Source organism: Actinomadura sp. 7K507, assembly GCF_004348425.1.
In the GTDB taxonomy this organism is placed as follows: domain Bacteria; phylum Actinomycetota; class Actinomycetes; order Streptosporangiales; family Streptosporangiaceae; genus Spirillospora.
The window spans coordinates 1-44,063 of sequence record NZ_SMKK01000053.1 but is presented as its reverse complement, the minus strand read 5'-3'; the positions used below and the strand labels follow the sequence as shown (position 1 = coordinate 44,063).

At 72.6% G+C, this 44,063-nt stretch carries 24 protein-coding genes and 1 pseudogene; 10 read left to right on the top strand and 15 right to left on the bottom strand.

The genetic code is table 11. The features are described from left to right. Positions 1-21: 21 nt before the first annotated feature. Complete coding sequence (locus tag E1285_RS14595; RefSeq protein ID WP_132152187.1) at positions 22-480, bottom strand: peroxiredoxin; 459 nt, start codon at positions 478-480, stop codon at positions 22-24. A 200-nt stretch (positions 481-680) separates the two neighbouring features. Between E1285_RS14595 and E1285_RS14590 the strand changes: the two genes are divergently transcribed. Then, the gene (locus tag E1285_RS14590; protein WP_132152184.1) at positions 681-1,949 is read left to right on the top strand and encodes a glycosyltransferase; all 1,269 of its coding nucleotides are present in this window, start codon (positions 681-683) and stop codon (positions 1,947-1,949) included. Positions 1,950-2,064: 115 nt separating this feature from the next. Continuing rightward, complete coding sequence (locus E1285_RS48170; RefSeq protein ID WP_132152182.1) at positions 2,065-5,004, top strand: helix-turn-helix transcriptional regulator; 2,940 nt, start codon at positions 2,065-2,067, stop codon at positions 5,002-5,004. Positions 5,005-5,063: 59 nt separating this feature from the next. Here E1285_RS48170 and E1285_RS14580 read toward each other — a convergent pair whose 3' ends face one another. From E1285_RS14580 to E1285_RS14565, 4 genes are all read right to left on the bottom strand, one after another. Then, entirely contained in the window at positions 5,064-6,128 is a 1,065-nt protein-coding gene (locus tag E1285_RS14580; protein WP_132152180.1) for a diacylglycerol kinase, read from the bottom strand. Then, positions 6,125-6,913, bottom strand: coding sequence for an SDR family oxidoreductase (locus E1285_RS14575; protein ID WP_132152178.1), 789 nt, complete (start codon positions 6,911-6,913; stop codon positions 6,125-6,127). Before E1285_RS14575 ends, E1285_RS14580 begins: the two co-directional genes overlap by 4 nt. 80 nt (positions 6,914-6,993) lie before the next feature. After that, positions 6,994-7,947 carry an ornithine cyclodeaminase family protein gene (locus E1285_RS14570; protein ID WP_132152176.1) on the bottom strand — a complete coding sequence of 318 codons (954 nt, stop codon included), beginning with the start codon at positions 7,945-7,947 and terminating at the stop codon, positions 6,994-6,996. Positions 7,948-8,024: 77 nt separating this feature from the next. Next, complete coding sequence (locus E1285_RS14565) at positions 8,025-9,014, bottom strand: ABC transporter ATP-binding protein (protein ID WP_132152174.1); 990 nt, start codon at positions 9,012-9,014, stop codon at positions 8,025-8,027. A 304-nt stretch (positions 9,015-9,318) separates the two neighbouring features. On the opposite strand from E1285_RS14565, the gene E1285_RS14560 reads away from it, so the two are divergent. Together E1285_RS14560 and E1285_RS14555 are read left to right on the top strand one after the other, a co-directional pair. Then, positions 9,319-10,410, top strand: coding sequence for a S1 family peptidase (locus E1285_RS14560; protein WP_243722786.1), 1,092 nt, complete (start codon positions 9,319-9,321; stop codon positions 10,408-10,410). A 280-nt stretch (positions 10,411-10,690) separates the two neighbouring features. Then, positions 10,691-11,749, top strand: a complete 1,059-nt coding sequence (locus tag E1285_RS14555) for a S1 family peptidase (protein WP_243722785.1) — start codon at positions 10,691-10,693, stop codon at positions 11,747-11,749. A gap of 88 nt (positions 11,750-11,837) precedes the next feature. On the opposite strand, the gene E1285_RS14550 is transcribed toward E1285_RS14555, so the two are convergent. The 7 genes from E1285_RS14550 to E1285_RS14520 all read right to left on the bottom strand — a co-directional run bounded on the left by E1285_RS14550 (position 11,838) and on the right by E1285_RS14520 (position 36,694). Next, positions 11,838-12,578 (bottom strand): alpha/beta fold hydrolase, encoded by a 741-nt coding sequence (locus E1285_RS14550; RefSeq protein WP_132152170.1) that lies wholly within the window; start codon positions 12,576-12,578, stop codon positions 11,838-11,840. Continuing rightward, a complete protein-coding gene (locus tag E1285_RS14545; RefSeq protein WP_243722784.1) occupies positions 12,575-13,234 on the bottom strand; it encodes a GNAT family N-acetyltransferase in 660 nt (219 codons plus the stop codon). Before E1285_RS14545 ends, E1285_RS14550 begins: the two co-directional genes overlap by 4 nt. Beyond that, on the bottom strand, positions 13,227-13,436 hold the full coding sequence (locus E1285_RS14540) for an MbtH family protein (RefSeq protein ID WP_132152168.1): 210 nt from the start codon (positions 13,434-13,436) through the stop codon (positions 13,227-13,229). The genes E1285_RS14545 and E1285_RS14540 overlap by 8 nt, the downstream gene beginning before the upstream one ends. A gap of 11 nt (positions 13,437-13,447) precedes the next feature. Then, positions 13,448-17,398, bottom strand: a complete 3,951-nt coding sequence (locus tag E1285_RS14535; RefSeq protein ID WP_243722783.1) for a non-ribosomal peptide synthetase — start codon at positions 17,396-17,398, stop codon at positions 13,448-13,450. After that, positions 17,395-25,170, bottom strand: a complete 7,776-nt coding sequence (locus E1285_RS14530) for a non-ribosomal peptide synthetase (protein ID WP_132152164.1) — start codon at positions 25,168-25,170, stop codon at positions 17,395-17,397. Before E1285_RS14530 ends, E1285_RS14535 begins: the two co-directional genes overlap by 4 nt. After that, positions 25,167-34,748, bottom strand: coding sequence for a non-ribosomal peptide synthetase (locus E1285_RS14525; RefSeq protein ID WP_132152162.1), 9,582 nt, complete (start codon positions 34,746-34,748; stop codon positions 25,167-25,169). Before E1285_RS14525 ends, E1285_RS14530 begins: the two co-directional genes overlap by 4 nt. A gap of 449 nt (positions 34,749-35,197) precedes the next feature. Next, positions 35,198-36,694, bottom strand: a complete 1,497-nt coding sequence (locus E1285_RS14520; RefSeq protein ID WP_132152160.1) for an amino acid adenylation domain-containing protein — start codon at positions 36,692-36,694, stop codon at positions 35,198-35,200. A 233-nt stretch (positions 36,695-36,927) separates the two neighbouring features. On the opposite strand from E1285_RS14520, the gene sbnA reads away from it, so the two are divergent. Next, the gene (sbnA, locus tag E1285_RS14515) at positions 36,928-37,896 is read left to right on the top strand and encodes a 2,3-diaminopropionate biosynthesis protein SbnA (RefSeq protein WP_132152158.1); all 969 of its coding nucleotides are present in this window, start codon (positions 36,928-36,930) and stop codon (positions 37,894-37,896) included. 42 nt (positions 37,897-37,938) lie between these two features. Next, entirely contained in the window at positions 37,939-38,964 is a 1,026-nt protein-coding gene (gene sbnB / locus E1285_RS14510) for a 2,3-diaminopropionate biosynthesis protein SbnB (protein ID WP_132152156.1), read from the top strand. A gap of 227 nt (positions 38,965-39,191) precedes the next feature. Here the strand turns inward: sbnB and E1285_RS14505 are convergent, their stop codons facing one another. The 3 genes and pseudogenes from E1285_RS14505 to E1285_RS14495 form a co-directional block, all read right to left on the bottom strand. After that, entirely contained in the window at positions 39,192-39,602 is a 411-nt protein-coding gene (locus E1285_RS14505) for a DUF4260 domain-containing protein (protein WP_132152154.1), read from the bottom strand. Between the two features lie 119 nt (positions 39,603-39,721). Further along, positions 39,722-39,844 (bottom strand): annotated as a pseudogene (locus E1285_RS14500) (alpha/beta hydrolase); the annotation flags it as partial. A 35-nt stretch (positions 39,845-39,879) separates the two neighbouring features. After that, on the bottom strand, positions 39,880-40,095 hold the full coding sequence (locus E1285_RS14495) for a hypothetical protein (protein WP_132152152.1): 216 nt from the start codon (positions 40,093-40,095) through the stop codon (positions 39,880-39,882). A gap of 392 nt (positions 40,096-40,487) precedes the next feature. Between E1285_RS14495 and E1285_RS14490 the strand changes: the two genes are divergently transcribed. The 4 genes from E1285_RS14490 (at position 40,488) to E1285_RS14475 (ending at position 43,716) form a co-directional block, all read left to right on the top strand. Next, positions 40,488-41,207, top strand: a complete 720-nt coding sequence (locus E1285_RS14490; RefSeq protein ID WP_243722782.1) for a helix-turn-helix transcriptional regulator — start codon at positions 40,488-40,490, stop codon at positions 41,205-41,207. Positions 41,208-41,419: 212 nt separating this feature from the next. Beyond that, the gene (locus tag E1285_RS14485; RefSeq protein ID WP_132152150.1) at positions 41,420-42,373 is read left to right on the top strand and encodes a DUF5996 family protein; all 954 of its coding nucleotides are present in this window, start codon (positions 41,420-41,422) and stop codon (positions 42,371-42,373) included. 69 nt (positions 42,374-42,442) lie between these two features. Beyond that, positions 42,443-42,919, top strand: coding sequence for a VOC family protein (locus tag E1285_RS14480; RefSeq protein ID WP_132152148.1), 477 nt, complete (start codon positions 42,443-42,445; stop codon positions 42,917-42,919). A 92-nt stretch (positions 42,920-43,011) separates the two neighbouring features. Further along, positions 43,012-43,716: an RraA family protein gene (locus E1285_RS14475; RefSeq protein WP_132152146.1), complete on the top strand. Its 705-nt coding sequence runs from the start codon at positions 43,012-43,014 to the stop codon at positions 43,714-43,716. Positions 43,717-44,063 lie beyond the last annotated feature (347 nt).

The following is a 44,063-nucleotide window of genomic DNA, read 5'->3' as shown; positions in this document are numbered from 1 at the left end:
CCCCCGCCCACCCCTCGACGATCAACCTCCCCGTCGTCCGCTGAGGGCTTCGAGGGCCTTGTCCGCGTGGGTGTTCATGCGGATCTCGCTCTTGATGACCGCCAGGACCCGGCGGTCGGTGTCGATGACGAAGGTCTGGCGCTTGGTGGGCATGAGGGCGATGCCGCGCTTGACGCCGAACAGCGCGCGGACGTCGCCGCCGGGGTCGGACAGGAGGGGGTAGCCGAGGGTGTGCTTGTCGGCGAACTCCTTCTGCTTGGCGACCTCGTCGGCGCTGACGCCGACGGGATGGGCGCCGGCCTCGGCGAGTTCGGCGACCAGGTCGCGGAAATGGCAGGCCTCCGCGGTGCAGCCGGGGGTCATGGCGGCCGGGTAGAAGAACAGGACCACCGGGCCCTTCTCCAGGAGTCCGGTCAGCGTGCGCGGCTCGCCCGTCTCGTCGGGCAGTTCGAAGTCGTCGACGACGTCACCGGCGTTCATGGTCCGAACCTAGCGGCCACGGCGGTGGACGGCCAGTGCGTCATTTTTCAACAGTGTCCACGCTGGTCAGCGGTGCGGCGGGACGGAGATCCGATTCGCGAGGTTTGGCGGGAGGTAGGGGCGGATATGAAACTGTCCGAGCAGGTGTCTACGACGCAGATACCTCCGTGCTTCCCCTGTGATGTACCGGAGGATCCGTCATGCACCGCCCGCTTAACATCGCTCTCGTGTCCGCCTCCGACCTCGACGGCGAACACCTGCAGTCAATCCATGTACGGGACCTCGCGCGTTCGCTCACCCGCCCGCTGACTTCCGACGGGGAGCCGAACCAGGTCACGGTCTACGCCCGGCGCCAGGAGAAGAGCGCCCGCAGCCGGGTCAAGCTGGCCCCCGGGGCCGCGCTCGTCCATCTCGACGCCGGGCCCGCCCGCCCGCTGTCCGACGAGCAGATGCTGAAGCACGTCCGGGACTTCGCCGATGAGCTGCGCCGCCGCTGGTCCGGCAGCGGACGCCCCGACATCGTGCACGCGCACGGCTGGATCGGCGGGCTCGCCGCCTGCGCCGTCGCCCGCGAGCTGGGCATCCCCTTCGCGCAGAGCTACCACGGCGTCGCCGCCGCCGAGCGCCGCGCCGGGCACCCGGTGCACCCCCACCGGGACCGGCTGGAGAAGGCCATCGGCCGGGACGCCGACGTGGTGCTGGCCGGGCACGCCGAGGAGGCGGGCGCGGTCGTGCGGATGGGCGTCCCCCGTCCGACCGTCGCCGTCGTCCCCTACGGCGTCGACGGCGAGCAGTTCGCGCAGGCCGGCCCCTCGATGCCGCGCGGCGACCGCCGCCGCCTGGTGATGATCTGCGACGACCTCGCCGCCGGGGACGTCGAGACCGCGCTGCACGCGCTGGTGCACGTCCCGCACGCCGAGCTGACCGTCGCGGGCGGCCCGGCGCGCGAGGAGCTGGACCAGGACCCCGCCGTCCACAAGCTGACGCTGCTGGCCAAGGAGCTGCACGTCGCCGACCGGGTGATCTTCCTGGGGCGGCTGCCCCGCAAGGCGCTGCCGAAGCTGCTGCGGACGGCGAGCCTCGCCCTGTGCCTGACCCCGCACCAGCCCTGCCCCTCGGTGCCGCTGGAGGCCATGGCCTGCGGCGTCCCGGTCGTGACGACCCCGGCGGGCGGCAACGCCGACGAGGTGCTCGACCGCATCACCGGCCTGCACGTCCCGGCGGGACGGCCGGTCGTGATCGGCCGCGCGATCCGGCACCTGCTGGCCGAGGAGACCACGCTGCACGGCTACTCGATCGCGGCCGCCGACCGCGCCCGCTCCCGCTACTCGCTGGAGCGGATCGCCGCCGAGACGCTCCGCGCCTACCAGAAGGTGCTGCCCGCACCCGAGCCCGAGCCCGAGCCCGAACCCGCCGCCGAGGACGCGGCGGTGCCTGAGACCGGCAGGACCCCCGCCCTGGTCGGCTGACGCGCACCGTCCGCGCGGGCCCCGGTTCCCTCTCCGGATCCGGGGCCCGTTCATGTCCGCCCCCTTGATGCCCGCCCGGTGGGATACTGGGTGGAATGACCGGAGGGGACGGCCGATGCTGATCGGCAGGGCCGCGGAGCTCGCGGAACTGACCGCCGCGCTGGAGCGGGCGGCGGGGGGCGGCGCCGGAGCGGTGCTCGTCAGCGGCGACGCGGGCGTCGGCAAGACGCATCTGGTGTCCGCGCTCACCCGCGCCGCCCGGGACAGGGGCTGCGCGGTCATGGTCGGGCAGTGCGCCGAGCTGGGCGAGAGCATGCCGTACCTGCCGCTCACGGACGCGCTGTGGGCGTCCGCGCAGGCCGGCGCCCCGGAGGCGGACGAGGTCCGCGCCGCGATCGGCTCCCGTCCCGTGCTGGGGCGGCTGCTGCCGGACGGCGACGGCGGTCCCGGCACGGCGTCCGAACTGAGCCAGCAGCAGCTCTTCGGGGCGGTCCTCGGGCTGCTCGGCGAGCTGGGGGCGGAGCGGCCCGTCCTGCTCGTCCTGGAAGACCTGCACTGGGCCGACCGCTCGACGCGGCATCTGCTGACCTTCCTCAGCCGCGTGCTCCAGCGCGAGCGGGTCTGCCTCGTCGGCACCTACCGGTCGGACGACCTGCACCGGCGGCATCCGCTGCGGCCGGTGGTGGCGGAGCTGCTGCGGCTGCCGAACGTGACCGGCGTCGAGGTCTCCCCGTTCGGGCCCGGTGAGACCGCCGAGTACCTCGCCGAGCTGTCCCGCGGGTCCGCGGCGGTCACGACGGAGGTCATCGAGCGGGTGCACCGGCGCTCGGAGGGGAACCCGTTCTACGCCGCCGAGCTGTACTCGGCCGGGCTCGACGCTCCCGGCGGCGAGCCCGCGGAGCTGCCGTCCGGGCTCGCGGACCTGCTGCTGTCGCGGATGGAGCGGCTGTCGGGCGCCGGGGAGCGGGTCGTGCGGGTCGCGGCGGTCGCCGGGCGCCGCATCGACGACGAGTTCGTCCGCCGCGTGTCGGGGCTGGACGAGGCGGAGGTCGGCGAGGCGCTGCGCGAGGTCGTGTCGCACCAGCTGCTCGTCCCGTCCGGAGCCGGGTACACGTTCCGGCACGCGCTGCTGCGCGAGGCCGTCTACGCCGACCTGCTGCCGGGCGAGCGGACCCGGCTGCACGCCGACTTCGCGCGGCTGCTCGCCGGTCTCCCGGACGGGACGCGCGGTTCGGCGGCCGAGCTGGCGCACCACAGCCTCGCCGCGCACGACCTGCCCGCCGCGTTCGCCGCGTCCGTCCGGGCGGGACGGGAGGCGGCGCGGCTCGGCGCGCCCGCGGAGGCGTTCGGGCACTACGAGCGGGCACTGGAGCTGTGGGACGCGGTCCCGGACCCGGAGCGGGCCGCGGGCGCCGACCGGATCCGGCTGTCGCTGACGGCCGCGAAGGAGTCGGCGCGGGCCGGGGAGCCGCGCCGCGCCGTGCACCGGCTCCGCCGCCTGGCGGGCATCGCCGGCCCCGCCGACCCGCGGCTCGGCGCCGAGATCCGCGAGCATCTGGCGACGTATCTGAACGACATCGACGAGCTGGAGGAGTCGCTGGCGGCCGCGCGGGAGGCGGTGGCGATGCTGGCGGGCGGCCCGGCGTCCGCCGAGCGCGCCTGGGCGCTGGCCACCTACGCCCGGTCGCTGCTCCACCGGGACCCGGACGGGGAGATGCCGGAGCTCGCCGAGAAGGGCGTCGCCGAGGCCCGCGCCGCCGGGGCCACCGGCGCCGAGGCGGCGCTGCTGGTCACGCTCGGGCTCCACCGGGAGTCGCGGGACGCCGACTCGGCGGTCGCGGAGGTCTTCGCGCGGGCGAGCGCCCTGGCCGACGCGGCCGGCGACAGCCCGGTGACGGTGGTACGCGCCAGGTACCACCACGCCCGGACGATGTTCGACCGCGGCGACCTCGCGGGCGCGGCGGACGCCGCCGCCGAGGGAGTGCGGTTCGCCCTGGACAAGGGCCTTCGATGGACCACGTACGGCATCATCATCCGGTCCCTGCAGTACCTGATCCACTACACGACCGGCGACTGGCCGGAGGCGAACCGGCTCGCCGGGGAGTTCGCCGTCCAGGTCGTGCGGCCGGCCGAGGCGCAGATCTCCGCGTACGCGCTGTTCGTCGAGGTGGCGCAGGGCGGCTCCAGCGTCGACGAGCGGCTGCGGTGGATCGAGCCGCTGCTGGGGCAGGACCACTTCCTGAACTACCTCGCCCGGGGCATGGCGGCCGAGCACGCCCTGTGGCGGGACGATCCGCACGCGGCGGTCGAGCACGTCGCGCACGTCCTCGCCGGCCCCTACAGCGATACGGACGGAATGATCCGCCTCGCGGCGACGGGCCTGTGGGCCCACGCCGAGATCGCGGCGCGCGCCCGCGCCGCCGGCGACGGCGGCGCGGTGCGGGCCGCCGCGGAGGCGGGCGACGAACTGCTGCGCGTCGCCAGGACGGTGTTCACGGTCACCCCCGCCGGGCATCCCCGCGCCTGGCTCGGACTGGAAGGGCACGCCTGGCTGGCGCGCGCCGAGGCCGAGCGGCGCCGGGTGGACGGCGTCCACGACGTGGAGCTGTGGCGCAGGGCCACCGACCTGTTCACCTACGGGGACCCGGACGGCGGTTTCGTCTACGAGGTGGCGCGGTCGCGGCGGCGGCTGGCCGAGGCCCTCGCCGAGAACGGCGACCGCGAAGGCGCGGCCCGCGAGTGGCGGTCCGCCGTCCGCACGGCCGAGCGGCTCGGCGCCGCGCCGCTGCTGGCCGCCCTGCGCGACCTCGGTGCCCGTGCCCGGCTCGGCGCCGCGCGTCCCGCGCCCGCCCCGGCCGGCCCGCTGGCCGCGCTCACCGGGCGGGAGCGGGAGGTGCTGAAGCTGGTCGCCGAGGGGCTGGGCAACCGGGAGATCGCGGCGGCGCTGTTCATCTCCCCGAAGACGGCGAGCGTCCACGTCTCCAACATCCTCGCCAAACTGGACGTCGCGAGCCGCACCCAGGCGGCGGCCGTCGCGCACCGCGAAGGCATCTGATCCCGTCCTCGGCGGCTTTGCCCGTGACGGCCCCGACGACCGGACGGGGTGATCGAGGTCTAGAGCAGGCCGCGTCCCGGGATGAGGGGCAGGTCGAGGGCGGTGAGCAGGCCGGGCGGCGCCTGGACGACGGCCGGCACGGCGTTGACCAGGCGCATCGCGGTCGCCTTCAGCCCGGCGGTGTTGTGGTCGCCGTCCGTTCCGAGGAGCCGGAGGTCAACGGTGTAGTTCGGTTCGCCGCGGACCTCCACGCGGTAGCAGCCGTCGCCGGCCGGCTGCGGCCAGTCGGGGGCGAGGTCGTCGCGGAGCCGGGTGACGTGCTCCAGGACGATCACGGCCTCGCCGCCGCGCATCCCCCGTACCTCGAACCGCAGGGCCGCCGTCGTCCCCTTCTCGATCGTTCCGGCGGATACGGCGAAGGTGTCGGGGGCGGGGAGCCGGGTGTGCCACTCGGCGACCTCGTCCAGTTCCACGCCGAGCCCCGCCGCGATCTGCCGGACGACGCTGCCCCACGCCATCGTGAGGACGCCGGGCTGCAGCAGCATGGGCGTCTCGTCCAGGGACCGCCCGAAGCCCATGATGTCGAACAGCACCGTCGCCTGGTCGTAGGTGGCGTAGTTGAGGATCTCCACGCAGCGGACCTGGTCGATGCGCTCGCTGATGCCGGTGACGGCGAGCGGGAGCACGTCGTTGGCGAAGCCGGGGTCGATGCCGTTGACGAAGATCGACGCCCCGCCCGCTGCGGCGGCCTCCCGGACCGGCTCGGACATCCCGGCCGGGACGACGCCGTCCGGGAACTGGAGGAACACCGGGCTGCTGGAGACGACGTTGACACCGGCGCGCAGGATGCGGCACAGGTCGTCGATCGCCTCCATCAGCCGCACGTCGGCCATCGAGGTGTAGACGACGCAGTCCGGCCGCAGCGCGAGCAGCGCGTCCGCGTCGCCGGTCGCGGTGACGCCGAGACCGCGCCCGAGACCCGCGAGTTCCCCGGCGTCCTTGCCGACCTTGCCGGGGTTGGAGACCCAGACACCGGCGAGTTCGAGGTCGGGGCGGGCATCGATGCCCGCGATGGCGTGCCGGCCCACGTTGCCGGTGCTCCACTGGACGACGCGGTAGGTCACAGATCCTCCAGGCCAAGATCGAGGTTGGGGTTCTCGATGCCGCCGTCCACGCGCATGAGGGCGCCGGTGACGTAGGCGGACGCGGGCGAGGCGAGGTAGAGGACGGCGGCTGCCACGTCCTCGGGGTCGCCGACGCGGCCCAGCGGCGTCTTGCGCTCCATCTCGGTGCGCAGCTCGTCGCTGGTCATGACGATGTCGAGCGCGGACGTCGCGACGGACCCGACGGCGATCGCGTTGATCCGGACGCGCGGCGCCAGGTCGAACGCGGCGAGCCGGGTGTAGTGGGCGAGCGCGGCCTTGGCGCTGCCGTAGGCGAGGTAACCGCGGCCGGCGATCCGCCCCATCACCGACGAGATGTTGACGACGCTGCCCGAGCCCGACTCCAGCAGGTGGGGGACGGCCGCGCGGGTCAGCGCGTGCGCCGTGCTCACGTTGAACTGGAACGCGTTCTCAAGATGGCGCGGCTTGGTGTCCATGAAGGGGGCCGGCATCGCGCCGCCCATGTTGTTGACCACGATGTCGAGGCGGCCGAGTTCGGCTGCGGCGCGGGCGGCCAGCCCGGCGGCGGCGTCCGGGTCGCTGAGGTCGGATGGGACGACCACCGCCCGCCGCCCGGCCGCCTCGACCTCGGAGGCGACCTTGAGGAGCTGTTCCTCGGTGCGGGAGGAGATCACCACATCCGCGCCGGCCTGCGCGAGCGCGACGGCGGCGGCCGCGCCGATGCCGCGGCCGGCGCCGGTCACCACCGCGGCCTTGCCCTCGATTCGGAATCGATCCAGGATCACCGACGTCACCTCCGGCCCGTGCGGCTCTGCCGGCCCAGCCTACGCAGGAGGTAGAACGTGTTTCAATATCTGCCGCCGAGTCAGGCGAGGAAGTCGAACTCGACCCCGGCGCCGGCGGCGCGGGCCGCCTCGTAGGCGCACCAGCTCACCGCGAGGTCCTGCCAGGGCAGCCCGACCGGCGCGTACACCGTGACCTCGCCGCCCTTCACCCGTCCCGGCACCTGGCCGCGCAGCAGGTCGCGGAGCGTCCCCGCGGCGTGCTTCACGTCCAGCCCGGCCCCGGCCAGCACGCCCATCTCGACGGCGAGGGGGACGTCGTCGACGACGACCCGGGCGCCTTCGAGCAGGTCGGTGCCGAGTTCGGCCTTGCCCGGCTCGTCCGCGCCGAGCGAGGTGAGGTGCGTTCCCCTCGTCACGTCGCCGGCGTGCAGGAGGGGACGGCGCGCCCAGGTCGCCATGACGACGATCCCGGCGTCCTGGACGGCGGCGCGCGGGTCCGCCGCGACCGAGGCGGACAGCCCGAGCCGCGCGCCGTGCCGTTCGGCGAAGTCGGCGGCGCGGCCGGCGTCGAGGTCGCAGACGGTGAGGTCGCGCACCTCCCGCAGCTCGGCCAGCCCCCGCATGACCAGCTCCGCCTGGGCTCCGGCGCCGATCACCGCGACCGCGCCGGCGTCCGGGCGGGCCAGGGCGTGCGTGCCGAGCGCGGCGGCCAGCCCGGTGCGCCACGCGGTCACGGTCGCCGAGTCCAGCTGCGCCAGCAGCTCGCCGGTGCCGAGGTCGTGCAGGCAGACGACACCGCGCAGCGCCGGGCGGCTGCCGGGGAACTTGGCGTTCACCTTCACCGTGTAGGCGGGGGTCTCCCCGACCAGGCCCGGCAGCAGCGCCGTCGCGGTGCCCTGGCCGGGCAGCCCGCCGATCACCCGGCGCGCGGCGACCTCGCCCTGCTCGGCCGTGAAGCCGCGGCGCAGCGCGTCGAGGCACTCCACCGGGTCGAGCAGCGACTCGAGGTCGGAACGGGTCAAAAGGAGCGTCACGGAAACTATCCTCCCGCCCGCACCGGCGCGGCGTCACTACCCGACGCCGACCTTCTGTCCCGCCGGTGCCGGAGCTCTCACGGGCGCCACTGGCGTTGTGCGGTCAGGGCGTCCCACTCGGTGAGCCAGTTGCGGCCCGCATCGTCGATGAACGAGCCCGGCGGCGGGGTCACCCGGTGCTCGGCCAGCCACATGCCCGGACGGCGCATCGAGGGACGCAGCGCGCCGCCGCTCGGCATCAGCTGCGGCGGGATCGGGGCGGGCATCGTCTGCGGCGCGGACTCGTCGGCGACCTCGGCGAGGTCCTTCTCCTCCGCCATCCCGATCGGCCCCTGCCTGCGCGCGTTGAAGAACTGGTTCACGGCGGGGTGCGTGCTGGACAGGACCATCTCCCGAGGCCCGAACATCACCAGGCCCCTGCGGAAGAGCAGGCCGAGGTTGTCCGGCAGGACGCGGGCGGTGCCGATGTCGTGCGTGACGATCAGGAACGTCGCGCCGAGCTGGGTGTTCAGGTCGACGAACAGCTGGTTGAGGTACGCGGTGCGGACGGGGTCGAGACCGGAGTCCGGCTCGTCCGCCAGGATGATCTCGGGGTCGAGGACGAGGGCGCGGGCGAGCCCGGCGCGCTTCTTCATGCCGCCGGAGATCTCGCCGGGCAGCTTGCCCTCGGAGCCGGACAGGCCGACCATCTCCATCTTCTCCAGCACGATGCGCCGGATCTCCGACTCGCCCTTCTTCGTGTGCTCGCGCAGCGGGAACGCGATGTTGTCGTAGATGTTCATGGAGCCGAACAGGGCCCCGTCCTGGAACAGCACGCCGAACTTGCGGCGCAGCGCGTACAGGTCGCTCTCGCGCAGCCGGGGCACGTCGCCGCCGCCCACGTACACGTGGCCCCGGTCGGGACGCAGCAGCCCGACGAGGTTCTTGAGGAACACCGACTTCCCGGTCCCGGACGGCCCGAGCAGGGCGGAGATCTCGCCCGCCGGAATGGTGAAAGAGACGTCCTCCCAGATGACCTGCCGTCCGAACGACTTCCTGAGCCCTTCCACCCGGATCTCGACACCCATGGGCACTCCCGTGCGGGGAACCGGGGACGGGGGGATCCGCATCTTATGTCCGGTCCCCCGTCGCCCCGACTGTACGTCGCGCCCGGCCCGGCGGGGAGGCCCAGTCGCCCCGCGTCCAGCACCGAATGGGTTAAACGGGACGTTTCCACCGGACGACGATCACAAATCCAGCACCCATTGTGACAATCCGTACCCTACTGATTAGTCACTTTGTTGCCTTACGCCGGCCTTCAGGTTTCTTCCAGCATGTGCGGTGACCTCCGGCGCACCAACCCGGGTGCGCCCAATCCCCCCTGGAGGCACAGTGAGATTCCGTCCCACTCGTATCGTCGGCGCCGCCGCCGTCACCATGGCCGCGTCCGGGATGGTGGCGACCGCGCTCGTCGCCGCTCCCGACAACGAAGCGTCCGTCGGCGCGGCCGCCGCCCCCGTCGCCGCGGCGTCCGACACGGGCACGTCCGACACGGGCACCCTGGCCACGAAGCTGGCCGGGCGGCTCGGCTCCCGCACGGCCGGCGCCTACCTCGACCAGACCACGCGCAAGCTCACGGTCACGGTCACCGACGACAAGGCGGCACAGGCGGTACGCGCCGCCGGCGCCGTCCCGAAGGCCGTCACGCGCAGCGGCACCGACCTGAAGCAGGTCATGACCGCGCTCAAGCGCGACGCCACCGTCCCGGGCACCGCCTGGGCCGTCGACCCGGCCGCCAACCAGGTGGTCCTGACCATGGACAGCACGGTCAAGGGCGCGGAGCTGAAGAAGGTGAGGACCGCCGCGGCCAAGCACGGCGCGGCGATCCGCACCGACCGCGTCGCCGGGCAGTTCCGCCCGTTCACCGCGGGCGGCGACCCCATCTTCACCGGCGGCTCCCGCTGCTCGCTGGGCTTCAACGTCACGGACGGAACCGACTCCTTCTTCCTGACGGCGGGGCACTGCACCGAGGGCGGCTCGACCTGGACCGACGAGTCCGGGGCGACGCTCGGCAGCAACACCGGCAGCAGCTTCCCCGGCGACGACTACGGCATCGTCCAGTACTCCTCCTCTCCGGAGGACACGGAAGGCGGCGTCACGGGCGCGAACGGCTTCCAGGACATCACCGGCGCCGCGGACGCGACGGTCGGGCAGAGCGTGACCCGCAGCGGCAGCACCACCGGCGTGCACACCGGCGAGGTCACCGCGCTCGACCAGACGGTGAACTACGCCGAGGGCACCGTCAGCGGCCTGATCCAGACGACGGTCTGCGCCGAGCCCGGCGACAGCGGCGGCCCGCTGTACGAGGGGTCCACCGCGCTCGGGCTGACGTCCGGTGGCAGCGGCAACTGCTCCGCCGGCGGCGTCACGTTCTTCCAGCCCGTGACCGAGGCGCTCTCGGCGTTCGGGGTGGAGGTGTACTGACCACGCGCTGACCACGGCGGCCCGCCGGAGCTCCCAGGCGGCGGGAAGCCCGCACCGGCCCCGGATCCGCACGGCGCGGAACCGGGGCCGGTTCGCGTTCGACTGATCCACAACATGAAGGCGTTTCACGGTCTGACCATGGGGACTGGCGTCAGGGTGACAAGCATTCCGTCCCGAATTGGTCAGCTTCTGCGTCTTACATCCACGTTGACGGTTATTCACTATGTCGGTGACCTCCGGTGCACCACTCGGGTGCACCCATCCCCCCGTGGAGGCACAAGTGAAGATCCGTCACAGGCGCGTCGGCGCCGTCGCCGTCACAACGGCGACGTCCGCAGTGGTGGCCGCCACCCTCGCCACCGCACCCGCCGCGTTCGCAAGCCCGGCGGCACCCGCCGCCCCGGCCGACCCCGGCGCCGTCGCGTCGTCGCTCGCGCAGCGGCTCGGCTCCCAGACCGCCGGCGCCTACCTCAAGGGCGGCAAGCTGGTCGTCACCGTGACCGACGCCGACGCCGCGCAGACCGTGCGGGCCGCCGGCGCCGTTCCGGAGACCGTCGCACGCAGCGGCGCCGACCTGAACCGGGTCATGGCCGCGCTCAAGCGCGACGCGACCGTCCCGGGCACCGCGTGGGCCGTCGACGCCGACTCCAACCAGGTCCTGCTCACGATGGACAGCACCGTCTCCGGCGCCGCGCTGGAGAAGGTGCGGGCCGCCGCCGCCGAGCACGGCGCGGCCGTCCGGACAGAGCGCGTCGCCGGGACGTTCGAGAAGTTCACCCTCGGCGGCCAGGCCATCCGCACCGGCGGCTCCCGCTGCTCGCTGGGCTTCAACGCCCGCAGCGGCAGCACGTACTACTTCGTGACCGCCGGGCACTGCACCAACATCGGCTCGACCTGGACCGACGGTTCGGGCCGGGTGCTCGGCACCAGGTACGCCAGCAGCTTCCCCGGCAACGACTACGGCGTGGTGCGGTACACCTCGACGCCCGCCGACACGCGCGGCGCCGTCAGCCTCTACGGCAGCGGCACCCGCGACATCACCAGCGCCGGCAACGCCACGGTCGGACAGACCGTGTACCGCAGCGGCAGCACCACCGGCTACCACAGCGGCCGGGTCACCGCGCTCAACCAGACGGTGAACTACGCCGAGGGAAGCGTCCACGGAATGATCCGCACCACGGTGTGCGCGGAGCCGGGCGACAGCGGCGGCTCCCTGTTCGCCGGGTCCACCGCGCTCGGCCTGACCTCCGGCGGCAGCGGCAACTGCAGCTGGGGCGGGACGACGTTCTTCCAGCCCGTCACCGAGGTGCTCAACCGCTACGGCCTGAGCGTCTACTGACACGCACCTGAGAAAGAGGCGGGCCGCCCCCGGCACAACGGACTCCCCCGGGGGCGGCCCGCCGCCGTCCGCCCAAGGGGCCGTCCGGTCAGGGGGCGGCGGGGACTTCCAGGGTGCGGAGGATCTCCGCGATGACGTCCGGCTGCTGCTCCGTCAGGTAGAAGTGGTCGCCCGGCAGGACCCTGAGGGCGAAGCGCCCGTCGGTGACGTCCGCCCACCCGGCGGCCCGCTCCGCGCTCACGTGCGGGTCGCCGTCCCCGACGATCGCGGTGATCGGGACGGTCAGCCGCGGGCCCGCCGGCCGGTGGGCGTAGTCCTCGATCAGCCTGAAGTCGTTGCGGACGTACGGCAGGACGAGTTCGCGCAGCTCGGGATCCTGCAGCGCCTCGGCGTCGCTGCCGCCGAGCTTCACCATCTCGGCGACGAGGCCGTCGTCGTCCTTCCCGGCGACGCGGTCGTCGCCGCGGTCGTGCGGCGGGCGGGCGCCGGAGGCGAACACGTGCACCGGTGCGCTGCCCCGCTCCTGCAGCAGCCGCGCCACCTCGTAGGCCAGGACGGCGCCCATGCTGTGCCCGAACAGGGCGGCGGGACGGTCCATCAGCGGCGCCATCGCGCCGGCGACGAGGCGGGCGAGCTGGTGGGCGTCGGTGACCATCGCGTCGGCCATCCGGTCGGCGCGGCCCGGATACTGGACGGCGTGGACCTCGACGGCCGGGCTGATCTCCTTGGCCCAGGGCCGGTAGAACACCGCCGACCCGCCCGCGTGCGGCAGGCAGAACAGCCGCATGGACGCCCAGGGCCGGTTCTCGGGGCAGCGGAACCAGGTCAAGTGATCAACTCCTCCTCCTCGTGGCGGCGGGAGGCCACGCGCGGGTCGTGCGGCAGCGGCCACGGGGCGGCGCGCGGGTCCGGGACGGGCTTGGGCGCGGTGGCCTCCGCGGCCACCTTAAAGCCCCGGCGCCGGTAGTTGGCGATCGCGTTCGGGTGGTCGAGCGTGCTGGTGCGCAGCCACACGCGGGTGGCGCGGCCGGTGCCGCAGGCCCACAGCTCGCCGCGCTGCCAGGCGCGCCGGGTGCACTGCTCGACGAGGTAGCCGCCGTAGCCGCGCCCGACGAAGGCGTGGGTGAGCCCGACGAGGTGGATCTCGGTGTTCCCGCCCGGCTGCGCCTCGATCTCGAAGTAGCCCGCGATGGTGCCCTCGGCCATCGCGATCCAGGTGGACAGCTCGGGGCGGTCCACCCACGCCCGCCAGTCGGCGTACGTCCACGGGAACCGGTCGGTCCAGCAGACGCGGGCGCCGACGGCCGCGTACAGGGCTCGGCTGACCTCGGGGGACGGGACCCCCGACAGGGTGAACGTCATCTCGACGCCGGGCAGCGGCGCGGGGTGCAGGTCCGCCGCGTCCAGCATCTCCATCGTCCACTCGGTGACCGCCGGGATCTCGATCTCGTCCCCGCGGAGGGCCGGCGGGCCGCCGTCAATCACCCATCGCCTCGATGAGGCTCTTCGGGCGCATGTCCGTCCAGTTCTCGTTGATGTAGTCGAGGCAGGCCTGCCGGGTGTCCTCGTCCTTGGCCACCGTCCACCCGGCGGGGACGTCGGCGAAGGACGGCCACAGCGAGTGCTGGCCCTCGTCGTTGACGAGGACGACGTACGTGCCGTCGGGGTCTTCGAAGGGGTTGGTCATATTCGTCCCTTTCAATCCGTGCTCTGAAGTTTGTCGAGTTTCGCCGCCAGCACGGCGCCCATCTCGGCGACCGGGCCCGGCTCCATGAGCAGGTGGTGGTCGACGTCGACGGGGTAGTCCTCGATCTCGCCCTCGACGAGGGGGCCCCAGTTCGAGCGTGCCGTGGGCGAGTCGCCGGTGCGGCCCTGGAGCGCGGTGAAGAACACGATGTCGCCGCGGAACCGTCCCGGCCGGTACTCCTCGGCCTGCCGGAGGCCGTTCTCGTAGTTGCGGTAGACGTTGACCAGGTCGTCCTCGCCGAGGGTCGCGAGGGCGTCGTCGCGTTCGGCGAGCACCGCCATGATCTGCTCCATGTCGGGGTTGCCGTCGGCGGCGATCATGCTCGCGTCGATGCCGATGCTCTCCAGGAGCTCGGGGAGGATCTCGCGCCGCTCCGATTCGAGGTCCTGGGTGTGGTAGGCGTCGATGAGGGTGAGCAGCCCGACCCGCTCGCCGGCGGCCTGGAGCCGCACGGCCATCTCGTAGGCGATGAGCCCGCCGAGCGACCAGCCCGCGATGTTGTAGGGGCCGGACGGCTGGACGGTGCGGACCTGCTCCAGGTAGTCCTCGGCCGACTGCTCGACGGAGCCGGGCAGCTCGGGCCGCGTGAACCCGGTGGCCTGGAGCCCGTAGATCGGCTGGTCGGGGGCGAGGTGCCGCTGGAACTGCAGGTAGCTCCATGACAGGCCGCCGGCCGGGTGGACGAAGAAGACCGGCGGGCGGGTCCCGGAAGTCCGGATGGGCAGCAGCACCTCGAACCCGAGCACGTCTTCGGGATCGCCGACCCGTGTGAGGGCCTCCACGGTCTGGTGGGTGAAGACGTCGCGGGGGGTCAGCTCGATGCCCGCCTGCCGGGCCCGGGTGGTGAGCTTCAGCGCGGCGATGCTGTCGCCGCCGAGGTCGAAGAAGCTGACGTCGGCGCCGACGCGGTCGAGGCCGAGGACGCCGGCGACGATCTCGCAGAGCCGTTCCTCCTCGGGTGTGGCGGGGTCGCGTCCGGCGGCGGCCTCGCCGTAGCCGGGGGCGGGCAGGGCGCGCCGGTCGAGCTTGCCGTTCGGCCCGACCGGGAAGGTGTCGAGGCGGACGAACGCGGCGGGCACCATGTACTGCGGCAGGCGCTCGGCGGCGAAGTCCCTGAGCCCGTCGGCCGACGGCGCGATGACGTAGGCGACGAGGGTCTTGACGCCGGGGGCGTCCTCGCGGGCGATGACGGCGACGTTCGCGACGTCCGGGTGGGCGGCGAGGGCGGCCTCGATCTCGCCCAGTTCGATCCGGAAGCCGCGGACCTTGACCTGGAAGTCGGCGCGGTCGACGTATTCGAGGGCGCCGTCCGCCCGCCACCGGACGAGGTCGCCGGTGCGGTACATGCGGTCGCCGGGCGCGCCGAACGGGTCGGCGACGTACCGTTCGCCCGTCAGGGAGGGCCGCCGCAGGTAGCCGCGCCCGAGGCCCGCGCCCGCGATGTAGGCCTCGCCGACCACGCCGGGCGGGACGGGCCGCAGCCCGTGGTCCAGCACGTACACGCGCATGTCGTCGAGGGGGCGGCCCAGTCCCGGGGTCGTCTCGGACGGGTCGGCGAGCGGGGCGCGCTGCGCGGCGTAGGTCGTGTAGGTGGTCGCCTCGGTGGGCCCGTACACGTGCCCGACCTCGGTGTCCGGGCAGGCGGCGAGGACCTTGCGCATCGCGGCCGGTGATCCGGCCTCCCCGCCGGTCAGCACCTCGCGGAGTCCCGCGAACGCGTGCGGGCGCTCGTCGGCGACCAGGTTGAACAGGGTCGTGGTGATGAAGAGGCCGGTGAGGTCCTCCTCGGCGATGACCTTTTCGAGGGCCTCGCCGTTCAGGTGTCCCGGGGGCGCGAACACGGCCGTGCCCCCGTGCAGCAGCGGCGTCCACAGTTCGTAGAGGGACGCGTCGAAGGCGTGCGGCGAGTGGACGAGCACCCGGTCGTGGGCCCCGTTCCGGAGCCGGCCGTCGGAGGCGAGGTCGACGGCGTCGCGGTGGCGGAGCATGACGCCCTTGGGCACGCCGGTCGATCCGGACGTGAACAGCACGCAGGCGAGCCGTTCGGGATGGGACGGCACGCCCGGGTCGGTGGCGGGCTGCGCGTCCGTTTCGGGGTCGTCGTCCACCACGAGGATCCGCGCCGAGGTGTCGAGATGGCTCACTTGGCCGCGCATGGCCGAGTCGGTGATCACGACGGGTGCGCCCACCTCGGTGACCGCCCACGCCATCCGCTCCGGCGGGTAGCCGTGGTGGACCGGCGCGTACGCACCGCCCGCCTTGAGGACCGCGAGCGACACCACGGCGACGTCGGCCGACCTTTCGAGCAGGACGGCGACCCGGGTCTCCGTCCCGACGCCGAGCCCGATGAGGCGGTGCGCGAGCCGGTTCGCCCGCGCGTCCAGATCGGCGTAGGTGACCGTCTCCCCGCCCGCGCGGACGGCCGGGGCGCCGGGCGTCCGCGCCAGCTGCTCCGCGAAGCGGCCCGTGACGGTGCCCGGAGCGCGGCCGGTCGCCCGTCCCTGCCAGGTCTCCAGGACGTTGCGGCGCTCGCCGTCGTCGACGACGTCGATGCGGCCCAGCGGCAGGTCGGGGCGGTAGGCGACGGCCTCCAGGACGCGGACGAAGCGGCGCATGAGGCGTTGCGCCTCGTCGCCGGTGAACAGGTCGGCGCGGTGGTCGATGCGCAGGGACAGGCCGCGGCCGGGGACGGCGGCGAAGGTCAGCGGGTAGTGCGAGGCGTCGTAGCCGTCCACGTCGTGGAGGGACAGGCCGCCGAGGTCGGCGCCCGCGGCGTCCGGGTCGAACGGGTAGTTCTCCAGCACGGTCATCGTGTCGAAGAGGGTGCCGGTCCCGGTGAGGCGCTGGATGTCGGCCAGGCCGAGGTGGTGGTGCGGCATCAGCGCGGCCTGCTCGTCCTGGAGCCGGACCAGCGCTTCGGCGACGGTGTCGGCGGGGCGGACGCGGACGCGGATCGGCAGCGTGTTGATGAACAGGCCGATCATCTGCTCGACGCCGGGGAGTTCCGGTGGGCGGCCGGACACGGCCGCGCCGAACACGACATCGGTCGAGCCGGTGAGGCGGCCCAGCAGCGTGCCCCAAGCCAGTTGCAGGACCGTGTTGAGGGTGACGCCCTGGGCGCGGGCGCGCGCGCTGAGGGCAGCGGTGAGGTCTTCGGTGAGACGGGTCCGGACCCGTCCGGGCGTGTCCGCGCCCGGCTCCGGTGCGCCGGGCGCCACGAAAGTGGGTTCGTGGACGCCGTCGAGGGAGCGGCGCCAGGCGTCCTCGGCGGCGGGACGGTCCTGGGCGGCGAGCCACGCCAGGTAGTTCTTGTACGGCGTGACGCGCGGCATTCCGGCGTCGTCGCCCTCGGCCAGGTAGAGCGCGAACAGTTCCGTTTGCAGGACCGGTGTGGACCAGCCGTCCAGCAGGATGTGGTGGTTGGTGAACACCATGCGGTGCAGGCCGTCCGCCAGCTTGATGAGCAGGAAGCGCAGCAGCGGCGGCTTCGTCATGTCGAACGGCCGGGCGCGCTCGGCGCCGGCCAGCTCCCGCGCCTTCGCCTCGCGTTCGGCCTCGGGCACGGCGGACAGGTCGGCGTCGTCCCAGGGGAGGCGCACCTCGCGGTGGACGACCTGGACCGGCGAGCCCTCCTTGCGCTGCCGGAACCCGGCCCGCAGGTTGGCGTGCCGCCGCAGGAGCGTCGCGGCGGCGGCGCGCAGGGCGTCCACGTCGAGGGGGCCGCGCAGGTCGAACACGATCTGCGCCGTGTAGACGTCCCTGCCGGCCGCGCTCGCTTGCTCACTCGTACCTCGCGCCGCCACTCGCCGCTCGGCGTTCCCCGAGTCGTACAGCGCGTGGAAGAAGAGCCCCTGCTGCAACGGGGACAGCGGGAGGATGTCCTCAAGCTGCGACTTGCTCAATCCAGCTCCCATTCGCCGTCGAGCTCGGCGGCGAGCTCGTCGATCTCGTCCTGGCTGACGTCCACCAGGGACAGGTCGGACGGGGTGAACCCGCCGACGGGGCCTTCGGAAGGGCCGTCCACGACGTGCGCGACCAGGCCGCGCAGCGCGGTGTACCAGCGCTCGGCGAGGTCCTCGATCGCGGCCTCGTCGAACAGGCCGCCCGCCCACGTCCACGTCGCGGACAGCTCGGGGCCGTCCGGCAGGTCGCGGGTGTGCGCGTTGACCTCGATGGCGTGGACGAGGCCGAGCGCGCCGTCCTGCGCGGCGCCGAGGGCGTCGGCGTCGGCCTGGCCGGCCGGTCCCCAGTCGGTGGCCTCGGGCGCGGCGGACCGGCCGAGGTAGTTGAACGCGATCTGCGGGTGCCCCGCGAGGCCCGCGCCCACCGCCGGGTCGAGGTAGCGCAGGAGGCCGTACCCGATGCCGTTGTCGGGGATCTCGCGGAGCTGCTCCTTCACCCGCTTCAGCGCGGTCCCGACGGCCTGGCCGCCGTCGCGGACGTCGGCGGGCTCGACCCAGCCGGCGTCGAGCCGCACCGGGTAGATGGAGGTGAACCAGCCGGCGGTGCGCGACAGGTCCACGCCGGGGACGATCTCCTCGCGGCCGTGTCCTTCGAGGTCGATGAGGACGGCGGTCTCGTCGCTGACGCCGCGGTCGCGCCGCCACTCGGCGACGGCCAGGGCGAGGCCGGTGAGGAGCACGTCGTTGACGCGCCCGTGGAAGGCGGCCGGGACGTCGGCGAGGAGCGGCGCGGTGACGTCGGCGGGCAGGTCGAGCGTGCGGTGCAGCGCCGTCCCGAACGTGTCCGTTCCGGGGTCCAGGGGGCGGGCGCCGAGGAGCGGGTCGGGGGTGGCGAGGATGTCGTCCCAGAGCGGCAGCTCGGCGGTGCGGGCCGGGTCGGACGCCTCGGCGGCCAGGCGCTGCGCCCAGCGGCGGAACGAGGTCGGGACGGGGTCGAGGCCTCCCCCGGCCCACGCGGTGACCAGGTCGGGGAGGAGGATCCGCCACGACACCCCGTCCACGGCGAGGTGGTGGAGGGTGAGCAGCAGGCGGCCCGGCGCGCCGGGACCGGCGTCGAACCAGACGAGCTGCGCCATCGTCCCGGCGGCCGGGTCGAGGCGGCGGCGGGCGGCTTCGGCCTCGGCGGCGAGGACGGAGCGGAGTCCGCCGGCGTCCAGCCCGGCGACGTCCACGCGGCGGACGAGCGCCGCCGCGTCGGCCGTCCCGGGCTCGGCGACCTCGAACTGTTCGTCGTCTACACGCAGCCGGAGCATGTCGTGGTGGTCCAGGACGGTCTGGAGCGCGGTGGTGAGACGCTCCACGCCGAGGTCCGGCGGGACCTGGAGCAGCATCCGCTGGCTGTAACCGCCGACCGGGCCGTCCAGGTCCTGGAACCAGCGCATGATCGGGGTCGCCGGGATCCGGCCGATGCCGGTGCCGGGTGGCTCCGCCTCGACCCGCTCGCCCTCGCCGACCGGACGCGACACAGCCGCCAGTTCCTCGACGGTCTGGTGCTGGAACACGTCGCGCGGGGTGATGACCAGACCGGACTGGCGGGCGCGGGAGACGAGCTGGATGGCGATGATGGAGTCGCCGCCCAGGTCGAAGAACCCGTCGTCGGCGCCGACCCGTTCCAGCCCGAGGACCTCGGCGAACAGCCCCGCGAGGATCTCCTCCTCGGACGTGCGGGGCGCGCGGGACGACACCTTCGCCGCGAAGTCGGGCGCGGGCAGCGCCTTGTGGTCCAGCTTGCCGTTCGCGGTCAGGGGCAGGGCGTCCAGCTCGACGACGGCCGCCGGGACCATGTGGCCGGGCAGCGACACACCGGCGAAGCGGCGCAGCTCGGACGAGTCGACGCCGGTTGCGGCGACGTAGGCGACCAGGCGGTCGTCGCGGACGATCACCGCGGCGTCCCGGACGGCCTCGTGCCTGGTCAGGACCGCCTGGATCTCGCCCAGCTCGATCCGGAAGCCGCGCAACTGGACCTGCTGGTCGGCGCGTCCCAGGTATTCGAGCGTGCCGTCGCGGCGCCAGCGGGCCAGGTCGCCGGTCCGGTACATGCGGGTCCCGGGCCTGCCGTGCGGGTCGGCGACGAACCGCTCGGCCGACAGGCCCGGACGGTTCAGATAGCCGCGCGCCAGCCCCATGCCCGCGACGTACAGCTCGCCGGCCACTCCGGCCGGGGAGGGCTGGAGACGGTCGTCCAGGACGTACACCTTCAGGTCGGGGAGGCCGACGCCGATGACGCTGCCGGGGGCGGTGGCGGCTTGGACGCGGTCGAGGGCGAGGTAGGAGACGTGCACCGTCGTCTCGGTGATCCCGTACATGTTGACGAGCGTCGGCGCGTCCTCGGGGTGGCGTGAGTACCAGTCTTCGAGGCGGCCGAGGTCGAGGGCCTCGCCGCCGAAGACGATGTAGCGCAGCGCCAGATCGGTGCCGGGGTTCTCCTTGTCGGCGGCCATCAGCTGGTAGAACGCCGATGGGGTCTGGTTCAGGACGGTGACACGCTCGTCCGACAACAGATCGAGGAGATCCTGGGGCGAGCGGGACGTCTCGTACGGCACGACGACGACGCTGCCCCCGTACAGCAGCGCCCCCCACAGCTCCCAGACCGAGAAGTCGAACGCGTAGGAGTGGAACAGCGTCCACACGTCGTCCGGACCGAAGCCGAACCACTGCTCCGTGGTCCCCATCAGCCGCACCACGTTCAGGTGCGGAACCACCACACCCTTCGGGCGCCCCGTCGAACCGGAGGTGTAGATGACGTACGCGGGGTGGTTCGGGTCGATGGCGACGCCGGGATCGGTGTCAGGCCAGCCGGTCGCGTCGAGATCGCCGGGGCCGAGGGTCAAGGCGGGCCGGGCGTCCTCGACCATGTACGCGATGCGGTCCTCAGGGTAGTCCGGGTCGATCGGAACGTAGGCCGCACCCGACTTCAGGACGGCCAGGATCGCCACGACCAGGTCGGCCGATCGCGGCAGCGACAGGGCCACGAACCGCTCCGGCCCGGCGCCCTGCTCGATGAGGCGGTGCGCCAGCCGGTTCGCTCTGGCGTTCACCTCGCCGTAGGTCCACGACACGCCGTCGAACGTCACCGCCACCGCATCCGGACGAGCCGCGGCCTGCGCCTCGAACAGCGTCGGGATGGTCGTCCGCTCGACGTCGCCGCCCTTGCCGCCGGCCCACCTGCGCAGGAGCGTCCGGCGCTCGCCGCTGCTCAGGATGTCGGCGGCGCCTACAGGCGCGTCCGGTGCGGCGACCAGTTCGCGGACGAGCCGTTCGAAGCGGTCCGCGACGGCTTCGGCGGTGCCGGGGTCGAAGAGGTCGAGGGCGTATTCGAGACCGGCCTCGATACCGCCGGGCGCGCCGTCGTCGCCGTGGCGTTCCTCCAGGTAGAGGGAGAGGTCGTACTTGGCGGCACCCGATCCGAGGGGTTCGGCGCCGCCGCTGAGCCCGTCCAGCTCGAGACGCGCCTCGGGGTTGTTCTGGAACGACAGGACGACCTGGAACAGCGGATGCCGCGCCATCGACCGGGCCGGGTTGAGCACCTCGACGAGCCGCTCGAACGGAAGGTCCTGGTGCCCGTAGGCCGCGAGGTCGGTCTCCTTCACCCGCGATATCAGCTGGCGGAAGGTCGGGTCCCCGGACGTGTCGGTGCGCAGTACGAGCATGTTGACGAACATGCCGACGAGGTCGTCGAGGGCCTCGTCGGTGCGGCCCGCGATGGGCGACCCGATCGGCACGTCCGTTCCGGCGCCGAGGCGGGTGAGCAGGGCGGCGTAGGCGGCCTGCATGACCATGAACAGGCTGGCGCCGTTCTCGCGGGCGAGGGCCAGCAGTCCGGCGTGCAGCTCGGCGTCCAGCTCGAACGTGTGCGTCGCGCCCCGGTAGGTCGCCTCCGCCGGACGCGGCCGGTCGGCCGGAAGCGGCAGCTCCTCCGGCAGCCCGGCCAGAGCATCCCGCCAGTAGGCGATCTGCTTGGAGACCAAACTGCCGGGATCGTCCTCGGACCCGAACAGATCACGCTGCCAGAGCGTGTAGTCGGCGTACTGGACCGGCAGCGGCGCCCACTGCGGCTCCCGCCCCTCCGAACGGGCCGCGTAGGCGACGATCACGTCGCGGGCGAGCGGCGCCATCGACCAGCCGTCCGCGGCGATGTGGTGCAGGACGAGCATGAGTACGTGGGTGTCGCCTCCCAGCGCGAACAGCCGGGCGCGGAGGGGCGGTTCGATGGACAGGTCGAAGCCCTGCCCGACGGCGGCGGCGAGCGCCATCGGCAGCGCGGCCTCGCCGGTTTCGGCGACGTCGAGCCGGGGCCGGGCGGCGGCCGGGTCCAGGACGAGCTGGCGGGGGCTCCCGGACCCGTCCGGGAAGATCGTGCGGAGCGATTCGTGCCGGGCCACCACGTCGGCCAGCGCGTCGCGGAGCGCGTCGAGGTCGAGGGCCCCGGTGAGCCGCAGCGCGACCGGCATGTTGAACGTCGCGGAGGCGCCTTCGAGGCGGTTGAGGAACCAGAGCCGCTGCTGCGCGTACGACAGCGGGACGACGCCGGGCCGTTCGGCCCGGACCAGCGGCGGGCGCACGTCGCCGGCCGCGTCCGCGAGCCGTTCGGCGAGGCCGGCGGCGGTGGGGGCCTCGAACAGGGCGCGGACGGGCAGCTCCGCGCCCAGCGCGGAACGGATCCTGCTGACGAGGCGGGTGGCGGTGAGCGAGTCGCCGCCGAGGTCGAAGAACCCGTCGTCCACGCCGACCCTCGGCACGCCGAGGATCTCGGCGAACAGGCCGCAGAGGATCTCCTCCCGGGGGGAGCGCGGCGCGCGGCTGACGGACGCGCCGGTGTCGGGCGCGGGCAGCGCGGCCCGGTCGAGCTTGCCGTTGACCGTGAGCGGCAGCGCGTCCAGGACGGTGAACGCCGGGACCATGTAGTCGGGCAGCCGTTCGGCGGCGAACCGCCGGACCGCCGCGACGTCGATGCCGGTGCCGGCGAGGTAGGCGGCGAGGCGCCTGTCGCCGGGCCGGTCCTCGCGGACGACGACGGCGGCCTGCGCGACGCCCGGGCATCCGGCGAGGACGTTCTCGACCTCGCCGGGCTCGACCCGGAAGCCGCGGATCTTGACCTGGTCGTCGGTGCGGCCGAGGAACTCGATCGTCCCGTCCGGGAGCCACCGGGCCAGGTCACCGGTGCGGTACATGCGCTCGCCCGGCGCACCGGACGGGTCGGCGACGAACCGCTCGGCGGTCAGTCCGGGGCGGCCGAGGTAGCCGCGGGCCAGCTGCGCGCCCGCGAGGTACAGCTCGCCGGGGACGCCGGCCGGGACGGGCTGGAGCGCGGTGTCCAGGACGTAGGAGCGGACGTTGCGGTAGGGGGCGCCGACCGACGGCCGCTCGCGGTGCGCGACGACCTGGTTCATGGTGTCGATCGTGGATTCGGTCGGCCCGTAGAGGTTGCGGGTGGTGAGGCCGGGGATGGCGCGGAGGTCCGCCCACAGGGCATCGCTGACGGCCTCGCCGCCGAGGAGGAGCTGCGCCGGCAGGTGCCGCCCGTCGTCGTTCAGCAGGCCCGCTTCGCGCAGCGAGCTGAAGTGCGACGGGGTGGTGTTCACCAGGTCGATCCGCGCGCGCGCCACGTATGCGGTGTACGCCTCCACATCACGGCGGGTCTCGTCGTCGATGAGGTGCAGCTCGTGGCCGTACATCATCCACAGCAGGCCCATCCAGGACGTGTCGAACGAGAACGACGCCAGGTGCGCGAACCGCATCCTGCGCCCGCCGGCGGCCTCGATCGCCGGGTCGATGAAGGCGTCCCGGTGCGCCTCGAAGTAGTTCAGCACGCCCGCGTGCGGAATGGTCACGCCCTTGGGGCGGCCGGTCGAGCCCGAGGTGTAGATGACGTATGCGGCGTTGCCGCCCCGCAGCGGCCGCACGCGGTCCGCGTCGGCCGGGTCGTCCGCGGGCCGCCCGGTGGTGTCCGGGAAGCCGCCCGCGTCGATGGTGAGGGCCGGGCGGCAGTCGTCCAGCATGTAGGCGATGCGGTCGGCCGGGTACTCGGGGTCGATCGGGACGTAGGCGGCGCCCGCCTTCAGCACGCCCGCGATCGCGACGACGATCTCGGGCGTGCGCGGCAGGACGAGCGCGACACGGTCCTCCGGGCCGATTCCCCGCGCGATGAGTTCGTGCGCGAGGCGGTTGGCGCGCTCGTTCAGCTCCGCGTAGGTGAGGTGTGCGTCGCCGCAGACGAGGGCGACCTCGTCCGGGGTGCGGGCTGCCTGCCGCTCCAGCAGGGCCGGGAGCGTCCCTGTCGGGACGTCGCCGCCCGTGTCGTTCCAGCAGGTGTCGTTCCAGGAGGTGTCGTTCCAGGCGGCGAGGGTCGTGCGTTCGGTTTCGGTGGGGAGTTCCACAGCGCCGATGAGCTGTTCCGCGTCCTCGGCGAACGCCTCCAGGAAGCGGCGGACGCGGGCCAGGAGCGCCTCGACGACGGGCTGTTCGTACACATCGGGCCGGTAGTGCAGCCGCAGCGACAGCTTCTCCCCAGGCGCGACGACGAACGACAGGGGGAAGTGGGTCGCGTCGTAGGAGTCGGCCGCGGCGATGCGGACGCCGTTGAGAGAGCTGTCCAGCGAGGCCGGGTCGAACGGGTAGTTCTCCAGCACCGTCATCGTGTCGAACAGGGCGCCGGAATGCCCCGCCGCGCGCTGAATGTCGGTGAGGCCCAGATGGTGGTGGGCGAGGAGTTCGGTCTGCTCGTCCTGGAGCCGTTCCAGCAGCGTGCCGAGCGGCTCGTCCATCCGGTACCGCACGCGGATCGGCAGCGTGTTGATGAACAGCCCGATCATCTGCTCGATGCCCGGCAGTTCGGGCGGGCGGCCGGAGACGGTCGCTCCGAACACCACGTCGTTCGAGCCGAGCAGCCGCCCCAGGACCAGTCCCCACGCGCCTTGCAGGACGGTGCTCAGAGTGACGCCGTGCCGGCGGGCCGCGCGGGTGAGCTTCCTGGTCGTGCGCTCGTCCAGCTCGGTGATCGTGCGCTCCGGCGGTTCCGGTGCGCGTCCGGCGGCTTCGGGGGCGACGAGGCTGGGTTCGTCCAGGCCCCCGAGGGCCCGGCGCCAGGCCTCCTCGGCGGCGGCGCGGTCCTGCCCGGCGAGCCAGGCCAGGTAGTTCTTGTACGGCGTGACGCGCGGCATCCCGGTGTCGTGGCCGCCCTGCATGTAGAGCAGGAACAGCTCGGTCGCCATGATCGGCGTCGACCAGCCGTCCAGCAGGATGTGGTGGTTGGTGAGGATCAAGCGGTACTTTTCCGCTCCCCTCCGGACGAGGACGAACCGCAGCAGCGGCGGCGCGGTCATGTCGAAGCCGCGTGCCCGCTCCCGCGCCACGACCGCGTCCGCCTCGGCGCCGGACGCGCTGACCTCTTCCCACGGCAGTTCGACGCTGCGGGGCACGACCTGCACGGGACGCGACAGGTCCTCGTGCCAGAACGCGGCGCGCAGGTTCGGGTGGCGGCGCAGCAGGGTCCCGGCGGCGGTCCGCAACGCGGCGACGTCCAGGGGCCCCTCGAGGTCGATGACGAGCTGCGCCGTGTAGACGTCCCTACTGGTCGCGCTCGCCTGCTCGCTCGTTCCTCGCTCCGCCGCTCGCCGCTCCGCGGGTCCGTCGGCGTCGAAAAGGGCGTGGAAGAAGAACCCCTGCTGCAGCGGTGACAGCGGCAGGATGTCTTCTAGGTCCCCCCGGTTCAATGCTGCCGCCTCCATGCGTTCTGTAGCTTGTCGATCTCGCCCTGGTCCAGGTCGACGAGCAGGTCGGAGGGCGTGAACCCGCCCGCCTCCTCGGAGGTCACGTGCGCGACGAGGCCGCGCAGGGCCGCGAACCAGCCCTCGGCGAGTTCGCGGACGTCGCCGGAGTCCATCAGCCCGCCGGGCCACGTCCACGTCGCGGACAGCACCGGGCCGCCGGGCAGGTCGCGGGTGACGGCGTTGATCTCCAGGACGTGCGCCATCGGCATCCGGGGGTCCTCGCCCGCGGGCGGCTCCTCGGGGGCGAGCGTCCAGTCGCCGGCCTGGTCGCCGCCGTCGATCCGGCCGAGGTAGTTGAAGGCGATCTGCGCGGGCGCCACGTCGGCGAGTTCCTCGGCGGCGTCACCGCCGCCGTACCGGAGCAGGCCGTAGCCGAGCCCTCCGCCCGGGACGGCCCTGAGCTGCTCCTTGACCTTCTTGACGGCGGTGCCGACGGCCGAGCCGCCGTCGCGGACCTCGGCCCAGTCGGCGTTGCCCGCGTCCAGCCGGACGGGGTGGATCGAGGTGAACCAGCCGGCGGTGCGCGAGATGTCCACGCCGGGCACGACGTCCTCGCGGCCGTGCCCTTCCAGGTCGATGAGGACGCCGGTGCCGCGCCCGCCGCGGTGCCGCCGCCACTGCGAGACCGCGAGGGTCAGGCCGGTGAGGAGGACGTCGTTGGCGCGGCCGTGGAACGCGGCGGGGACGTCGGTGAGCAGGGGTCCCGTGACGCCGGCCGGGAGGTCGAGGGTGAGGGAACGGGCGCGTGCGGCGATGTCGGCGCGCGGGTCGAGGGCGCGGTCGGCGAGCTTCTGGTCCGGGCCTTCGATGATGTCGAGCCAGTCGTCCAGCTCTCCGGCGTCCCCGCCGGAGGCCGTGAGCTTCTGCGCCCAGCGGCGGAACGACGTCCCGACCGGCTGGAGCTCTCCCCCGGCCCAGGCCGTGACGAAGTCGGGCAGGAGGATCCGCCAGGAGACGCCGTCCACGACGAGGTGGTGCAGGACGAACAGGAGGCGTCCCTGGTCGGTTCCCGCGTCGAACCAGACGAGCTGCGCGACCGTCCCCGCCCGAGGGTCGAGCCGGTCGCGGGCGGCGGCCGCCTGCTCGGCGACGACGGCGCCGAGCTTGTCGGCGTCCAGGCCGGCGACGTCGACGCGGGTGACGAGGCCGGCGGCGCCGGACGAACCGCGCTGCCCGACGACGGGCTGCCAGCGGTCCTCTTCGACGTCCAGCCGGAGCCGGAGGATGTCGTGGTGGTCCAGAAGGGCCTGGAGGGCGCCGGTCAGCTTGTCGACGCCGAGGTTCGGCGGCGTGCGCAGCATCGTCGACTGGTGGAAGCCGCTGATCAGCGAGGCGTCCCCGTTCACCCGGTCATGCAGCCACGCGACGATCGGGGTGACCGGGACCGGGCCGATACCGGCGCCGGCGGCCTCCGTCTCGATCTCCTCGCCCTCGCCGACCGGCTGCGCGGTCTCCGCCAGTTCCTCGACGGTCTGGTGCTGGAACACGTCGCGCGGGGTGATGACCAGACCGGACTGGCGGGCGCGGGAGACGAGCTGGATCGCGATGATGGAGTCGCCGCCCAGGTCGAAGAACCCGTCGTCGGCGCCGACCCGTTCCAGGCCGAGGACCTCGGCGAACAGGCCCGCGAGGATCTCCTCCTCCGACGTGCGGGCCGCGCGGGCCGACACCTTCGCCGCGAAGTCGGGCGCGGGCAGCGCCTTGTGGTCCAGCTTGCCGTTGACGGTGAGCGGGAGGGCGTCCAGCTCGACGACCACGGCCGGGACCATGTGGTCGGGCAGGTCCTTACCCGCGAAGCGGCGCAGCTCGGACGAGTCGACGCCGGTTCCGGCGACGTAGGCGACCAGACGCTCGTCCCGGACGATCACCGCGACATCGGAGACCGTGTCGTGCCGGGCCAGGACCGACTCGATCTCGCCCGGCTCGATCCGGAAGCCGCGCAACTGCACCTGCTGGTCGGCGCGTCCCAGGTATTCGAGGCGGCCGTCGTTCAGCCACCGCGCGAGGTCTCCGGTCCGGTACATACGGGTCCCGGGCCTGCCGTGCGGGTCGGCGACGAACCGCTCGGCCGACAGGGCCGGACGGTTCAGGTAGCCGCGCGCCAGGCCCTCGCCGGACACGTACAGCTCGCCCGCCACACCGGGCGCGACGGGCTGGAGGCGGTCGTCCAGGACGTAGACGCGCAGGTCGGGGATGCCGGCGCCGATGACGCTGCCGGGCGCGGTCGCCGCATAGGCGCGGTCGAGCGCGATGTACGACACGTGCACCGTGGTCTCGGTGATCCCGTACATGTTGACGAGCGCCGGCGCGTCCTCGGGGTGCCGGGAGTACCAGTCTTCGAGGCGGCCCAGTTCGAGGGCTTCGCCGCCGAAGACGATGTAGCGCAGCGCCAGGTCGGTGCCGGGGTTCTCCTTGTCGGCGGCCATCAGCTGGTAGAACGCCGACGGGGTCTGGTTCAGGACGGTCACGCGCTCATCGGAGAGCAGCTTGAGGAACTCTTCGGGCGAGCGTGAGGTCATGTACGGGACGACGACCAGACGACCGCCATACAGCAGCGAGCCCCACAGCTCCCACACCGTGAAGTCGAACGCGTAGGAGTGGAACAGCGTCCACACGTCGTCCGGGCCGAAGTCGAACCACTGCTCCGTCGAACGCAGCAGCCGCACCACGTTCTGATGCGGAACCACCACACCCTTCGGGCGCCCCGTCGAACCCGAGGTGTAGATGACATACGCCGGGTGGTCCGCAGAGATGGCGACACCGAGGTTGGTTTCGTCGTATCCGGTGGCGTCCAGGTCGTCCGGTCCCAAGGTCAGGACGGGCTCGGCGTCCTCGACCATGTACGCGATGCGCTCTTCGGGGTAATCCGGATCGATCGGCACATACGCCGCGCCCGCCTTCAGCACCGCCAGAATCGCCACGACCAGATCACCCGAACGCGGCAACGACAACGCCACCAGCTGCTCCGGCCCCACACCCCGCCCGACCAAGCGATGTGCAAGGCGGTTCGCCCTCGCGTTCACCTCGCCATACGTCCACGACACGCCGTCGAACGTCACCGCCACCGCATCCGTACGAGCCGCGGCCTGCGCCTCGAACAGCGCCGGAATCGTGGCCCGCTCCGCGGGCGCGGCCCCTCCCCCGGCCCAGTCGCCGAGGATCGTGGCGCGCTCCTCCGGGGAGAGGGCGTCGGCGGCGGAAATGGACGCGTCCGGGTCGGCGAGCAGCGCGGACAGGTACCGCTCGAATCGCTCGATGAGCCGCCGCGCGGTGGACGGGTCGTAGAGGTCGAGCGCGTACTCCAGCTCGCCGTCGAGCCCGTCCTCCCGCTCGGTGAGGATCATCAGCAGGTCGAAGCGGGCGACGCCGGCGGTCAGCGGCTCCACCTCGGCGCTGAAGCCGGGCATCTCCAGCCGCGCCTCGGGGTTGTTCTGGAACGTCAGCCCGACCTGGAACAGCGGGTGCCGGGCCAGGTGCCGCGGCGGGTTCAGCACCTCGACGAGCCGCTCGAACGGGACGTCCTGGTGCGCGTACGCGGCGAGGTCGGTCTCCCGCACCCTGCCGACCAGCTCGCGGAACGACGGATCCCCGGACGTGTCGGTGCGGAAGACGAGCATGTTGACGAACATGCCGACGAGGTCGTCGAGGGCCTCGTCGGTGCGGCCCGCGACGGGCGACCCGATCGGCACGTCCGTCCCGGCCCCGAGCTTGGTGAGCAGCGCGGCGAACGCGGCCTGGGCGACCATGAACGGGCTCGCGCCAGTGTCGCGGGACAGTCCCAGGAGCGCCTTGTGGACGTCCGCGCCGAGGCGGAAGCGGGCCGTCGCGCCCCGGTAGGACGCCTCCGCCGGACGCGGCCGGTCGGCAGGAAGCGGCAACTCCTCCGGCAGCCCGGCCAGAGCATCCCGCCAGTAGGCGATCTGCTTGGAGACCAAACTGCCGGGGTCGTCCTCGGACCCGAACAGATCACGCTGCCAGAGCGTGTAGTCGGCGTACTGGACCGGCAGCGGCGCCCACTGCGGCTCCCGCCCCTCCGAACGGGCCGCGTAGGCGGTGATGAGGTCGCGTGCCAGCGGCGCCAGCGACCAGCCGTCGCCGCCGATGTGGTGCATGAGCAGCAGCGCGACGTGCTCTTCCGGCCCGGCCCGGAACAGGTGGGCGCGCAGCGGCGGCTCGGCGGAGATGTCGAAGGCGTACCCGGCGGCCATGGCGAGCCGCGTCGGCAGCTCCGCCTCCGTCGTGTCGGCGACCTCCAGCTCGGGACGGGCCGCGGCGGCGTCCAGGACCTGCTGGCGCGGCACTCCCCCGCCGTCGGGCAGGATCGTGCGGAGCGTCTCGTGCCGTTCGACGAGGTCGCCGATGGCGGCGCGGAGGGCGTCCACGTCGAGGGGGCCGCGGACGCGCAGCGCCAGCGGCATGTTGTAGGTGGCGGACGGTCCCTCGAACCGGTTGAGGAACCAGAGCCGCTGCTGCGCGTACGACGGCGGGATCACACCGGGACGCTCGCGCGGCTCCAGCGCGGGACGGCCCGGCTCCGCGCCGGCGCCGCCGCCGATGAGGGCGGCGAGGCCCGCCGCGGTGGGCGCCTCGAACAGCGCGCGGACGGGCAGTTCGGTGTCCAGGACGCGGCGGACGCGGCTCACGACCCGCATCGCGACGAGCGAGTTGCCGCCGAGCGCGAAGAAGTCGTCGTCCGCGCCGACCCGGGCGACGCCGAGCAGGTCGGCGAACACGGCGGCGACGGCCTCCTCCGTCTCCCCGGAGGGGGCACGGTAGGCGGTCGCCGGGGTGATCGTCAGTTCCGGCTTCGGGAGCGCCTTGACGTCGACCTTGCCGTTCGGGGTGAGCGGCATCTCGTCCAGGACGACGACGGCGGCGGGCACCATCGACTCGGGCAGGCTCTCGCGGATGTGGGCGCGCAGCTCCTCGGTGTCGAGCGCCTGGCCGGGCGCGGCGACCACGTACGCGACGAGCCGCTTGTCCACCGGCCCTTCGACAACCGGCCCCCCGACCACCTGCCCCTCGACCACCGGCCCCCCGACCACGTGGCCTTCGAGTACCTCGGGCGCGGTGAGATCCGGGAGGTCGAGGCCGTCGACCGTGACGGCGGCCTTAGTGGCGACGACGGCCTCAAGGGTCCGCCGGTACCAGCCGGTGAGCCGCTCGGCGGTCTCCCGGTCGAACAGGTCCCGGGCGTATTCGAGGGTTCCGGTGAGGCCGCCCTGACCATCGCGGGCCTCCTCCAGCAGGAACTCCAGATCGAACTTGGCGACCCCGGCGTCCACCGGCTCGACGGCGACGTTCAGGCCGGGCAGCTCGACGGACGCCTCGGGGTTGTTCTGCAGGGTCAGCATGACCTGGAACAGCGGGTGCCGGGACAGGGACCGCGCCGGGTTCAGCACCTCGACGAGCCGCTCGAACGGGACGTCCTGGTGCGCGTACGCGGCCAGGTCGGTCTCGCGGACGCGGGCGAGCAGCTCGGCGAACGCCGGGTCGCCGGAGGTGTCGGTCCGCAGCACGAGCGTGTTGACGAAGACGCCGACGAGATCGTCCAGGGCGGCGTCCGTGCGGCCCGCGACGGGCGAGCCGATCGGCACGTCCGTCCCCCCGCCGAGGCGGGTGAGCAGGGCGGCGAGCGCCGCCTGCAGGACCATGAACAGGCTGACCTGGTGGTCGCGGGCGAGTCCCGCCAGCCCGTCCGCCAGCTCCGCCGGGACCTCGAAGGCGACCTGGCCGCCCCGGTAGGACGCCCGGTCCGGGCGGGGCCGGTCGTGCGGCAGCCGGATCTGGTCGGGCAGCCCGGCGAGGGCGTCCCTCCAGTACGCGATCTGGCGCGCGGCGAGGCTGCCGGGGTCGCTCTCGGAGCCCAGCAGCTCCCGCTGCCAGAGCGCGTAGTCGGCGTACTGGACGGCCGGCGGCGCCCACTCGGGCGCGCGGCCGTCGCGGCGGGCCACGTACGCGGTGATGAGGTCGCGGGCGAGCGGCGCCAGCGACCAGCCGTCCCCGGCGATGTGGTGCAGGACGACCAGGAGAAGGTGCTCGTTCTCGGCGAGCCGGTACAGGTGGGCCCGGATCGGCAGCTCGTTCGCGAGGTCGAAGCCGCGGGTCGCGTCCATGAACAGGGCGCCGTGCACGTCGTCGGTCTCGCCTGCCGTCAGCTGCGGCTCGGCCTCCCCGGGGGCGAGGATCACCTGGTGCGGCTCGCCGTCGGCGTCGCCGAACAGCGTCCGCAGGGACTCGTGCCTGGCGACGACGTCGCGCAACGCGTCCCGCATCGCTTCGTCATCGATCTCGCCGGTCAGCCGCAGCGGGATCGGCACGTTGTAGGTGGCGGTGAGCCCTTCGAGCCGGTTCAGGAACCAGAGCCGCTCCTGCGCGTACGACACCGGCAGCGGGACGGGGCGTTCGGCGGGACGCAGCGCCGGGCGCCCGGCGGCGGACCCGTCGGCCGCCCCGGTGGCGATCCGCTCGGCCAGACCCGCGACGGTCGGCGCCTCGAACAGCGCGCGGACCGGCAGTTCCACGTTCAGCGCGGCGCGGGCGCGGGCCACGACGCGGGTCGCCTTCAGCGAGTCGCCGCCGTGGTCGAAGAACCCGTCGTCGATGCCGACCCGGTCCAGGCCGAGGACGCCGGCGACGATCCCGCAGAGGATCTCCTCGCGGGCGTCGCGCGGTCCGCGCGAGGTCGGGGCCGCCGTGAAGTCCGGTTCCGGCAGCGCGGACCGGTCCAGCTTGCCGTTCGGGGACAGCGGCATCGCGTCCAGCACCATGATCGCGGACGGCACCATGTAGGCGGGCAGCGTCCTGGCGACGAACGCGCGCAGCTCGGCCGGGTCGACCGCGCCGACGACGTAGCCGGTGAGGACGCCGTCGCCGACCGCGTCGCGGCGGGCGGCGACCACGCTCTGCGTCACGGCCGGGTGCGCGGACAGCGCCGCCTCGATCTCGCCCAGCTCGATCCGGAACCCGCGGACCTTCACCTGGTGGTCGAGGCGGCCGAGGTACTCGATCTCCCCGGCCTCGTTCCAGCGGACCAGGTCGCCCGTCCGGTACATCCGCTCGCCCGGCCCGCCGAACGGGCACGCCACGAACCGGTCCGCGGTCAGTGCGGGGCGGTCCAGGTACCCGCGCGCCAGCCCGTTCCCCGCCAGGTACAGCTCACCCGGGACGCCGACGGGGACGGGGCGGAACCGGCCGTCCAGCACGTACAGGCGGGTGTTGGCCATCGGCCGGCCGATCGGGGCGATGCCCTCGGGGTTGCCGTCGTCGTACCAGCCGGTGACGAAGATCGTCGCCTCGGTGGGGCCGTAGATGTTGGAGACCCGCGCGTCCGGCAGGAGCGCGCGGGCGTCCTGGACGAGCTGGGGCGGCAGCGCCTCACCGCCGAACGCCACATCGCCGACGTCCAGCCGCAGGCCGCCGCGGCCCAGCAGCACCGCCAGCGCGGAGGGCACACCGCTGATCAGCGTCCCGGACCAGCCGCCGCGCTCGGCGATCTCCAGGAGGTCGCGCACGACCTCGATCTCACCGCCGATCGTGAGCGGCACCAGCCACTCGAACAGCGACACGTCGAAGTTCAGCGACGTGGAGAACAGGACGCGGCGCATCCTGTCCGCGCCGTAGCCGGCCATCGACTCGGCGCAGAAGTCCATGACGTTCGCGTGGGAGATGACGACGCCCTTGGGGCGGCCCGTCGAACCGGACGTGTAGATGATGTACGCCGGGTTGGCGGGACGCAGCGGCCGGACGCGCTCGGCGTCGGTGACGTCCGCACCGGAGTAGCCGTCGAGGGAGAGGGCGTCGAGTTCGACGCGCGGCGTCCCGCCGGGCAAGTCCGCGTTTCGGGTCGTGATGACGCAGGCGGGGGCGGCGTCCTCCAGCATGTAGGCGATGCGGTCGGGCGGGTACGCCAGGTCGATCGGCTCGTATCCGGCGCCCGCCTTCAGGACGGCCAGCGTCGCGACGACGAGGTCGGCGTCGCGGGGCAGCGACAGGGCGACGAAGTCCTCGGGGCCGACGCCGCGCTCGATCAGGCACCGGGCCAGGCGGTTCGCGCGGTCGTTCAGCTCGGCGTAGGTGAGCCGGGTCCCGCCCGCGATGACCGCCGTGCTGTCCGGTGTCGCGGCGGCCTGGGCCTCGAACAGGTCCGGGACGACACCGTCCGCGACGGGCAGGGCCGTGTCGTTCCACTCCTCCAGGACGCGGAACCGCTCGGCGCCGTCCAGCAGGTCCACCTCGTGGAGCGGCGTGGACGGATCGGCGTCGCCCAGGGCGCGCAGGAACCCGACGTACCGGTTCAGGTGCGTGGAGACCTGGTCCTCCGTGTAGAGGTCCGGGTGCGCCTCGAAGTCGACGCGCATACCCGTGCCGTCGAAGTTGTCGTAGATGTTGATCGACAGGTCGTCGACCGGGCCGGTCGTGATGGCGTGCGTCCTGGCCCGCAGGCCGGCGAAGTCCAGCCGGTAGTCGAACGGCATGATGTTGATGACCGGCCCGTACAGGCGGTGGCGCTCGCCGAGCAGCTTCAGGTCGCGCAGCAGGTCGTCGCGCCGGTACCGCTGGTGGCGCAGCGCCCGCGCGCTCGCCCGGGTCGCCGACCGGACCAGCTCCTCCACGGTCATGTCCGGCTCGACCCGCACGCGCAGCGGCAGGACCGTCGACAGCATCGCGGGGGTCTCGCGGGACACCTCGGTGGTGCGGCAGGCGGCCGCGAGACCGAGGATCACGTCCTCGGCGCCGGTCATCCGCGCCACGTACGCGGCGGTCGCGGCGATCGCCAGCCCCGGCGCCGCGGTGCGCAGCCGGCGGGCGCCGGCCGCGAGCGCGCCCGCCTCGTCCGGCGGGACGACGGCGATGCGGCTCAGGTAGTCGGCGGTCGGCTCGGCCATCGCGTCCGACAGCGACACCGCGACGGGCTTGTCGGCGAACCGCTGCGTCCAGTACGCGCGGTCCCCCTCGAACCTCTCCGACGCGCGGTACTCCTCCTCGTCGGCGAGGACCCGCCGGAAGTCGCCCAGCTCGCCCGGCTCGTACTCGCCGCCGCCGGCGAGGAGGGTGTAGACCTCCGCGGCGCGGCGGCTGACCAGCAGGCCGCCGTAGCCGTCCAGGACCACGTGGTGGGCGCGCACGAACCACCGGTGCCGGCCGGGGGCCAGCCGCAGCAGCGCGGTGTGGAACAGCCGCTCGCCGTCCAGCGGCAGCGGCTCGGCCATCCGCTCGTCCATCCACGCCCGCGCGGCGGCGTCCGGGTCGGGCTCGCCGGACAGGTCCACGAGGGGGACCGAGACGGTCGCGTCCGGGTCGAGGATCTGGTGCGCGACGCCGTCGACTTCGACCAGCCGTGCGTTCTGCGCGAGTACCTCGTGCGCGGCGATGCGCGCCACCCGGTCGAACAGTTCGTGGTCGAGCGGCCCTTCGATCTCGATGTACTGCGCGATGTGGATCGGCGTTTCGGGCGCCAGTTGCTGCGCGTACCAGACGCTCCGCTGAGCGGCGGAAAGAGGAACGTACTCGGTGGACATCAAGCGGCACTTTCCCGGTCGAAGGGGGTTTGTTTTACGCCCGCCATCGGCACCGGCCCGGCGCCGTCGGGCAGAAAATCAAAGAGAATGACCACAGAAATCGGGCTGTTCCCCGTCCCCTTTCACCCCGAGTCCCTGCCGGGAACGCGATCGCCCCGCGTCCACCCGGGAGCCAACGCCCTGTGGTCCGGTCAATACAGAGCGCCGCCACGTTCCGCCCTCGTCCCGGACCGCCCTGGACCCATGTACTACTCAGGAGTAGCGGAGCCACAGTCAACCAGCCTGTCACATGCCTCGCAATCCCCTCAAAAGCAGAACTTGACCAGACCCATTGCTAACAGGAGTGACAAAGTCGCCTGCGGGCGACCCGCCGTTCATGCCCGGTGACGCTCGCCGGTTGACAAAGGTTCACAACACATTCGACCCAAGCCGATTACGGTGCGTGACATTCAGCCGGTCGGATACTCGTGCACGACGACCGCGGCGGCTCCCACCGACGGGTGCCGCTGCAGCACCGCCTCGATCTCGCCCAGCTCCATCCGCACCCCGGCGATCTTGACCTGCCGGTCGACGCGCCCCAGGTACTGCAGGGTGGGACGGTCCTCGCCGCCCGCGCCCGCCGGCAGCAGCCGCACCGCGTCGCCCGTCCGGTAGAGGCGGCCCGTCGGGGAGTCGCCGAACGGGTCGCGGTAGAACGCCTCGCGGGTCCGCTCGTCGTTGCCCAGGTAGCCGCGCCCGACGACCACTCCGCCGACGAACAGCTCACCGGTCTCGCCGGCGTCGCAGGCGGTCCAGGTGCCGTCGTCCTCCTCCCGCAGCACGTACAGGCGCGTGTTGACGACCGGGGTACCGATCGGCAGGCGGAGAAGGTCCAGGTCGCCCGCCGTCACGGTGTGGTGGGTGACGTCGTCGGAGCACTCGGTCGGGCCGTAGGCGTTGAGGAGGCGGGCGTGCGGCATCGCGTCCAGCCAGCGCCGCGACAGCTCGGCGGGCAGCTCCTCGCCCGTCGCGATCATCCAGCGCAGACCCCGCAGGCTCCCTGGGACAAGGTCGTCCAGGAGATGCCTGACCATGGTCGGGACGAGTTCGACGATCGTGATGCCCTGCTCGTCCACGGCCTGCGCGAACGCGACCGGATCGTGCCCGACCTCGTCGCCGATGACGTCCACCCTGCCGCCGAGCAGCAGCGGGCACAGCATCTGCCAGATCGAGATGTCGAAACCGAGCGGGGCCGTGAACGCCACGACGTCCGCGCCGGTCAGCCCCATGTCGAGGATCTTGGCCCAGAGGTGGTTGACCATGCCCTGGTGCTCGACGACCGCGCCCTTGGGGCGGCCCGTCGAACCCGAGGTGAACAGCACGTACCGGGGCTGGTCGAGAGTGTCCAGGCGGGGTTCGCCCGCCCACGGTCCAAGGCCGTCCGCCGCGGCGGCCCGCACCACCCGGCAGCCGGCGGCCGCCGCGCCCTCCGCCAGCGCGCCCGCGTCGTCCGCCATGACCAGCACGGAGGCCCCCGCCTGGTCGAGGACGTCGCGGACGCGCCCGGCGGGCCACGTCTCGTCGGCGGGCACGTACAGCGCTCCGATCAGCTCGATCGCGAGGAACGCGGCGATGACGGTCGCGCTGCGCGGCCCCCCGACGCCGACGACCGTGCCCGGCGCGACGCCCTCGCCCTCCAGCAGCGCCGCCAGCCGGCGCGCCTCCCCGGCCAGCTCGGCGTAGGAGAGCACGCGCGCCCCGTCGGTGACGGCGGGCCGGTCCCGCTCGGCCGCGAACCGCTCCACCCGAGCGATCACGGAGTCGGCGAGATCCACGCTCTCCTCGCGGACCATGCCGTGCCGGACGGTCAGCTCCCGGGCCCGCCTCGCCTGCGCCGCGGACACGTCGAGGGCGGGCAGCCCGGCCAGGGGGAGCAGCCGGTCCACGGCGGGTCCGCGAGCATTCATCATTACTCTCCGTGATGTAGAACTTCTCCACCGTCATCAAAAAACAAGCGGGGGCCATAGCTTATCCGTGGTATGCCGGAAGCATCTCGCATTCATCGCTACCCGTCGGTAAGTGGGGGGTTGCGTGGAGAAGATGCACGCCGGTACCGTGATGCTTCGCCATGGACAGGCGCGAGCCCGCGGCGAAGCTCGGGGAAGATGAGGGAATTGTTTCTTCATTTGAAGGTGACAGTGTGCCGATAATCACCTCGCCGCAGGAATTCAATGTCGACGACCTTTACGTCGATCTGCGGCACGTCATCGATCGTCCACTGTATCTCAAATGCGAAGGATTCAATTTCGCGGGTTCGGTCAAATTGAAGGCCGCCGCCGCGATGGTGGAGGCGGCCGAGGCCGAGGGCGCGCTCACCGAGAACTCGATCATCGTCGAGTCCTCGTCCGGCAACCTCGGCATCGCGCTCAGCCTCATCGCGGCGAGCCGGGGACTGAAGTTCGTGTGCGTCACCGACCCGCGCTGCAACCCCGCGTCCATGCGGGTCATGCGGGCGCTCGGCGCCGAGGTCCGGGTCGTGTCCGACCGGGACGACAACGGCGGCTACCTCGGCGGCCGGATCGCCTACGTCCGCGAACTGTGCGAGTCCGGCCGCGAGTACGTGTGGCTCAACCAGTACGCCAACCGCAACAACTGGCTGGCCCACTACCGCGGGACCGCTCCATCCATCGACCGGCAGTTCCCCGACCTGGAGGTTCTCTTCGTCGGCGCGGGCACGACCGGGACCCTGATGGGCTGCGCCCGCTACTTCCGCGAGCGGAACCGCCCCGTCACGATCGTCGCCGTCGACGCCGTCGGGTCCGTCACCTTCGGCGGCATCCCCGAACGCCGCATGGTGCCCGGCCTCGGCACCAGCAGCAAGCCCTCCCTGGTGGACGAGTCGCTCATCGACGACGTGATCCACGTCCCCGAGCCCGACACGATCCGGACCGTCCGCGCGCTGTCGTCGCGCGGGTTCCTGTTCGGCGGCTCCACCGGCACCGTCGTGTCCGGCGCGTCCCGCTGGCTGGAGGCCAAGTACCCCGGCGAGGACCCGGTCGCGGTGGCCATCGCCCCCGATTTCGGCGAGCGCTACCTGGACTCCATCTACGAGGACGGCTGGCTCCGCGAGCACTTCGGCGAAGAACTGCCGGATATCCTCGACGCCTGATCACCCAGACGGACACGGACAGACGAACACGGAGCGGTTTCGATGACGCAGGCCCCCTCATTCGCCGTGATCTCCGGCGCCCAGATCCACGACGCGGTCACCGGGCGGGAGGAGCAGGTCACCCGGATGGTCGAGGCCGCCTACCGGCTGCACGGCGAGGGGCAGACCATCAATCCCGACTCCTACTTCCTGCGCTTCCCCGACCGCCCGTCCGACCGGATCATCGCCCTGCCGGCCTCCGTCAAGGGCGACGTCGGCGTCCACGGCATCAAGTGGATCTCCAGCTTCCCCGGCAACGTCGCGAACGGCATCCCCCGCGCGTCCGCCGTCCTCATCCTCAACGACGCCGAGACCGGCTACCCGTTCGCGTGCCTGGAAAGCTCCATCATCAGCGCCGCCCGCACCGCCGCGTCCGCCGCCCTCGCCGCCGCCACCCTCGCCGACAAGCGCGGCGACCGCCCCCGCCGCGTCGGCTTCATCGGCGTCGGCATCATCGCCCGCTACATCCACACCTACCTGGCGGGCAACGGCTTCACGTTCGACTCCCTGGGCATCCACGACCTGTCGCCGGAGCACGCCGAAGGCTTCAAGGGCTACCTGGAACGCTCGGAGAAGGGCGAGATCACGATCCACGAGTCGGCCGAGTCCCTGATCCGCTCGTCCGACCTGGTCGTCTTCGCGACGGTCGCCGGGGAGCCCCACGTCACCGACCCGGCCTGGTTCACGCACAACCCGCTCGTGCTGCACATCTCGCTGCGCGACCTGTCCCCCGAGATCATCCTCTCGTCCTGCAACATCGTGGACGACGTCGAGCACTGCATGAAGGCCAACACGTCCCCCCACCTGGCCGAGCAGCAGGTCGGCAACCGCGACTTCGTCGACGGCACCCTGTACGACGTCCTCACCGGCAAGACCACCCCGCCCGCCGACAAGCCGGTCGTCTTCTCCCCCTTCGGCCTGGGCGTCCTGGACCTGGCCGTCGCCCGCTACGTCTACAACGAGGTCACCGCCTCCGGCACCCTCCACACCGTCCCGGGCTTCTTCCACGACCTCAGCCGCTACGGCTGACCCGCGGCTCCAGGGCTCGTCGTCATCGAAGACGTCCGGCTCCACCGGCACGAACGTGCCGTCCGGGATCACGCGCTCGGTCCGCTCCGCGTCGGCGGCCGGAAGTAGTAACCGAGCCTGACGCCACCAGCGTACGATCCCGGTCGCGGGCCGGGGGGGACACGCCCCGGTCAGTGCCATGCCTTTCCGTTCACGGGCTTCAGGTGCCCCGGGCAGGCCGGTGCCGACTACCGTCCCGGTGAGCTGTGCGGCGGGTTCTTGCCGATCTCTCCGAGATGGGTGTGCCTGAACGAGTCCGGCAGCTTCAGTCCGTACCCCAAGGCGCGGTCGACGCCGACGTGGAAGGCCCACGCGCAGGCGAGCAGTCCGGCCGCCGTCGAGGTACCCGAGGACACCGGCTCGGCGGCGAGCGCGACCAGCCCCGCCAAGGCCGGGAACGCGTAGTTGTGGACCGCGTTGTAGGTCGCGGCGCCGGCGGCGGTCGATCGCACGTATCCCAGCATCGAGAGGTCGAACGCGAGGAACGCCGCAAAGATCACCCACCACCATCCGGGATACAGCATGACGGCCGCGACGAGGGCGATGAGGGCCACTCCCCCTGCCTCGACCCGTTGAGTGACGTGTATCTGTCTGGTCATCGGTCCGCCAGGAAGGCGTGCAGGACGCTGTTGACCTCGTCGGCGTGCGTCCAGAGCAGTCCGTGCGGTGCTCCTACGATCTCGACGTACTCGGCGTCGGGGAGAAGCGTGCGGAAGCGCTCCCATCTGTGGCCGTTCTGGGGGTAGCCGTGGATGAGGACGACGGGCTGACCCGTTCCCTGCTCCTCGTGGTAGATCTCGATCGGGGTGCTGTTCTCTTCTCCGACGTTGATGAATCCCATGATGCGTTCCTTCCTGGTTGACGTGTTGTTGTGAATCAGCGCAAGGCGATGACACCGCCGACGTGGCCGCTCATGGCAGGGACCACGCACAGGTCGTCGTCGGCGGCGCTTGGCCCGGCTCCGCGGTCGTTGGTGATGCTGCCGATGAGCTCGGGTGCGGCGTCCCCCGCGGCGGTGGAGCGCAGCGCTTGAGGAAGAGCCAGCCGGGTCCGGAAGATCTGGATCAGCTCGCTGCGGGCGATCTCGAGCATGGCGGTCGTCCCTTCTAGGCGACGGGTGTCGTCATCCGGTCCCTGCGGCCGACCGGGGAGGCTTGGCGGGCCGGTCGGCGCCGGTCTCGCCGCGCTAGCATCAGGCTCGGGCATGACCGGGCGCCCTCGCGTCGGTGGAAATCCCTGATGTCGTGCCCGGTGGGTCCGCTCAGCACTGGGCCGGGCCTGGCCGAGTTTGTGCGTGTCGGCGACGATGACGCAGTCCTCGTGCGCCGGGCTGGAGAGGAACAGGTGGTGTTCGGAGCCCTCCACCAGTTGAGCACGCCACTCCTGGAACGGCTGGACGCATTGCCCGGGCCCCAGCAGACCGCCCTGCGGGTGGCGTTCGGGCAGGAGGCCGGTGCTGCGCCGGATCCCGCTCGTTCGCCGGATTGCCCGAGCTCCGGCTGAGCGGGCTGACTGAGAGCGCTGCGCGGGCGCTGCTGGCCGCCGCGGTCCCGGCACCGCTCGATGACGGTGTGCGCGACCGGGTCGTCGCCGAGGCGCGCGGCAACCCGCTCGCGCTGTTGGAACTGCCTCGGAGCGCTCCGCCCATGCGTCTGGCCGGCGGCTTCGAGCTGCCGGACGCCCTGAGCGTGCCGCGCCGCGTCGAGGACGGCTTCCGGCGCCGCTCGGAGGGCCTCGCGGCCCGCTCGCGAGCCCTGATCACGGCGGGTCCCGCCGCCGAGGAGCACTATCTCGAGGGGGTCGGACAACTCGGCGCAAGCACGATGGTCGGCCATCTCGCCCGCACCCACCTCGTCTACGGCGAGTGGCTGCGCCGGGAACGCCGGCGCCAGGACGCCCGCGAGCAGCTCCGCATCGCGCATGAGCTCCTGGTGAACATGGGGGCGGAGGCGTTCGCCGCCCGCGCCGCCCGTGAGCTGCGCGCCACCGGCGGGCACCCGCGCAAACGCACCGCCCAGCCCACCGACGCCCTCACTCCGCATGAGCTGCAGATCGCGCGGCTGGTGGTCACCGGGGCGACCTCACGCGAAGTGGCCGCGCGGCTGTTCCTCAGTCCCCGCACGGTCGAGGCCCACCTGCGCAGCATCTTCCGCAAGCTCGACATCACCTCGCGTCGACAGCTGAAGGACCTGCGGCTCACCTGAAGGCCGTCGACACGCGGCAGGCATGGTCGAGGACCCCGGGTCGCCGTCGCCGCCGGGCAACGGGTCCCCGCAAGCCGGCTGACCATCCGATCGGTCCCACCTACCTAAACCACCCCCGGTCTGTCGGCATCAGGGACGTTCACCGACGCGAAGCGTCCGCCCTGCGCAGCAGCATCACCACTGAGACGAACCGCCGACCAGGAGGTGCGAGCATGACGAGGGAACTCACCGCGACCGGACGGGGGTGGCCCCGGCTGCGGGTCGACGACTGGACCGAGACCCGCGACACCCTGCACATGTGGACCCAGATCGTCGGCAAGATCCGGCTGTCGCGAGCACCGCTGGTCAACCATTGGTGGCAGGTCACCCTGTACGTCACCCCGCGGGGCCTGACCACCGGCAGCATCCCCGACGGCAACGGCCTCTTCGAGATCGAGTTCGACTTCGTCGGCCACCGGCTGGCCGTCCGCAGGAGCGACGGAGGCGCCGAGACCGTCCGGCTCGAGCCGAAGCCGGTGGCCCAGTTCCACCGGGAGACTCTGGCGGCGCTGAGCCGGCTGGGCATCCAGGTCGAGATCCAGGACCGTCCCAACGAGGTCGACCCGGCGATCCCGTTCGCCGAGGACACCGAGCACACCTCCTACGACCCCGAGGCCGCGCGCCTGTTCTGGGGTCAGTTGGTCCAGGCCCACCGGGTGTTCGGCGAGTTCCGATCCCATTTCGTCGGGAAGGTCAGCCCCGTGCACTTCTTCTGGGGCGCGATGGACCTGGCCTGCACCCGGTTCTCCGGGCGGCCGGCGCCCGAGCATCCCGGCGGAGCCCCCAACTGCGGGGACTGGGTGATGGTGGAGGGCTACTCACGTGAGCTGAGCAGCTGCGGCTTCTGGCCCGGTGGAGGAGAGGAGGGCGCCTTCTACGCCTACGCCTACCCCGAACCCGACGGGTTCGCCGAGTACCGGGTCGGGCCCGAGGCGGCCTACTACAGCACCGCGAACGGCCAGTTCCTGCTGCCCTACGAAGCGGTGCGCACCGCCGAGGACCCCGACCGGGCGCTGCTGGAGTTCCTGCACAGCACCTACGAGGCCGCCGCCGAGCGCGCCAACTGGGACCGGGCGAGTCTCGATGACGACCCCGCCCGGTGGCAGGACCGGCAGCGGCAACACTGACCCATCCGCTCGATATGGGAGTCCCGGCACGACCAAAGGTCCAACGACACCGAGCAAAGGAGCATGCTGATGGCCACCCCAGCGACCTACGACAACCTGCCCGCCCCCGTCGAGGGGCTGATCCTCACCCACTTCCTCACCGTCCGCGACGTCGCCACCTCCCGGGACTTCTACGCCGACATCTTCGGCGGCGAGGTGGTGCTGGACGAGAACCCGGGGATCGTGAAGATCGCCAACAGCTGGATCATCATGAACCCCGGCGGCGGACCCACCCCGGACAAGCCGGACATCAGCCTGGCCGCCCCAGCCGCCCCGCAGCCCGGCGACACCGTGTCCAGCTTCCTCAACGTCCGCGTCGCCGACATCGGGGCCTTCTACGCCCAGGCCACCGCCAAGGGCGCCGAGTTCCTCACCGAGCCCCTGGACCGAAAGGCCGAGCTCCGCTGCTACCTGCGCGACCCCGACGGCTACCTGATCGAGATCGGCCAGGCCACCGGCATGCTCGAAGGAGTCTTCGCCGACCCGCCGGCCGACTCCGGACAGTAGACCCACACGGGCGTTACCTGCCCCCATGGCCGGCCGGCGCGACGACGCCGAGCAACCCACCACCCACCCGCCACCACGGAAGGCCGAGACCGATGAGCAACGACGACACGAGCGACGGCGCCGCCGGCGACACGCGCGACCGCGCCACCCAGGCCGCCGAGCTGGGGTGCGCGGCACTGGTGGACGCGATGGGCAGGGTCCACGGCCACCGGGCGCACATCCTCGCGCTGAGCAGCCCCGACCCGGCTCGACCACTGTTCGGGCCGGCCTCCACCCTCGCCTACATGCCGTACCGCGACGACCTACCCCAGACCGAGACCGGATTCGCCGAGCTGTTCTACCAGGCCGTCGGCGCACAGCCGCAGGGACGAGTGCTGGTGCTCTCCAGCGGCGGCTACCCCGACGCATCCCTCGGAGGCGGCACCAAGCTCTCCCGCGGCGACCACCAGCAGATCGCGGGAGTCCTCGCCGACGGGCGACTCCGCGACTTCACCCAACTGCGCGACTACCGGTTCTCCACCTGGTGCCGCGGCGAGGCGACCCGGTGGGGTGGGGACACCGTGATGCCCTACGCGGCAGGCGCCGCCGTCGAGATCGCCGGCGTCACGATCACCCCCGGCGACTACATCTACGCCGACACCGCCGGTGCAGTCGTGATCCCCGCCGTCAGCATCGACCGGGTCCTGGCCGAAGCACACGCCGTCGAGGCCGAGGACGCCCGGGACTCCGAAGAGATCCGAACCGAGAAGAGTGAAGGAACCACACCTCCTGTAAGTTCCGCCCCAGTACCACCATGAACTGAAGAACACTCGCACCCCGTCGGCCCCGGCGTGATCGTCACGCGGTGATGCGACCTGCGTATGGACGGGCGGCCTCGTGCCCGTCCCTTGACCCGGCCACAGCAAACACGACCAGCGCTGCGACCCGTACGGGCCGGCCACGTCCATCGTCGCCAGAGCCCAGGTGGAACATTAGTGGTATAAACGGCGGATGGTGGCGGAACAAGAGCTTCGTGGGCGCATCGAACGCATTAGCCTCGATCTTTCACCGGGGCGGTTGGGTCGCGGAGCGCCCCAACCGCCTCTTCGTTTTCAGCGGCGGGTCATTCGTCGGGCCCGACTGTCGCGTCGGGTGGGCGGGGTTC

Excerpts from the sequence above, each read along its gene's own strand:
- sbnB (WP_132152156.1), top strand. The coding sequence starts at position 37,939 with ATGACGCAGGCCCCCTCATTCGCCGTGATCTCCGGCGCCCAGATCCAC.
- E1285_RS48170 (WP_132152182.1), top strand. The coding sequence starts at position 2,065 with ATGCTGATCGGCAGGGCCGCGGAGCTCGCGGAACTGACCGCCGCGCTG.
- E1285_RS14485 (WP_132152150.1), top strand. The coding sequence starts at position 41,420 with ATGACGAGGGAACTCACCGCGACCGGACGGGGGTGGCCCCGGCTGCGG.
- E1285_RS14595 (WP_132152187.1), bottom strand. The coding sequence starts at position 480 with ATGAACGCCGGTGACGTCGTCGACGACTTCGAACTGCCCGACGAGACG.
- E1285_RS14520 (WP_132152160.1), bottom strand. The coding sequence starts at position 36,694 with ATGAATGCTCGCGGACCCGCCGTGGACCGGCTGCTCCCCCTGGCCGGG.
- E1285_RS14505 (WP_132152154.1), bottom strand. The coding sequence starts at position 39,602 with ATGACCAGACAGATACACGTCACTCAACGGGTCGAGGCAGGGGGAGTG.
- E1285_RS14540 (WP_132152168.1), bottom strand. The coding sequence starts at position 13,436 with ATGACCAACCCCTTCGAAGACCCCGACGGCACGTACGTCGTCCTCGTC.
- E1285_RS14590 (WP_132152184.1), top strand. The coding sequence starts at position 681 with ATGCACCGCCCGCTTAACATCGCTCTCGTGTCCGCCTCCGACCTCGAC.
- E1285_RS14480 (WP_132152148.1), top strand. The coding sequence starts at position 42,443 with ATGGCCACCCCAGCGACCTACGACAACCTGCCCGCCCCCGTCGAGGGG.
- E1285_RS14565 (WP_132152174.1), bottom strand. The coding sequence starts at position 9,014 with ATGGGTGTCGAGATCCGGGTGGAAGGGCTCAGGAAGTCGTTCGGACGG.
- E1285_RS14495 (WP_132152152.1), bottom strand. The coding sequence starts at position 40,095 with ATGCTCGAGATCGCCCGCAGCGAGCTGATCCAGATCTTCCGGACCCGG.
- E1285_RS14475 (WP_132152146.1), top strand. The coding sequence starts at position 43,012 with ATGAGCAACGACGACACGAGCGACGGCGCCGCCGGCGACACGCGCGAC.
- E1285_RS14525 (WP_132152162.1), bottom strand. The coding sequence starts at position 34,748 with ATGTCCACCGAGTACGTTCCTCTTTCCGCCGCTCAGCGGAGCGTCTGG.